At 58.0% G+C, this 55,110-nt stretch carries 62 protein-coding genes and 1 pseudogene (1 of these 63 cut by a window edge); 13 read left to right on the top strand and 50 right to left on the bottom strand.

The genetic code is table 11. From position 1 onward, the window contains the following. Together AB4N41_RS26175 and AB4N41_RS26180 are read right to left on the bottom strand one after the other, a co-directional pair. Positions 1–113, bottom strand: the beginning of a protein-coding gene (locus tag AB4N41_RS26175) for a sigma-70 family RNA polymerase sigma factor (RefSeq protein WP_065615952.1). 379 nt of this gene lie to the left of the window's left edge; only the first 113 of its 492 coding nucleotides appear in the window; the start codon lies at positions 111–113; its stop codon lies off the left edge, out of view. A gap of 250 nt (positions 114–363) precedes the next feature. Further along, positions 364–804 (bottom strand): carboxymuconolactone decarboxylase family protein, encoded by a 441-nt coding sequence (locus tag AB4N41_RS26180; RefSeq protein ID WP_016775423.1) that lies wholly within the window; start codon positions 802–804, stop codon positions 364–366. 189 nt (positions 805–993) lie between these two features. Here AB4N41_RS26180 and AB4N41_RS26185 point away from each other — a divergent pair, with 189 nt between their 5' ends. After that, complete coding sequence (locus AB4N41_RS26185) at positions 994–1,353, top strand: hypothetical protein (RefSeq protein WP_095182427.1); 360 nt, start codon at positions 994–996, stop codon at positions 1,351–1,353. Between the two features lie 159 nt (positions 1,354–1,512). On the opposite strand, the gene AB4N41_RS26190 is transcribed toward AB4N41_RS26185, so the two are convergent. From AB4N41_RS26190 to AB4N41_RS26200, 3 genes are all read right to left on the bottom strand, one after another. Next, positions 1,513–3,081, bottom strand: a complete 1,569-nt coding sequence (locus AB4N41_RS26190; protein ID WP_252876632.1) for a sensor domain-containing diguanylate cyclase — start codon at positions 3,079–3,081, stop codon at positions 1,513–1,515. Between the two features lie 174 nt (positions 3,082–3,255). Continuing rightward, positions 3,256–4,029, bottom strand: a complete 774-nt coding sequence (locus AB4N41_RS26195) for an aldolase (RefSeq protein WP_252876633.1) — start codon at positions 4,027–4,029, stop codon at positions 3,256–3,258. Between the two features lie 11 nt (positions 4,030–4,040). After that, a complete protein-coding gene (locus AB4N41_RS26200) occupies positions 4,041–4,748 on the bottom strand; it encodes a haloacid dehalogenase type II (RefSeq protein WP_252876634.1) in 708 nt (235 codons plus the stop codon). A 108-nt stretch (positions 4,749–4,856) separates the two neighbouring features. Between AB4N41_RS26200 and AB4N41_RS26205 the strand changes: the two genes are divergently transcribed. After that, complete coding sequence (locus tag AB4N41_RS26205; RefSeq protein WP_236169424.1) at positions 4,857–5,714, top strand: LysR family transcriptional regulator; 858 nt, start codon at positions 4,857–4,859, stop codon at positions 5,712–5,714. A 15-nt stretch (positions 5,715–5,729) separates the two neighbouring features. Here AB4N41_RS26205 and AB4N41_RS26210 read toward each other — a convergent pair whose 3' ends face one another. The 4 genes from AB4N41_RS26210 to AB4N41_RS26225 all read right to left on the bottom strand — a co-directional run bounded on the left by AB4N41_RS26210 (position 5,730) and on the right by AB4N41_RS26225 (position 8,280). Further along, a complete protein-coding gene (locus tag AB4N41_RS26210) occupies positions 5,730–6,248 on the bottom strand; it encodes a hypothetical protein (RefSeq protein WP_252876635.1) in 519 nt (172 codons plus the stop codon). Further along, positions 6,248–6,976, bottom strand: a complete 729-nt coding sequence (locus AB4N41_RS26215) for an alpha/beta fold hydrolase (RefSeq protein ID WP_252876636.1) — start codon at positions 6,974–6,976, stop codon at positions 6,248–6,250. Before AB4N41_RS26215 ends, AB4N41_RS26210 begins: the two co-directional genes overlap by 1 nt. A gap of 4 nt (positions 6,977–6,980) precedes the next feature. Continuing rightward, the gene (locus AB4N41_RS26220; RefSeq protein ID WP_252876637.1) at positions 6,981–7,478 is read right to left on the bottom strand and encodes a PAAR domain-containing protein; all 498 of its coding nucleotides are present in this window, start codon (positions 7,476–7,478) and stop codon (positions 6,981–6,983) included. Positions 7,479–7,611: 133 nt separating this feature from the next. Continuing rightward, complete coding sequence (locus AB4N41_RS26225) at positions 7,612–8,280, bottom strand: ribonuclease T2 (RefSeq protein WP_252876638.1); 669 nt, start codon at positions 8,278–8,280, stop codon at positions 7,612–7,614. 164 nt (positions 8,281–8,444) lie between these two features. Here AB4N41_RS26225 and AB4N41_RS26230 point away from each other — a divergent pair, with 164 nt between their 5' ends. The 8 genes from AB4N41_RS26230 (at position 8,445) to AB4N41_RS26265 (ending at position 14,755) form a co-directional block, all read left to right on the top strand. Then, the gene (locus AB4N41_RS26230; RefSeq protein WP_041477268.1) at positions 8,445–8,915 is read left to right on the top strand and encodes a hypothetical protein; all 471 of its coding nucleotides are present in this window, start codon (positions 8,445–8,447) and stop codon (positions 8,913–8,915) included. A gap of 102 nt (positions 8,916–9,017) precedes the next feature. Then, the gene (locus AB4N41_RS26235) at positions 9,018–10,715 is read left to right on the top strand and encodes a copper resistance system multicopper oxidase (protein ID WP_252876639.1); all 1,698 of its coding nucleotides are present in this window, start codon (positions 9,018–9,020) and stop codon (positions 10,713–10,715) included. 11 nt (positions 10,716–10,726) lie between these two features. After that, positions 10,727–11,596 carry a copper resistance protein B gene (locus AB4N41_RS26240; protein ID WP_252876640.1) on the top strand — a complete coding sequence of 290 codons (870 nt, stop codon included), beginning with the start codon at positions 10,727–10,729 and terminating at the stop codon, positions 11,594–11,596. Between the two features lie 32 nt (positions 11,597–11,628). After that, entirely contained in the window at positions 11,629–12,003 is a 375-nt protein-coding gene (copC, locus tag AB4N41_RS26245; protein WP_056791417.1) for a copper homeostasis periplasmic binding protein CopC, read from the top strand. A 3-nt stretch (positions 12,004–12,006) separates the two neighbouring features. Next, the gene (gene copD / locus AB4N41_RS26250) at positions 12,007–12,876 is read left to right on the top strand and encodes a copper homeostasis membrane protein CopD (protein ID WP_460138250.1); all 870 of its coding nucleotides are present in this window, start codon (positions 12,007–12,009) and stop codon (positions 12,874–12,876) included. 58 nt (positions 12,877–12,934) lie between these two features. Continuing rightward, complete coding sequence (locus AB4N41_RS26255) at positions 12,935–13,720, top strand: transporter substrate-binding domain-containing protein (protein WP_056791423.1); 786 nt, start codon at positions 12,935–12,937, stop codon at positions 13,718–13,720. 178 nt (positions 13,721–13,898) lie between these two features. Beyond that, positions 13,899–14,333, top strand: coding sequence for a YeeE/YedE family protein (locus AB4N41_RS26260; protein ID WP_056791428.1), 435 nt, complete (start codon positions 13,899–13,901; stop codon positions 14,331–14,333). 2 nt (positions 14,334–14,335) lie between these two features. Further along, the gene (locus AB4N41_RS26265; RefSeq protein WP_076563632.1) at positions 14,336–14,755 is read left to right on the top strand and encodes a DUF6691 family protein; all 420 of its coding nucleotides are present in this window, start codon (positions 14,336–14,338) and stop codon (positions 14,753–14,755) included. A 58-nt stretch (positions 14,756–14,813) separates the two neighbouring features. On the opposite strand, the gene rimA is transcribed toward AB4N41_RS26265, so the two are convergent. From rimA to lepB, 4 genes and pseudogenes are all read right to left on the bottom strand, one after another. Beyond that, on the bottom strand, positions 14,814–15,623 hold the full coding sequence (gene rimA, locus AB4N41_RS26270; protein ID WP_052392137.1) for a S6 modification regulatory phosphodiesterase RimA: 810 nt from the start codon (positions 15,621–15,623) through the stop codon (positions 14,814–14,816). A gap of 141 nt (positions 15,624–15,764) precedes the next feature. Then, on the bottom strand, positions 15,765–16,637 hold the full coding sequence (locus AB4N41_RS26275; protein WP_370695147.1) for a methyl-accepting chemotaxis protein: 873 nt from the start codon (positions 16,635–16,637) through the stop codon (positions 15,765–15,767). A 33-nt stretch (positions 16,638–16,670) separates the two neighbouring features. After that, positions 16,671–17,792: pseudogene (locus tag AB4N41_RS26280) on the bottom strand (methyl-accepting chemotaxis protein); the annotation flags it as partial. Between the two features lie 530 nt (positions 17,793–18,322). Further along, positions 18,323–19,120, bottom strand: a complete 798-nt coding sequence (gene lepB / locus AB4N41_RS26285; RefSeq protein ID WP_460138251.1) for a signal peptidase I — start codon at positions 19,118–19,120, stop codon at positions 18,323–18,325. A gap of 854 nt (positions 19,121–19,974) precedes the next feature. Between lepB and AB4N41_RS26290 the strand changes: the two genes are divergently transcribed. Then, positions 19,975–20,187 (top strand): hypothetical protein, encoded by a 213-nt coding sequence (locus AB4N41_RS26290; RefSeq protein WP_460138252.1) that lies wholly within the window; start codon positions 19,975–19,977, stop codon positions 20,185–20,187. 310 nt (positions 20,188–20,497) lie between these two features. Next, positions 20,498–21,184 (top strand): hypothetical protein, encoded by a 687-nt coding sequence (locus AB4N41_RS26295; protein WP_460138253.1) that lies wholly within the window; start codon positions 20,498–20,500, stop codon positions 21,182–21,184. A 448-nt stretch (positions 21,185–21,632) separates the two neighbouring features. On the opposite strand, the gene AB4N41_RS26300 is transcribed toward AB4N41_RS26295, so the two are convergent. From AB4N41_RS26300 to AB4N41_RS26480, 37 genes are all read right to left on the bottom strand, one after another. Then, on the bottom strand, positions 21,633–22,109 hold the full coding sequence (locus AB4N41_RS26300; RefSeq protein WP_460138254.1) for a hypothetical protein: 477 nt from the start codon (positions 22,107–22,109) through the stop codon (positions 21,633–21,635). Between the two features lie 170 nt (positions 22,110–22,279). After that, positions 22,280–22,498 (bottom strand): hypothetical protein, encoded by a 219-nt coding sequence (locus tag AB4N41_RS26305; protein ID WP_460138255.1) that lies wholly within the window; start codon positions 22,496–22,498, stop codon positions 22,280–22,282. Positions 22,499–22,715: 217 nt separating this feature from the next. After that, entirely contained in the window at positions 22,716–23,519 is an 804-nt protein-coding gene (locus AB4N41_RS26310) for a hypothetical protein (protein ID WP_460138256.1), read from the bottom strand. Between the two features lie 321 nt (positions 23,520–23,840). Next, positions 23,841–26,495, bottom strand: a complete 2,655-nt coding sequence (locus AB4N41_RS26315) for an HD domain-containing protein (protein WP_460138257.1) — start codon at positions 26,493–26,495, stop codon at positions 23,841–23,843. A gap of 460 nt (positions 26,496–26,955) precedes the next feature. Continuing rightward, positions 26,956–27,750 (bottom strand): DNA adenine methylase, encoded by a 795-nt coding sequence (locus AB4N41_RS26320; protein ID WP_460138258.1) that lies wholly within the window; start codon positions 27,748–27,750, stop codon positions 26,956–26,958. Positions 27,751–27,901: 151 nt separating this feature from the next. Then, on the bottom strand, positions 27,902–28,444 hold the full coding sequence (locus tag AB4N41_RS26325) for a lysis protein (RefSeq protein WP_460138259.1): 543 nt from the start codon (positions 28,442–28,444) through the stop codon (positions 27,902–27,904). Next, entirely contained in the window at positions 28,426–28,989 is a 564-nt protein-coding gene (locus AB4N41_RS26330) for a glycoside hydrolase family 19 protein (RefSeq protein ID WP_460138260.1), read from the bottom strand. Before AB4N41_RS26330 ends, AB4N41_RS26325 begins: the two co-directional genes overlap by 19 nt. Positions 28,990–29,038: 49 nt before the next feature. Further along, positions 29,039–30,088, bottom strand: coding sequence for a phage late control D family protein (locus AB4N41_RS26335; RefSeq protein WP_460138261.1), 1,050 nt, complete (start codon positions 30,086–30,088; stop codon positions 29,039–29,041). 99 nt (positions 30,089–30,187) lie between these two features. Beyond that, a complete protein-coding gene (locus tag AB4N41_RS26340; RefSeq protein ID WP_123377010.1) occupies positions 30,188–30,394 on the bottom strand; it encodes a tail protein X in 207 nt (68 codons plus the stop codon). After that, complete coding sequence (locus AB4N41_RS26345; protein ID WP_460138262.1) at positions 30,369–31,214, bottom strand: phage tail protein; 846 nt, start codon at positions 31,212–31,214, stop codon at positions 30,369–30,371. Before AB4N41_RS26345 ends, AB4N41_RS26340 begins: the two co-directional genes overlap by 26 nt. Positions 31,215–31,223: 9 nt before the next feature. Continuing rightward, positions 31,224–33,842 carry a phage tail tape measure protein gene (locus tag AB4N41_RS26350; RefSeq protein ID WP_460138263.1) on the bottom strand — a complete coding sequence of 873 codons (2,619 nt, stop codon included), beginning with the start codon at positions 33,840–33,842 and terminating at the stop codon, positions 31,224–31,226. Between the two features lie 150 nt (positions 33,843–33,992). Beyond that, a complete protein-coding gene (locus tag AB4N41_RS26355) occupies positions 33,993–34,592 on the bottom strand; it encodes a phage tail assembly protein (RefSeq protein ID WP_460138264.1) in 600 nt (199 codons plus the stop codon). Between the two features lie 13 nt (positions 34,593–34,605). Beyond that, the gene (locus AB4N41_RS26360; RefSeq protein WP_102902301.1) at positions 34,606–35,109 is read right to left on the bottom strand and encodes a phage major tail tube protein; all 504 of its coding nucleotides are present in this window, start codon (positions 35,107–35,109) and stop codon (positions 34,606–34,608) included. A 13-nt stretch (positions 35,110–35,122) separates the two neighbouring features. After that, entirely contained in the window at positions 35,123–36,289 is a 1,167-nt protein-coding gene (locus AB4N41_RS26365) for a phage tail sheath subtilisin-like domain-containing protein (protein WP_460138265.1), read from the bottom strand. Between the two features lie 104 nt (positions 36,290–36,393). After that, a complete protein-coding gene (locus tag AB4N41_RS26370; RefSeq protein ID WP_460138266.1) occupies positions 36,394–36,819 on the bottom strand; it encodes a phage tail protein in 426 nt (141 codons plus the stop codon). A gap of 9 nt (positions 36,820–36,828) precedes the next feature. Next, positions 36,829–38,349 carry a phage tail protein gene (locus AB4N41_RS26375; RefSeq protein ID WP_460138267.1) on the bottom strand — a complete coding sequence of 507 codons (1,521 nt, stop codon included), beginning with the start codon at positions 38,347–38,349 and terminating at the stop codon, positions 36,829–36,831. Further along, positions 38,342–38,950, bottom strand: coding sequence for a phage tail protein I (locus tag AB4N41_RS26380; RefSeq protein ID WP_460138268.1), 609 nt, complete (start codon positions 38,948–38,950; stop codon positions 38,342–38,344). The genes AB4N41_RS26375 and AB4N41_RS26380 overlap by 8 nt, the downstream gene beginning before the upstream one ends. A 1-nt stretch (position 38,951) precedes the next feature. Then, a complete protein-coding gene (locus tag AB4N41_RS26385) occupies positions 38,952–39,833 on the bottom strand; it encodes a baseplate assembly protein (RefSeq protein WP_460138269.1) in 882 nt (293 codons plus the stop codon). After that, complete coding sequence (locus tag AB4N41_RS26390) at positions 39,830–40,156, bottom strand: GPW/gp25 family protein (RefSeq protein WP_460138270.1); 327 nt, start codon at positions 40,154–40,156, stop codon at positions 39,830–39,832. Before AB4N41_RS26390 ends, AB4N41_RS26385 begins: the two co-directional genes overlap by 4 nt. A 5-nt stretch (positions 40,157–40,161) precedes the next feature. Continuing rightward, the gene (locus tag AB4N41_RS26395) at positions 40,162–40,410 is read right to left on the bottom strand and encodes a hypothetical protein (RefSeq protein WP_460138271.1); all 249 of its coding nucleotides are present in this window, start codon (positions 40,408–40,410) and stop codon (positions 40,162–40,164) included. Between the two features lie 52 nt (positions 40,411–40,462). Further along, on the bottom strand, positions 40,463–41,029 hold the full coding sequence (locus AB4N41_RS26400) for a phage baseplate assembly protein V (protein ID WP_186633567.1): 567 nt from the start codon (positions 41,027–41,029) through the stop codon (positions 40,463–40,465). Further along, complete coding sequence (locus AB4N41_RS26405) at positions 41,026–41,538, bottom strand: hypothetical protein (RefSeq protein WP_460138272.1); 513 nt, start codon at positions 41,536–41,538, stop codon at positions 41,026–41,028. Before AB4N41_RS26405 ends, AB4N41_RS26400 begins: the two co-directional genes overlap by 4 nt. Continuing rightward, positions 41,531–42,196 carry a hypothetical protein gene (locus AB4N41_RS26410; protein ID WP_460138273.1) on the bottom strand — a complete coding sequence of 222 codons (666 nt, stop codon included), beginning with the start codon at positions 42,194–42,196 and terminating at the stop codon, positions 41,531–41,533. The genes AB4N41_RS26405 and AB4N41_RS26410 overlap by 8 nt, the downstream gene beginning before the upstream one ends. After that, positions 42,193–42,513 (bottom strand): head-tail joining protein, encoded by a 321-nt coding sequence (locus tag AB4N41_RS26415; protein WP_034155914.1) that lies wholly within the window; start codon positions 42,511–42,513, stop codon positions 42,193–42,195. Before AB4N41_RS26415 ends, AB4N41_RS26410 begins: the two co-directional genes overlap by 4 nt. A gap of 2 nt (positions 42,514–42,515) precedes the next feature. After that, entirely contained in the window at positions 42,516–43,511 is a 996-nt protein-coding gene (locus tag AB4N41_RS26420; RefSeq protein ID WP_460138274.1) for a major capsid protein, read from the bottom strand. A gap of 62 nt (positions 43,512–43,573) precedes the next feature. Then, on the bottom strand, positions 43,574–43,918 hold the full coding sequence (locus tag AB4N41_RS26425; protein WP_460138275.1) for a head decoration protein: 345 nt from the start codon (positions 43,916–43,918) through the stop codon (positions 43,574–43,576). Beyond that, entirely contained in the window at positions 43,915–45,069 is a 1,155-nt protein-coding gene (locus AB4N41_RS26430; protein ID WP_460138276.1) for a head maturation protease, ClpP-related, read from the bottom strand. Before AB4N41_RS26430 ends, AB4N41_RS26425 begins: the two co-directional genes overlap by 4 nt. Further along, positions 45,066–46,547 (bottom strand): phage portal protein, encoded by a 1,482-nt coding sequence (locus AB4N41_RS26435; protein WP_460138277.1) that lies wholly within the window; start codon positions 46,545–46,547, stop codon positions 45,066–45,068. Before AB4N41_RS26435 ends, AB4N41_RS26430 begins: the two co-directional genes overlap by 4 nt. Continuing rightward, positions 46,547–46,753: a phage head-tail joining protein gene (locus AB4N41_RS26440; protein WP_460138278.1), complete on the bottom strand. Its 207-nt coding sequence runs from the start codon at positions 46,751–46,753 to the stop codon at positions 46,547–46,549. The genes AB4N41_RS26435 and AB4N41_RS26440 overlap by 1 nt, the downstream gene beginning before the upstream one ends. Position 46,754: 1 nt before the next feature. Further along, the gene (locus AB4N41_RS26445; RefSeq protein ID WP_460138279.1) at positions 46,755–48,779 is read right to left on the bottom strand and encodes a phage terminase large subunit family protein; all 2,025 of its coding nucleotides are present in this window, start codon (positions 48,777–48,779) and stop codon (positions 46,755–46,757) included. Positions 48,780–48,783: 4 nt separating this feature from the next. After that, on the bottom strand, positions 48,784–49,374 hold the full coding sequence (locus tag AB4N41_RS26450; protein WP_100847397.1) for a terminase small subunit: 591 nt from the start codon (positions 49,372–49,374) through the stop codon (positions 48,784–48,786). Positions 49,375–49,519: 145 nt separating this feature from the next. After that, on the bottom strand, positions 49,520–49,864 hold the full coding sequence (locus tag AB4N41_RS26455) for a phage holin family protein (protein WP_186633590.1): 345 nt from the start codon (positions 49,862–49,864) through the stop codon (positions 49,520–49,522). A gap of 526 nt (positions 49,865–50,390) precedes the next feature. Continuing rightward, entirely contained in the window at positions 50,391–50,750 is a 360-nt protein-coding gene (locus AB4N41_RS26460) for a PA0613 family protein (RefSeq protein ID WP_038362361.1), read from the bottom strand. Further along, a complete protein-coding gene (locus AB4N41_RS26465) occupies positions 50,743–52,962 on the bottom strand; it encodes a VapE domain-containing protein (RefSeq protein ID WP_460138280.1) in 2,220 nt (739 codons plus the stop codon). The genes AB4N41_RS26460 and AB4N41_RS26465 overlap by 8 nt, the downstream gene beginning before the upstream one ends. Continuing rightward, the gene (locus tag AB4N41_RS26470) at positions 52,952–53,182 is read right to left on the bottom strand and encodes a TraR/DksA family transcriptional regulator (RefSeq protein ID WP_460138281.1); all 231 of its coding nucleotides are present in this window, start codon (positions 53,180–53,182) and stop codon (positions 52,952–52,954) included. Before AB4N41_RS26470 ends, AB4N41_RS26465 begins: the two co-directional genes overlap by 11 nt. Then, complete coding sequence (locus tag AB4N41_RS26475; protein WP_038362352.1) at positions 53,175–53,693, bottom strand: phage regulatory CII family protein; 519 nt, start codon at positions 53,691–53,693, stop codon at positions 53,175–53,177. The genes AB4N41_RS26470 and AB4N41_RS26475 overlap by 8 nt, the downstream gene beginning before the upstream one ends. A 327-nt stretch (positions 53,694–54,020) precedes the next feature. Continuing rightward, positions 54,021–54,245 (bottom strand): helix-turn-helix transcriptional regulator, encoded by a 225-nt coding sequence (locus AB4N41_RS26480; RefSeq protein WP_080750752.1) that lies wholly within the window; start codon positions 54,243–54,245, stop codon positions 54,021–54,023. 100 nt (positions 54,246–54,345) lie between these two features. Between AB4N41_RS26480 and AB4N41_RS26485 the strand changes: the two genes are divergently transcribed. After that, the gene (locus tag AB4N41_RS26485) at positions 54,346–55,071 is read left to right on the top strand and encodes an XRE family transcriptional regulator (protein ID WP_460138282.1); all 726 of its coding nucleotides are present in this window, start codon (positions 54,346–54,348) and stop codon (positions 55,069–55,071) included. Positions 55,072–55,110 lie beyond the last annotated feature (39 nt).

A 55,110-nucleotide genomic window follows, 5' to 3' on the forward strand; every position in this document is an offset into this window, starting at 1 on the left:
ACAAAGGTGTCGTGCGCCAGATCCTCGGCCTGCGCGCGATTGCGCAGGCGCCGAGTCCAGGTGCCGATCAACTCTTCGTAATGCTCGAAAAAGCCGGATCTGCGGGAGCGCATGGGGGATGGGCGGCATGGTGAGAAAGGGGCGTGAATAGTAATGCTTCGTATTAATACAAAGCAATGCACGCTGTGATGGTGTTCTTGATGCGCAAGGTGCGCTCACACGAGGCCGAGTTCAGATGGACACGGAAGATCTCCCTGTGGGAGCGAGCCTGCTCGCGAATGCGGCATGTCAGCAACGATGATGGTGACTGACACGTCGCCTTCGCGAGCAGGCTCGCTCCCACAAGGTAAAAGCGTGAATGCCTCAGGCCTGCGGCAGTTTGCGGAAGCCCACTGCCAGGCGATTCCAGCCGTTGATGGTGTTGATCGCCACCGTCAGGTCAACCAGTTCCTTCGGCGAAAACTGCGCAGCGACGACTTCATAGTCTTCGTCCGGCGCGTGGGTCAGGCTCAGTTGTGTCAGCGACTCGGTCCACAGCAGTGCGGCACGTTCACGCTCGCTGAAGAACGGCGCTTCCCGCCATGCTGTCACGGCGAACAGACGACGCGGGGTTTCGCCGTCCTTGATCGCGTCGGCGGTGTGCATGTCGATGCAGAATGCGCAGCCGTTGATCTGTGAAGAGCGCAGCTTGACCAGTTCGAGCAGGCTCTTTTCCAGCGACAGTTTCGAGACGGCATTTTCCAGCGCCATCATCGCTTTCATGGCATCGGGGGAAGCGGTGTAGAAATCGGCACGAGGTTGCATGGTGGGCTCCGGGGTAGCGATTGAATGTGTGGCTACGTTAGTCCCCGGGGGTGGTTCGGCAAATAGCCAATATTGCAGAAGAACGGTAGGCCACTTGGCGCGGCGACTGACCGCTCGTCACTCGACGGGCACCAAGGTTTCAGTGCGCCTGACCAATATCAGGTAATCCCCTTTATCAGGAGACGTACCATGATGACGCGCAAATTCACTTCGTTATTGTTGGCCGGCCTGCTCGCCACGGCATCCGCCGCCAGCTTCGCTGCCAATGACAGCACCGATGCGACGGGCACCAAGTCCGGCGGCGCCAGCAGTTCGACCATGCCGCCAGACAGCACGCCGGGCTCGCCTTCCGTTGACAGCAATTCTGGTGGAACCAATAACGGAACTGGCACAGGAACCGGGACAGGGACAGGGACAGGAACTGGTTCGGGCATGGGCACTGGCACGGGCACCAATGGCGGCGCCAGTGGCTCGGGTTCCGGCGCGGGCGGTGGCACCGGTTCGGCCGGCGGCGGCACGGGTGGTGCGGGCGGTGGCACGGGCAGCTGAACGAACAAGAGCCATCCCAGATAGTCCTGCTTACATCAGGACCCAATGTGGGAGCGAGCCTGCTCGCGAAAGCGGTCTGTCAGCCAACCTTGATGCAAGCTGACACACCGATTCGCGAGCAGGCTCGCTCCCACTTCTGATGTCTGTTGATTGAAAAAATCAGCGATCCGAACGCATCAGCTCGGCAAAACCCTCTTCAGCTGTAAACACCGCCGCGCGATTGCGCCCGGCATTTTTCGCCTCATACAACGCCGCATCCGCGCGCTGGATAAACACTTGCGGGCTGTCGTTGCCGTTCGGAATAAATGAATAACAGCCCAGACTCACCGTGAGATAACCGGTCGGCGACCCACTGTGGATGATGTGCTTGTCGATCACGCTGCGGCGAATCTGCCCGGCTATCGCCAGCGCGCCGTTGATGTCCGTGTCCGGCAGCAGCACGGCAAATTCTTCGCCGCCGTAACGCACCGCCAGATCCGACTTGCGCTGGCAGCAGGCCTTCACCACTTGGGCCACCTGCGCCAGGCATTGATCGCCGGCGACATGTCCGTAAGCGTCGTTGTAGCGCTTGAAGAAATCGATATCGAGCATGATCAGGCTGACCGGACTGACCTGGCGCGCGCCCCGGGCAAATTCAATGTCCAGCGAGCTCTCGAACAAGCGTCGATTGGCCAACCCGGTCAGGCTGTCGTGGGTGGCGATCTGCTCCAGCGCCAGTTGCGCCTTGCGCAGGTTTTTCTCGATACGTTCGCCATCGCGCACTTGATGAATGAACACCCAGCCGAACAGGCCAACCCCGAGAATCACCAGCGCGACAATCACGCTGGACTGAAAGGCGCGGTCATACCAGCCCTGCAGAATCGTGTCTTGCGACGTCGCCGCAGAGACCACCAGCGGATACGAGGCGAGCTGTCGATAGCCATACAAGCGGGTCACGCCGTCGACCACGGAGTTGAGCATCGCGGTGCCAGCGTTAGCGTTCGGCAGCAGGGTTTGATAGATCTCGCCGTGTGCCACCGAGGTATTGATCAACGACTCATCAAAGGGCCGTCGCGCCAGCAAGGTGCCGTCGGTCAGCGCCAGAAACATGATGCCGCTGTCATCGAGGCTGAAGCTTTTGAAGAACTGATCGAAGTAGGACATGCGGATGCCGGCCATCAGCACGCCCTGAAAGTTGCCGAGCTGGTCGTTGACGCGTCTGGAAATCGGAATGATCCACTCGCCGTTTTCGCGGCTGCGAATCGCCGGGCCGATGTGCGCAACCGTCGAAGCATTCTGCTGATGGAACTTGAAATATTCGCGATCGGCCACGCCATTGCCACGAGGCAGATCGGCGAACGAAGTAATGACCCACTGCCCTTCGCGATCGAAGAGAAAGATGCCATGCAACTGATCCAGTTGCTGCGCGCGGCGGGCAAAGATCCGCTGCAACCGAGGGCGCTGCGCCGCCCCGTAACCATCGTCCTGAATCCAGTCGACCAGGCTGGTCATCACCAGATCCGCCGCCCGCACAGTGTCCTCGGCCTGCTGCGCCATGGCCCTGGTCAGGTTGCCCGAAGCCATTTTCGCCACCGCCAGATCCTGACGCCGCGACTGCTCCAGTTGCAGGTACAGCAGACCGCACAGGCACAGGCTCACCGCAACGATAAACAGCACCGCCGCTTTGCGAAGCGGCAACCGTTTGAGCGTGCCGGGGGCCTGATGCGGATCGTGATTGGGGATTGGCAAAAGCATGTCCTGGGCAGGTACGACAGGGGCGCGAGCCCGAAACCCTTGTATGTGTGAGCGTAGCCCACCGGGATGTACCGGGCAAACGCCCGCCTCCCGCCCAGTTATCGGCGCGTCGCGAGTTTGGATGATCGCTTTTCGTCGATTTATTTACGATTGCTTCTTTACGGTTAATCAGTTGTGCAGGGCCAGCCGCCGCATCGCGCTGGTCAGGTGCGCGCGGGCACTTTGCGCATCGCCTTCACGCATTTGTTCATAGGCGCGCTGCGCAATCGCATGAGGCACCGGTTTCAATTCACGTTGGGTTGCCATCGCCAGCAGTTGCACCTGCGCGGCGCGCTCCAGGTAATACAGATCGTCCCAGGCTTCGGCAATGCTCGGCGCAGCGACAATCACACCGTGGTTTTTCAGAAAGAGAATGTCGGCATCGCCCATAACGCTGGCGATGCGGTCGCCTTCAGATGCGTCCAGCGCGAGGCCGGTGTAATCCTCGTCCACCGCTGTGCGCCCGTAAAACTTCAGCGCAGTCTGCCCCAGCCACAGCAGCGGCGGGCCTTGCAATAGGCACAACGCGGTGGCGTGCGGCATGTGCGTGTGGAACGCGACTTTTACTCGTGGCAGTTGTTTATGCAGGCGCGCGTGGATGTAGAACGCCGTCGCCTCGGGCTCGCCTTCGCCATCGACCACGTTGCCAGCGAAGTCGCAGACCAGCAGATTCTGCGCGGTCACTTCCGAAAAAGCGTAGCCGTATGGATTGACCAGAAACAGATCATCATGCCCCGGCAGCATCGCCGAAAAGTGATTGCAGATGCCCTCCTCCAGACCATGCAATGCGGCCAGTTGAAAGCACGCAGCGAGTTCGTTGCGGGCGGTGATGATCGCCTCGGTGTCCAGGTTCAACGTTGCGCTTGGTCTGGCTTTGCCAGTGCCGCTCAAGATATGAGCCATGGCAATTCTCCTTAGGTCCAGCCGAGGGATTTGAACAGCGGCAGCACTTGATCGAGGCTGGAGAGGATCGCGTCGGGGCGATAGTCCGGCAACAACTGACGACCCGTGCCGCGATCGATCCACACGCAACGAAAACCCATGTCCCGCGCCGCCGTGTGATCGAGCATGGGGCTGGCGCAGATGTGCACCACTTCATCCCGGGTCACGCCCAATTGCTCATGAGCGTAGTCGAACAGGCGCGGCGCCGGTTTGTAGGCACCGGCCTGTTGCGCGGTGATCACCCGGTCGATATGGCCGCCGAGTTGCGCGACGTTACCGGCGATGATGTCGTCGTCGGTGTTGGAGACGATGCACAGCTTGAAGCCCAAGGCTTTGAGCTGCGCGAGGGTGTCGACCACTTCGGCAAATGGCGGCATGTTCGGGATGGCCGCCGCCAGACGCTGACTGTCCTCGGACTGGCTCGGCAAGCCCAGTTCTGCCAGCGCCAGTTGCAGGCCGAGTGTGCTGAGTTCGCGAAAGGAACGGTGCGGCGGCGTTTGTTCAAGACGGTGCTCGTGACGGTCGTAGACTTCGATCAACTTAGTGGCGTCGACGGCGTGCTCGCCCTTGTCGCTGAGCATTTTTTCGACCACGGCTTTCAGGCCTTCATCCCACTGAATCAGCGTGCCGTAGCAATCGAAGGTCAGCCAGTGCGGGCGTGGCGTGTTGTTCAAGGTCATCGGTCAATCCTCCAGAGTGAGGACTTCAGCTTATGAGCGCGCAGTGATAGTGTGAAATTAAATAAACACGCCATCGTCATTCGCAAATCCACTATCAGGAACGCCGTCATGCTGGATCTGGAATTGCTGAAAACCTTTGTCTGCGTGGTCGACGAAGGCAGCTTCACCCGTGCTGCCGAACGTGTGCACCGCACGCAATCGACGGTCAGCCAGCAGGTGCGCAAACTCGAAGATCTGGTCGGCCACCCGCTACTCCTGCGCGACCGCACCGGAGTGAACGTCGCTCTCACTGAGCACGGCGAACTGCTGATCCACTATGCGCGCCGGTTGCTGGCGCTGTCCGCCGAAGCCACGCAAGCGCTGGCCAGTGACGTCGACCTGGAAGTGCTGCGCATCGGCATGCCGGAAGACTTCGACGCCCGGCGCATGGCCCTGATCCTCGCCGGCTTCACCCGCAACCATCCGCAGGCGCGCCTGGAAACCATCAGTGGCATGAGCCTCGACCTGCGCCAACGCCTCGACGCCGGCGACATCGACATTGCCCTGATCAAACGCGAACCCGACAGCGGCCCGGCATGGGCTACCTGGCCGGAACGACTGGTATGGGTCAAAGGCACCGAATTCGACACCTCCAGCGGTGTGCTACCGCTGGCACTGTTTCCGCAGGGCTGCCTGTATCGACAACGGGCGATTCGCCTGCTCGATGTGGCGCAGCGACCATGGCGAGTGGCGTTCGGCAGCCACAGCCTGACCGGAATTCAAGCCGCAGTGGCGTCTGGGTTAGGGGTTTCGGTGTTGCCGGTTTCGGCGGTATTGCCAGAGCACGAGGTGTGTAGGGATCTGCCGGAGTTGGCGCCGACGGAACTGGCGCTGGTCAGCCGCGAGGGAGTGTTGAGCGGGTTGCAGCGGGGGCTGGTGGAGTTTTTGCGTGGGGAATTGGGGGTGGATGCGGGGGGATTTGCCTGAATCCCCCGGGGATCCTTATTCGGGTTTGTTGATTTCGCGGAGCAGGTCGGCGGTGGGGATGTTCATGGTGTTTGAGTAGTAGGTTTTGTAGCCAAAGGCAGTGACAAATAGTTTGCAGGGAATTTGGCTTTTGTTGGAAAGAAGGTCGTTTAGCTCCAATCTAGACAGGTAACGCTGCGAACTACGGTTGCTGGAAGTTTCAACGAGAAACGCACTGGTGAGATAAGAAAATTTCTCTCCGGGTCGCGGCTCGCCGTCAGACTCAATCAAACCTACCGCGGAAAACTGCATCGCTTTCTCAATCGAAAAATCATGATCGTCCCCCAACGCACACGTCAGAAAACCTGCGATCATCCCTTTCCTCTGTCCTTGGTCGAACAGGTCCAGGACATCCACATCCGTTTGGTATCGGATGTCATAAAGCGTTCTCTCTCGCTTAACAGACACGAAACTCAAGTTTGCAGCAGGCTTTGAATGGTCTTTTGCACATCCGGAGCAAACAATGAGCAATACGCAGATGATCAATCTGGACATCAAGAAAACTCCTTCATGATCGCGGCCATCAACAAATCGCTCGCCGAATTGCCACCGGAAATAGGCGCAACAAACAGCTCTAGCGCGTTTGCATGACTGGTATCGACGTTTACGTTCAAAGAAGGCCCACAAGAAACAATCCACTTCTCACCAAAGTCAGCTACGCCATCTGATGAATTTCTATTGGTAGGTGTCGCTTTGATGTTGATCCATTCGACAGCGACTGGGTCAGGTCGCTGGCGATATATGTCTGAGCCGATCCAGACAAGAGCACCTTCGCCAACCGGATCCAAAGTAATCAGCATCTGCATTCTGTATCCCCAATCCGACATGAGTTTCGTCAGATGCGCACCGTTCCATCCACCGAGGCTATGTCCGACGATGTATATAGGGCAACTCTTGTACGGAATCAGGCTAAGAACATATCGCTGGATGTCTTGCTTCCCTCTGACTTCGTTATAACCCAGCCACTCTGAGCGATATCTACCTTCGGCGCTCAGCGACTCATTGCGTTTATCAAATGCAGCCCGGGCGGCCAAAATGTTTCCATAAGGCCCAGAAAAGTAATAACTCTCCTTATCCCCAGCCCCTCCAATAAAAAGCACGATCGCCTTGGTACTTTCCACCGGCACAGGCTTGGCGCTGACATCCTTCTTGTCGGTCAGCGTATGCTCCTTGTGCAGCTTGTAAGCGTTGCCCTTCGCGCACGTTACCGTCTCCGCAGCCATTGCCTCACTCCTCCAGAAACAGCTTGATGGTTTCAGGCAGGTGCGAACTGACTTCATGGGTAAATCCGGCGGCATCAGACACGCCATGTTCCATGCGTCCGTCGGCGCGCTGGATCATGTAGGGATGGTTAGGCATCGGTTCGCCGGTCACATCGTTGACCAGCTTCAGCTTGTCGGTGAAGTGCACCGGCATCGGCAGCAGACCACTGAAAGGCGCCGCGACTACGGTGTCGCCAATGATCACCGTGCCTGAACCGCCGATGACGACATTGCCGTGGCCACCGGTGCTGTCCAGCGTCGCCGCGTTCAAGCCATTGATGAACACGGTGCCAGATACAGCGCCGCTGATCGCACTGCCGCAAGCGGACTTGTCGGTCATGCGCGCAGCCGCCAGTCCATCAAAATTGACATTCGGCGAGCCGCTGACGATCGGATTGGTGCCGTGTCCCGGCAACGGGCAGGCGGTGGGGTCGGTGACGCGGGCAGCGGGTTTTCCGCTCATGAACAGCTCCTTGCAATGTGTCGTGCAGATCCTTTGAGGCGCGCAGCATGCGCGAATTTGCCAAGCGCTACAAATCGTCAGGCAAAAAAAGGCGCTCATGCGAGCGCCTCTTTTCATAGGCTTTTACTGATGCTCACCGTACCGGCGGCACCCGAATATCTCCCGCCCGACACTGCGTCTTCACCCCTTTGCCACACGCGCCGAATTGCAGATCCTTGTCCATGCACACCCGCACTTCCGACAGCTGCGGGCCGCTGCAAATCACCGCAATTCCATCCTCGGAAATACCCGGATTGGCCTTGCGAAACAGATCGACAATTTCCTGCGCTTCGAAGTAGTACGACGTCGAGCCGAACGGCTGTAACGCCTGCGGAATCTTCACCGCGCCGAGGGCCTGATCGGACTTGTCCAGATAGCCCACCGCGCCAAGACCGCTGCAGGTACCGTGCTTGGACCATTCGTGATCGAGGAGTTTTTTCGTCGGGTACATCGTCAGGCCCTTGCTGGTTTCTGCCGCCGATAGCCTGGTCAGCGGTGGGCAGGATTCTGGCCAGCCGCCCTTGGCGTATTGCGGCCACAAACCGTGCAGGACAAAACCATAACCCTTGCCGGTGCACTGCGCGTCGTCCTTGTGCGTCAGACAAAAAGTCGGCGACCAGGACAGCGCCAGCAGGTAGTAGTCGAACACCCCCGCCACCGATTCCGCCTGCGCTTTCATCGATGCCGGCTGACGCGCCGAACTCGTGCCGATGCTACCGGCCGTCAGCGCGATCAGCGCCAGAATTGTAAACAGCTTTTTCATTAACCCGTTCCTTGGGACGCCTGCGTCCGTGGTTTTCGTTGTTGGCCAGACCTGGCCAGTGCTGATTTCGACACGCTTGTATTGCAAGCGCATGACGCAAGGCAAGGCCCTGCGCCGTGCAAAGGTCTACGCTGAACAGGCAGACATCCAACAAGGGAACCGACATGAGTAAAGCAGACGAACTCGCCGCCAGACTCAAGCAGACACGGCATACCCAGGCTGATGCGGCGCTGGAAATCGATTGCTGGCCTGCTCAGGTGTACGACTTGTACCACCGCATCGAGGGCTGGCTGCAGCCAGTCACCGAAGTAGGACTGAAGATTCGGCGAAATCCTACGCACGTTTGCGAAAGTTCGCCGGACGGCGAAAGCCACGACTACGCGATCGACCAGTTGGTGATCGAAGCCAACCATCACAGTTTGATGTTCGATCCGATTGCGCGGTTTACCGAGGACGGTTGCGGACGTGTCGAGATCAAGGTACCGGGGCGCGATCAGTCGTTGCTGCGCACGGTCGACGAGCATGGCGAGAGTCACTGGTGGTTGCAGACTATCGAGACCGGCCAGGAGCTGGATGCGATCGCGCTGACGGAAAACAATCTGCTGCAAGTGGTGCAGCAAGGGCTGGGGCTTTAAGCCGCCCGGGTTAACTGACAAAACTGTAATGTTTGCCTCAGCCAACTGAAAGCCGGGGCTGGCTAGTCTCTCTGTCATGAGCCAGACGGGGATTTCCAGCGCATGCCTTCCATTCTCACAAGACGCACTTTTGTCAAAGGCCTGGCCGCCGGTAGCTTGCTCGGTGGCCTCGGGCTCTGGCGGACACCGGTCTGGGCGCTGAACGGCGCCGCGCCCGTCAACGAACTGAGCGGCAACGAATTCGAGTTGTTCATCGGCGAAACTCCGGTCAATTTCACGGGTTCGGCACGCACAGCGATGACCATCAATGGCAGCCTGCCCGGCCCGCTGTTGCGCTGGCGCGAAGGCGATACCGTAACGCTGCGCGTGCGTAACCGGCTCGCGGCGGACACCTCGATTCACTGGCATGGCATTCTGCTGCCGGCGAACATGGACGGCGTGCCGGGCCTGAGTTTCCATGGCATCGAACCGGGGGGCGTGTACGTTTACCAGTTCAAGGTTCGGCAACACGGCACCTACTGGTATCACAGCCATTCCGGCTTGCAGGAGCAGGCCGGCGTCTATGGGCCGCTGGTCATTGAGGCCAAAGAGCCGGAACCGTTCCAGTACGATCGCGACTACGTGGTGATGCTCAGCGACTGGACCGACGAAGACCCGGCCAGCCTGATGAAGACCCTGAAAAAACAGTCCGACTACTACAACTTCCACAAACGCACTGTTGGCGACTTTATCAACGATGTCGGTGAGAAAGGCTGGGGCGCCACGGTTGCCGATCGCACGATGTGGGCGCAAATGAACATGAACCCCACCGACATCGCCGACGTCAGTGGCGCCACGTATACCTTTTTGATCAACGGCCAGGCCCCCGATGACAACTTCACCTGGCTGTTCCGTCCCGGCGAAAAACTGCGCCTGCGCCTGATCAACGGCTCGGCCATGACCTATTTCGATGTGCGCATTCCGGGATTGAAAATGACAGTGGTGGCTGCCGATGGCCTGCACGTCAAACCGGTCAGCGTCGATGAACTGCGCATTGCCGTGGCCGAGACCTATGACGTGATCGTCGAACCTGACGCCGAGGCCTATACCCTTTTCGCCCAGGCAATGGATCGCACAGGCTACGCCCGTGGCACTCTTGCCACACGCGCCGGCATGTCGGCAGCAGTGCCGGCGCTGGATCCGCGTCCATTGGTGAGCATGGACGACATGGGCATGGGCGGTATGGATCACGGCAGCATGGACATGAGCGCCATGGATCACTCCACCATGGGCCCGATGCAAGCCCATCCCGACAGTGAAAACAACAATCCGCTGGTGGACATGCAGGCCATGATCACCGCGCCAAAGCTCGACGACCCAGGCCTCGGCCTGCGCAACAACGGCCGCCGAGTGCTGACCTACGCCGACCTGCGCAGCACCTTCGAAGACCCGGACGGCCGCGATCCGAGCCGCACGATAGAGCTGCACCTGACCGGCCACATGGAGAAATTCGCCTGGTCGTTCAACGGCATCAAATTCTCCGATGCCGAGCCTTTACGGCTGAAATACGGCGAGCGCATCCGCCTCGTGCTGGTCAACGACACCATGATGACCCACCCGATTCACCTTCACGGGATGTGGAGCGATCTGGAAGACGAAAACGGCAACTTTCAGGTGCGCAAACATACCATCGACATGCCGCCCGGCAGCCGCCGCAGCTATCGCGTCACCGCCGACGCCCTCGGCCGCTGGGCCTATCACTGTCATCTGCTTTATCACATGGAAACGGGCATGTTCCGCGAAGTGCGGGTGGAAGAATGAAGAGGCCGATCATGACTCGACTCAGCGTGTTTTCGCTGCTGCTCGCCGGCACCTCTGCCATGGCCGCCGACGATATGCAGGGCATGGACCACAGCCAGATGCCCGGGATGGATCATTCGGCGATGCAGAGCATGGACGACGGCATGATGCAGCCCGCCGCGCCGAGCGAAAGCCGCACGCCGATTCCGCCCGTGACCGACGCCGACCGCGCTGCGGTGTTCACCAGCCCCGGCGGTCATCAGGTGCATGACAGCGTAATAAACAGCTACTTTCTTGCCGACAAACTCGAATGGCAGAACGCCGATGACGGCAGCGCTTTGGCCTGGGACCTGTCCGGCTGGATCGGCGGGGATACCGATCGGCTGTGGCTGCGCTCTGAAGGCGAGCGCAACAACGGCAAGACCGAAGACGCGGAAATTCAAGCTCGGTGGGGCCATGCCATTTCGCCATGGTGGGACGTGGTCAGCGGCGTGCGTCAGGACTTCAAACCCGGCGCACCGCAAACCTGGGCCGCGTTCGGCGTGCAGGGCATGGCGCTCTACAACTTCGAGGCCGAAGCCACGGCTTTCCTTGGCGAGGGCGGCCAGAGTGCGGTACGGCTGGAGGGCGACTACGACATCCTGCTGACCAATCGCCTGATCCTGCAGCCGACCGCAGAACTGAATATCTATGGCAAAAACGATCCGCAGCGGGGCATCGGCTCAGGGTTGTCCAATACCGAGGCGGGCCTGCGGTTGCGCTATGAAATCCGCCGCGAATTCGCGCCTTATATCGGCGTGACGTGGAATCGCACTTACGGCAACACCGCCGACTACGCCCGCGAAGAAGACGAGGATCGCAGTGAGGCGCGCCTGGTCCTCGGGGTCAGGCTGTGGTTCTGAATTCTTCTAAAAAAACAAATCGGAGACCTTGCATGCGCACATTAACCCTGCCCCTGATATTCGCCAGCGGATTGCTCCTGAGCACCCTCGCCCAGGCCCACCCGAAACTGCTTTCGTCAACGCCAGCCGAAGGCGCGGAAGGCGCCGCGCCGGGCAGGATCGAGCTGCACTTTTCCGAGAACCTGGTCACGCAATTTTCCGGGGCCAAACTGGTAATGACCGAAATGGGTGGCATGGCTCACTCGCCGATGCCGATGAAAGCCAAAGTCAGCGCCAGCAGCGATCCGAAAACCATGCTGATCACCCCGCTCGCCCCGCTGCCTGCCGGCACCTATCAGGTGCAGTGGCGCGCGGTGTCCGCCGACACGCACCCGATCACCGGTAACGTCACGTTCAAAGTGAAGTGAACAATGGCGGACCTGCTCAACATCATCCTGCGGTTCGCCTTGTATATCGATTTGCTGCTGGTGTTCGGGCTGGCGTTATTTGGCTTGTACAGCTTCAACACGTTGCTACGGTCCCGTCCGTTGTTGCGGGGCATGGCAGTGACAGGGGCATTGCTGTCAGTGGCCGGGCTGGTGCTGATGACCCGCGCCATGAGTGGCGAAACACAGCTCGCGGCGTTGTGGCCGCACCTGCAGATGATGGTGTTGGAAACGGACGTCGGCCTGGCGTGGGCACTGCGGATGACAGCACTGGCAATCGTGGTGATCCGACCGGGTCTGTGGCCAGCGTCGTTGGCAGGCGCCATTGCCCTCGCTTCGCTGGCATGGAGCGGGCATGGCGCAATGGACGAAGGATGGCTGCGGTTCTGGCACTTTCTCAGCGACATCTTGCACCTGCTTGCGGCGGGAGCGTGGTTGGGTGCCTTGCTGGCGCTGGTGTTGATGGTGAGCGGGCGGATCGGTGACACACGCCTTCGCTTGATAGCCGATGCAGTGAAACGCTTCGAATGGGTGGGCGCGCTGATCGTGCTGACGGTGTCGGTCACCGGCGTGATGAATTATCTTTTCATCGTCGGCCCAAGGTTCGACGGAGTGCTGTTCGGCACTTACGGGCTGCTGCTGGCGATCGAGGTGCTGGCGTTCGCCGTGATGCTGGTGCTGGCTGCGTTGAACCGCTTTCATCTTGGACCGTCACTGCAACGATCGCTGCGCGACGGCCAGCACCTCATCGCCGCGAAAGCGCTGCGGCGCAGTGTCGTAATGGAGTTGGCCCTTGCCCTGTTGATCGTGGCGCTGGTGGCGTGGCTCGGCACATTGAGTCCGGACCCGGGATGACACCCGTGGAAGGCTTTCACTACACTGGGCCACCTTCCCTTTCAGAAGCCCGATCTCAATGACAACACTAAAAAGCACGATGATCCTCGGCGGCCTGCTGACCCTGGCGACTGGCGCTCACGCCGACCCGGCCTCGTCCCACCTCGACAGCATTCAGCAACAAGGCCAGTTGCGCGTCTGCACCACCGGCGACTACAAGCCCTACACCTTCAAGCGCAGCGACGGCGACTTCGAAGGCATTGACATCAGCATGGCCCGCTCCCTGGCCGACAGTCTCGGCGTCAAGGTGCAATGGGTGCAGACCACCTGGAAAAACCTGATGCCCGACATGCAGGCCGGCAAATGCGACATTGGCATGGGGGGCATCTCGGTCACATTGGAACGGCAGAAAAAAGCCTACTTCAGCAACACCCTCGATACCGACGGCAAAATCCCGCTGGTGCGCTGCGCCGACCAGTCCAAATACCAGACCATCGACCAGATCAACCAGCCCAACGTGCGCTTGGTGGAACCTGCCGGCGGCACCAACGAAGCCTTCGTCCACGCCTTCCTGCCCAAGGCGCAACTGGCCCTGCACGACAACGTGACGATCTTCCAGCAACTTCTCGACAACAAGGCCGACGTGATGATCACCGACGCCTCGGAAGCGCTGTATCAGCAGAAACTCAAACCCGGTTTGTGCGCGGTGAATCCGCATCAATACATGCAATACGGCGAGAAGGCTTATCTGCTGCCGCGCGATGACATCAGTTGGAAACTGTATGTCGATCAGTGGCTGCATTTGAGCAAGGTCACTGGCAAGTATCAGCAGACGTTGAGTGAGTGGATTGCGGTGCCGCAGTAAGCCACGGAACCCGGCCGACGCGCGCATTGAGGGAACGGTTCGCTCAATGCACGCGTTGGAAAAAAATGGCAGCCGTTATTCAAACAGCACACGGTTGCTACACTGAAATCACAGCGACACGTTCGCTTCCGCCGCGATGCATACCGCACATCCACCGCTACTGCGCTTGAGGCGTCCCATGAATGTCGACTGGCTCAATTTCACGCCTTGGTCTTCCCTTGCCGGCGGCGCGCTGATCGGCCTGGCCGCGAGTCTGTTCGTGGTCGGCAATGGGCGTATTGCCGGCATCAGCGGCCTGATCGGCAGCCTGCTGCAACGCAACCGTGAAGGCGCCAGCGAGAAAGCCCTGTTCATCCTTGGCCTGCTGGTCGCGCCACTGCTGTGGGGATTGTTCAAGGCGTTACCGCCGATCGAGTTCCAGAGCGACTGGTCAGGGCTGATTCTCGCAGGGTTATTCGTAGGGCTTGGCACACGCTACGGCTCAGGTTGCACCAGCGGCCATGGCGTTTGCGGCATATCGCGCCTTTCGCCACGTTCGATGCTCGCCACTGCCTGCTTTATGCTCAGCGGGTTCTTCACCGTATTTGTCCTGCGCCATCTGACGGGAGTTTGAACGTGCTCAAACTCAATGCATTCCTGGCCGGCCTGCTGTTCGGCGTCGGATTACTTCTGGCGGGCATGGCCAATCCGACGAAAGTCCTGGCGTTCCTCGACGTGGCCGGGGCCTGGGATCCCTCGCTGGCATTGGTCATGGTGGGCGCCATTGCCATCGCTATCGGCCCGCTGACCTGGGCACGCCGGCAACGCAAATCGGTACTGGGCAACCCCATGCAACTACCCGCCCGAAAAGAGCTGGACCGACGTCTGGTTGGTGGCAGCCTGCTGTTCGGGGTCGGTTGGGGGATAGCCGGCATCTGCCCTGGCCCGGCAGTGACCATCCTGTTGACGGGCCACTGGCAAGCAATCGTTTTCGTATTGGCGATGCTCGCAGGCATGGGGCTATTTACGCTGCTGGAAACCCGACGCAACCCGTGACCGCAGAACAACCGACATTAAGGCGCAGGGCACCCACGGCAGCCAGTGTTGGTGGTGATCAATGTTTTGCACAAGATCGCGGATTGGATGATCTCCCCTGCCACGCACTCGTCGAGATCTGCGCCAATGATTTAAAGGCCGGCCTGGCGAACCAGTAGCCCTGCATCAGGTAAATGCCGCAATCGGCGAGAAAGTCTCTTTCCTCGGCATCTTCTATGCCCTCGGCGATCACTTCCACGCCCAACTCTCTACACATGTTCACCACGTTGCGCACGATGGTCTGGCGTACGCGGTCACGGTGAATATTGCGGATCAGCGCCATATCCAGCTTGATCAGGTCTGGCTGAAAATCCGCCAACAAGTTAAGGCCGGAATAGCCTGCGCCAAAGTCGTCGATCGCCGTCTTGAAACCAAACTCACGATACTCACGCAAGATATTCATCAAGTGTTTGTTGCTTTCGACGTGCTCGCCTTCCACAGCCTCGAAGATCAGCCGCTCCAGCGGAAAGCCGTATGTGCGCGCCGCTTCCAGCGTGCTGCGAATACACATCTCCGGCCGGTAAACGGCATTCGGCAGAAAGTTGATCGACAGGTACTGCGTCATGCCCAAGTCAGCCGCCGTGGAAATCGCCCGCACTCGACACAGTTGATCGAATCGATAACGGTTCTGATCGTCCACCTGCTCGAGGACAGACAAGGCGCCTTCACCGTTTACGCCGCGAACCAACGCTTCATGGGCAAACGTCGTTTGATCGCGCAGATCCACAATGGGCTGGAAAGCGAAGGCGAAATCCATCTCTGGCACACCTTTGTTTCTACAGCCCTGGCAGCCACCGGGAGACGCGAATGATTTTGGAAAGTCGGTCATGAACCACCTGATGACGGCGTGCAACCTTCCATGGCGATAAATAAAACAGCTGCTGGCCTTAGTTATCTGCAAACAAGGCAATAACTGTAGCCCTGCGGCGCCTGAATAGTTGAAGGCACCGCGTGCGCCAAGTTGAAAAGATCAGGTGCGGAAATGCGCGGTCATTCGCTGCAGGTCCTGCCCCAGTGATGCCAATTCGATCGTCGCCGCCGCGCTTTCTTCGCTGGCGACAGCCGACTGGTCAGCCACATCACGCACACTGACAATGCTGCGGTTGATTTCGTCGGCCACGGCACTTTGCTGCTCGGCGGCGGCCGAGATCTGCAGACTCATCTCCTGGATCGTACCGATGGACTGATTGATCTCGGTAATCGCCAATTCGGCCTTCTGCGCCAGTACCACCGTATCGAGGGTGCGCTCGCGGCTTGAGGTCATCAGCGTCGCGGCCGCTTGCGTGCCTTGTTGCAGGGTGACGATCAACGCTTCGATTTCCTTGGTCGAGTCCTGCGTGCGCTGTGCCAGCGAGCGCACTTCGTCTGCCACCACAGCAAAACCACGACCCTGCTCACCCGCCCGCGCGGCTTCGATAGCGGCGTTCAACGCGAGCAGATTGGTCTGCTCGGCGACGGCTTTGATCACATCGATGACTTTGCCGATCTGCTCGCTGTCCTGAGTCAGCACATTCATCGCACCGCCCAACTCTTCAATGGCCATGGCAAGTTCGCTGATCTGCACCGTCGCCTGCTTGACCACCGTGCTGCCGTGGCGCGCCTGCTGATCGGCGAGGGTCGCGGCAGCGGAGGCATCGGTGGTGTTACGCGCAACTTCCTGCACCGTCGAAGCCATTTCGTGCATCGCCGTGGCAACTTGATCCACTTCACTTTTTTGCTGACGTACACCTGCGCTGGTCTGCTCGCTCATGGCCGAGAGCTTTTCCGCAGAGGTGGAAATCTGCGTGACGCCATTGCCGATACCTTGCACCAGCGTGTTCAGGTTCTGCGCCATCTCCTGCATCGCATTTTGCAGATCGCCCAACTCATCTTTGCGCGCAGACCTGGCCTGGACCGTCAGGTCGCCTTTGGCAATCCGTCGTGCCAGATCAACCGTCAGCGCTAGCGGCGCAGTGATCTGGCGCGAGATAACCACCGAAGCCAACAGCCCGATCACCAGCGCCAACGCAGTCAATACCGCCATCTGAATAAAAGCCGAATGCTGATCCTCATGCGCAAGGCGCTGCTGGGTGTCCATCAGGCCACTCATGATCTTGTCCATCGCCTTGCTTTCCTGGTCGACCTGCTCGCGCATGTTCTGCTTCTGCTCAAACAGCCCGGCCACTTCCACCAATACTTCGCGATAACGCCGCATGCCGGAGTGGGCTTCTTCCAGTTGGCTCGACAGCGCCGTCGGCAGGCTGGTGCGCGCCTTGCTGATATCACTCAAGAAGCTATCGATGGTTTCCATCAGCAGTTTTTTGTTCACGTCGTTGGGCACCGCGATGTAACGACGCAACATCAGGCGAAACGTGGTCATGCCATTGCGCAAATCGGCCACCGTGCGCAGCTCCCGAACGCGTTCACCATCGGCAGACGCCAAGGCACTGGTCGTGGCGCCTTCAAGCATGCCGGCAAAAGTTTGCGCGTACTTGTCCGACAGCGCCGTCAGCGGTTTCAGCGCATCGGTGGTCGATTGATCGGCAGCGATCAGCCGTTTGACCTTCTGGTCGTAGGCAACAATCGTGGTTTGCAAAGCCTTCAAGGCTTGCTGGTTTTCAGCGCGAGTCAAGGTGTCCAGCGCCTTGCTCACAAGGCCCTGCAAGACATTCAACTGCGCGTTATAGGACTCGGCGAACGCTGCGTCAGCGGCGGCTTCGTACTGTTTCTCGGACAGACGCATATTTTGCGTAGCGTCATTCAACGTGCCGATCAGACGCGTCGTACTCAAGCGATCAACCAGCACGCTGTTGCTGTTATAGCCAATGAAGGCAACCGCCAAAACGGCCAGCAGAAGAATGCCGAAGCCGGTTCCCAGCTTGCGGGAAACTTTGATGTCACCGAGGAAATTCGATGCTACTGCCATATTCAGCCTCAAACGTCCTGACGCGAAACGCCAGGCACAAAAAATTGATCTCCGGTAACCACAGTCACCGTCCAGACATTCGGGGGTCGTCATCCAGGGCGTAATACGGGACGCTCCAGCTGCCCCGGAAATGCAAATGCCGATGCTGTTGAAGCGTCGAAAAGAGACCCGACGCGAGCACCGGCAGACAAACCCGTCACATCGCAAACAGAGCTTCTGCACGCTGGATTTATCGTTTCAGCAAAGGTGTCTGAAGGGATGCTATTAATTTTGCGAAAACTTGTACAACTTTATATTTTTGTATAAACGTTGAACTTTTTGAGTGGCGTGATGACGCATTGCCATCATGACCTATGGCACATCGCTACTGGCGTGAAAGGGGATTGAAAATGCGGATTCAAATGCCTGGCCACGCAATCACTGCCTCGACGCGTCCGGTGTGTGGTATGTCGCGTGTGGTGGGCATGGGTGCACGCAGATTGCCTTGAGGGCCATGCAGTGATGGTTTGGATTGCTTACCAGCGGACCCGGTTGAGGAAGCCGAAATCTGCGGTTGAGTCGGCGAGTCAGTTTGGCTAGATCTGCAAGCGTAAGCCGTCACCTTAAGGTGACGGCTTTTGTGTTCATTGAAAGGCTGTGCCAATCCTCGATCGATCGGATGAATACCAGATACCGGTGACTTTACCGGTAATGTCCTGGACTGCGACCTGACCCATAAAGCGGCTGTCGTTACTGCTGTCGCGGTTATCGCCGAGCAGATAAACATGATCTTTATCGACCACCGTCTGCGGCGTTTGCAGATAACGAGGATCCTTCACGCGCTCTGGCGGCGCAAAGAACAGCCCCATGTTTTCGCCGTTGCGAATGACCTTACCGTCAACAATCGACAAGGTATCGCCACCCACTGCCGCCACACGTTTGACCGCCTCCGTGCCGTTGTAGCGATACACCACAATGTCGCCCACCTGCGGCTCGTCGATGCGCATATTGGTGACGATATAGTCACCGATGGAAAGGGTCGGAATCATCGAGCCGGAGGGGATCAAGTAAGTCTTGAACCCTAGCGTCGGGCCTCGCAATGGACCGAAAAGAACCAGCGTAAAGATGACCAGCGCCACCACGTAAAGCACATGGAAACGGGTGCTGGGGCTGTTCACCGGACGGTCGTTTCTACGCACCGATATCGCAGCCGCCGTGGCCGAGCCGAGTTTCACCAGGACGATAAACGTAGCGAAGACATACAGGCCCAATGGCGTGGCAGGCACCCCGCAGACACCGAGTAAAATCACACCCAGATAAAGCATAGCGGCAACACGCACCGCCCAATTCACCTGACCGGCATACACCAGACCCCAGCCGGCCACTAGGCACGACATCACAAATGCTTGCAGCGGCAACTTCGGCTTATCAGGAGTAGACATAAATTCTCTTCACGTAAATAGCTAACAATCAAGCTCCCGGCCTATTCAGCCAATAGGGCGCTACGGGCAATGCAGTGGGGGTTATTTAGCGGAAAAATAACCGGTCGTGCGCAATTGCAGGCTGTACAACTCCTGACGGATGAACAAAAAGGAGCCATCACTCTCGCTACCAAACGAAGGGTGGAGGCCATACGCAGGTTGGTAGACCGGTCGTCGGGAACCCCGGCGCATCCGAAGATGCCCCGCGCATGACCACCATAAAACAAAGACGAGAAACGTCGTCGCAAGACGGTAGTCTTGTGCTTTTGACGGAACGCGCTACCAAACCCGATCACTGTTTTCAGTGACCCGGAGACGATAAAACCCGCAGGCTAAACGCACAAGCCGGCGGATTCTGTCTTAGGTGTAGGGGAGGCGCAAGACAAGGTAGGCTTCGGATGACTTTCACCAGTCAGATTTAAACAAGCGCCTGCGTAATCGTTTAAACGGATACTGAAGGACAGAAAACAGGCAGAAATACACCTCCTCCCATCAGGCCGAGCGCGTCGGAGCCCAGTTCAAACCACAAACAGCGGCTCGCAAGCCTTTGCCTGTTCGCAGACCTGATAAACTCTTGCGCCTTCGCCTTCTTGATCCAGATTCCTCACATGTCCCTACAACCCGTCACACTCTCCCGCCGCTTCTCTGTCGCCCCGATGATGGATTGGATGTAGTCCCTCGTCTGGCCCCCGGCCAGCCTGGTTAATCTCACGAAAACAAACTGCTTTGTAGCAATTTCTAAGCAAGCAGCAATTACTGCCCACCAAGGGCACTACCGGTACTATGCTGTTTCTTTTTCGAAAGGAGTCGATGCCATGACAAACGAATATTCGTTAGTGGATGTGCTGGAGAGGATGTACCAGAATCAGCTCGGCCTAGAAGCAGCCTTGATGGAGCTTACGCTTCATGCTGAACAGCAAGGCTTGGCCGAAGTCGGCGACAACGTCCGGGGTGCCTTGTGGGTGATTGGAGAGAATGCCGGACATATTAAGCAGGGCTTGGCAAGGCTCAGAAGCAAACGTCTGTGAACGGCTACACTCCGATTGTGTTGGAATATTTCGCCCGGAAAGCTTCAAACCCACGCCTTCTCTGAGGTTCAGCTCATATCACCATTCATGTGCAACACATATTTGGCATTGAATGGCGTGGATTGACACACGGTTTGCTGCATTTTTGCCCCACTCTCGCGCTCATGGTCATGCCCGTAATCCTAACGATGGGCGAACCACTCCCTCTGACAGGCAACATTCGACAAAAGCGAACCTGTACTTACCCATGGCTAAGGCACCATCTATTAGCGATAAAATACGTTATCACCTTTAATTCCGAGGACTCGTGATGGGTACGACCGAACCGTTTCAGATCCGCGATAGCTATATACGTGTCGATACAATGGCCGACTCTTACGCAGAAATTGCTGAGGAGGCCTTTGGTCAGTTCTTAACTGAAATGGCCAATCCTGTTGCTCGTCCAGAATCGCTATACGACTATGCAGCCTACGATGAGCACGAAAAAATAAAGAGTGTGGCGGGGATAAAAACCATCGTTTTCTCCGCGATGGCCCTCGAAGCCGCTGTATTTGACTTAGCGGCCATCCAGCTAAGCGATAAAGTGGCCACCGATTACCTGGACAAGATGGATTTGCTAGGTAAGTGGATGATTGTCCCTCGACTCATTTGCGGCCGATCCCTCACGGAGGATGGCCCTGCAATCAACGGCCTAAAAGGTCTGGTTAAAGCGCGGAATGCGTTGGTACACCATAAATCTAAGGAATGGGATAAAGCAGGTAAGGCTGAACGAGCCATGAATGATAGGTGGGCTAGCTTTGAAAAAGATCAAGTACCCAACGCCTTCAAGACACTGGTCCTGCTTTCGCTCGAGCTGGATGCCGTGCTGGAAAACTTCCTAGGCGGTCTTCCCTTCTACGGGAAAGAGATCTACACCGACTCACCGCGTCATCCTCACGTAGAAGAAGTCGTGCAACGCTGCCGTAATATTCACCAGAAAAACTGGAAGAAAACTTGATCCCGGCCTCGTTATTCAAATTGAACACCGACTAACCGCGGCAGAACTCCAACAACTGGCCAAAGTACTGGTAGCCATCGACTACTTTTACAATTTCCACATTAGGACCGATGGCTTGGGGTCGAATACGGTCATGGTAAGCCAATTACAGGATAGGGATTCGAACCCGTGCATTAGTTCGCGCAGACCGCTTCAGGCCACAGAATCAGGCGCGGCACGCGTTAGCAGATGGCTTGTCGCGGCCTGCTCCGGTCCCGCCTTTGCCCTAAATATGCCCTATGGTAATACGCACCTACTGTTAATCGCCCACCGCGCGCAGCTCGACCACACATATTCGTAAATGCCTTGGCCTATAACGCGGCTTGCTCCAGCCTTCGCTGGGTGGGGGCAGTGTCGATGACGCCGTAAAGGCCTTCCATACTCGCCGCATTCAACGCCCTGACCGTCTTCAGCCCCACAGCAAAGCGGGCGGCGCGGTCACTGGCGCCCCACAGCTCGTCGGCGCTGGACGCCTGGCTGATGCGGGTCGGGCCAAGAGTTCGAGTGTCTCTACCTGTACGACGTGCGGCAGGTATAGGGCCGCTAATCCATCGTCCATGCTCACTCCCACTTCAGCCGTTGAGGTCGCTGGCGGTTCGAACGGCAGTTCGGCCTGCTCGACATCGATCAGCAGCCAGCTGCCGGCCGGCTCGTTACTGCCATCGACGATCGGTCCTTGCAGCAACAGCCCGCCGGTCAACATCACCTGTACGGCACTCGCCTCCTTGGGGTCTTGCAGATAGCGGTCAAATTCAACGCGAAAGCGCCCCGAACCGACATTGAGAAGCCGGATGTTCAGTTCCAGCGTGGTCAGCGTATTCGGCGGTTGCTCCTGGTACAGGGCCGGCACACCGACGGTCGCCAATTCCTCATAGGCGTAAGACATGGACAGCGTTCCAGTTCACGTGAGGTCAGTCTGAGCATCTCCCAGACCATTGGAACACGGTAGACCACCCTGGCGATCGTGGTTTCCGTGTCGCCACAAAAAGGCCCACACACCGGGCAAGGTGTGGGGGCCTGTTGCACATAAAAGGCGCTATGTCTATCGGTAGGTCACTACGAAATTCTGAGTCGCATGATCGCGTTGGTGAGCGCTTGTGCATTTCTGTCCAATTTTCCAAGGGCCGCGACGGCGTTATCGGCAACATCGTCTGCGCCAGTCCCTGAGATCCAATGGGTGATCTCTTCGATTGCCTTACCGAGGGCATGCTGGTTGAGCAGTAACAATGTCAGAGCATCGCCCATGTGAATGTTGCAGTCTGGGTTATTCGGCATGGCTGTCATCATTGAAAGATATTCTTAGTTCATCCGACGCCAAAGTTGGAGTGTTCACTTCAAGTGGGACCTTGAAGCGAACGCAAAGGCGTCACTACTTATTGGAAGCGTCGTTAGGATAGCTAGAAAAAAACAAGATTTATCCGCCCCCCACAATCTCCGCTGAAAAAAGAGCAGGCACGCCTTTCGCCAATAGCGAGCCGGACAAATCACACAATTACTTGGCCAACCAGAAAAAATAATATCCGGTAGAAATTGCAATCAAAAACGCAATCAAACCTCCCCAGAAAAAATTTTTCGCAGTTGATCTTCGATTAGCAATCACACTAACCTGCTTCCCAAATAAAAATACATTTCCCGGATAAAGATAATTGAAAACCTTCTTAAAAGGCACTACGGTCAAGACAATTATCATCACAGGAAACATCATCATTACATAGAAGAAACTTGGTATCTTGATCTTGACCTCCCTCGACTTGATAAGATAGTCAAGTTTTTCATTTGCACTTGTACTAGCAAGTATGGAATTTAATATCTCTGTATCCGTCAGCTGTGGCGCCATATTCATCATAGAATATATAAAGAAAGCTAGCATAAACGATGTAAAAATTAACAGGAATGATTTTTGATTGGAAAAATTGAGACTCAGAATATTGCAAACTTCTTTCTGTATATACTCTTTAAGCTCAGAGGCTAGCAAATACACATCATCTCTCACTTCGCCAGCAACTGTAAATTCAACGCCTTGTTCTGAGTCAAAATATATTTCGAGCAGCAGACTGGGATCTGCATATTCAATTTTGATGTTTTTAATTTTCCGCGTTGAGTCGTTATCCTCAGTTAATATACGATCTACTTCAGACGTTCTGTATACCAAAGAATCTTCTCGAAAAATTTCAAAAATTATGTCTTTGTGATTCTCATCTGGAACCCTCTTCTTGATATCAGAATAAATTCTTCGTAGAGTCTCTTCATTTAACTCAAATCGTTTTGGGAATTTCTTGATAATTTTTGCTGACATATTCCGCTCATTCCATGCAGTGTTTATTTTATTAATTTAACTTTAATTTATAATAGCACTTACCGAATCCATGCAACGCCCCCCCCTCACCGACCTTGCAATAAAACCGATAAAGCAGCAGTGATTAAATCGAAAGAACCTTATCTCATATAGTCAGCTCACTTGTCTTCTCGCCCCTTTCAGCGCTCTCGGTTTACATACAATCAACGGATTATGGATCGCCCTTGATGTCATTGCTACAAATGCTTGCAACTAAAATTAGCTAGGCTCGTTCGGATCGCTACAATAAAAGCTTCACCGAACGAACTCAGTTAGTGTTTTCTAAAGCAAGCCTGTTAACGCTTCTGGTATGTGTCCAGCCTCGTCTTCTTGAAGAAGCTTAATGATATTAGCTATAGCTGATATCCTTGCATCTTCAGCGAGAGCTTTAATATGAGCCTGAAGTTTAGTATCGGGTTTAACTAGAACACGATGCCGACCAAGAAATAAATAGGGCTTATTGTCTTCCGTTTCAAACTTTCGCCAATAAATAGTGCCCGCCCATACCCCTCCTATATTGGGAATTATATCAACAGCCATCTCCGCATAGTTAACTCTTTCCAAGTTGACAGCGAGAAAACAAAGCTCATATGGCAAAGAGGTGACATGCGTGAATGAGGCGTTGTCATTGTCAAATAAAAGTGAGAAATTTCGGTCTGCTTGCGTGATGTATACTGGTATATTTGCTAATAAATTTTGTTGCTGCTTTTGCACCCAGGCATAGGCAACTTGAAGTGCTTCTGGAGCTTCAACAGGAAAGTGCTGAGCCCCCCTGGAGCTGAACTGTCCACGCTGTGCTTGCAAACACCAAACAATGCCGTTCATTTTAGACAATTGGTCTAGGTTTACATATTTTGTATTAGCTTTTGCTTGATTAAAGCCCTGCCCCTGTGTAACAGGAGTTAGTCCCATGCAAATCAGATCTGGATAGCTAGATTTGGCCGAAGCTAGTTCCATTTCAGTAAATTGATCGTATACGCCCCCACCCCCGGATGCAGCTTCTCTCTGCAAGCGGTTAATCACTTCTGGATAGTAGGAATTTGTTTTTTTGAGAAAGTCCCGATAGCCATCATGAATAATATTTCTAGCGCGTTCAATAAAATTCGTCACCGCTTCATTTTTGTTCAGTTGACTTCGATCTATAGAGAACTCAAAGCCTCGAGGTGTAGTGGTATTTATCTTGTAGGTGCCGATTCTTTCAAGATCTATGCATAACGGTGTAATTCGCACTGGCACCGAGAACCCACACACTGCAGACTGACTCGAATGAAAGTTCTCAATCACACTAAACATTGGATTGCCAGGCCCCGCCATTAACGTTGTAGATCCGCCTTCTTCTCGGTATGCAAAACCATAGGAAACAGATACATCGGCTGACTTTGCGCAATAATCAAAAATCCTTATTCCAAGCTCCTTTGCCTTTAGACGCCTCACACCAAAGAGCGCAACCTCGTCAATGCGAGGTACATTACTATCAATTTTTTCTTCTTTCTCATCTAGAACTATAGTCAAAGGGACCATTGAGCAAAGAAGTAATTTCTTTAGATCAGTAAACACTTCATCAATGACTACGTGAGGTTTTAGATCTAATTTTATGGTTGTTCCGCAGGCTCTTTCAGTTGGTGAGAAAACCGTGAAATCCTTCAGTTCCGCTAGCTGAACGTCAAACTCAAAGCCTTGAGCGCTCGCAGCCTGACTTGGTCTGCCCCTATAATTTTCAAATGCAGTTGTGGTTACCTTAGCCACGTCAGCAATAGTAAAGACCGACCAAAAACCAATGCCAAAGCGAGCAATCGGTGCATAGTCACTTTCTGTATACGCCGGCTCGCGAGACCTACTGCTCCCAACAGTCAGCAAGTTATTAAGAACAGTTCGCTCAGACATACCACATCCATTATCGCTAACTGTTGCAGTATGCTGCTCCCTATCGAAAACTATGTAAACTTCCGGTTGATATTTATCTGCAGGCGCAGAGTGATGATCTCTATAGCGACATGCCTCAACTGCATTTTGCACTAACTCGCGCAACGCGATACCTTGTTGAGCCCGCCAAACTGCATTGGAAGCGATCAAGTCGATCACACTACGCTTATTGAGTCTTACTCCCAAACGCTGGAAATTTCCCCTATTAAACGATAGGTCGCGCTGGAAAGGTTCTCCCCTTACCTTCAGCTTTCTATGCCTGCAACGGCGATCTATGTCGCTGTATCCCTGAATCCACTCCTCCATCTGATCAAAGGTGCGATGTGCGAGGGCGAGAATATTGGCATCCTGAAATGCGCCGCTGACAATAATTCGGCCGTCATCGGTTACAGCTAGACTGTCGCCAGTGCAAACATGCTTCATGTTTTCTGCATAAGAAATCCGTGCGGCATAGGTTTTATCCATTCCAATTTTATCGAATACACCATCTAGCACTCGCGTATCACTGAATTCTATAGCATCCGCAACACAAACAATTACAGCCAACTGAGCTAGATCGCTTTCTTTTTGACCAGTCGCGAACGGGCGCTGCAACTCTCTTTCAAGTTGAGTTATAGAATAGTTATGAGCTTTCATAAGCAGGTCTAATGCTGCAACTAAATTGCGGGGCACACCAAATTGTTCAGCGTTTTTTTCGACGTATTCCCCTCCCCTGCTGGAATGATTTTTCCTAAGATAACTTTGAAGTTTATCGTTTGTTTTCCAAGCTGGTGTGTCGCACAGGCTAAATTTTCTTTTTAGAAGTTGCTCTTCACCCGGAAATACAGCCATGCCTAGGTCGTGTGCATATGCTGCGGCAATTAATAAAAAAACTTCCTGTGCAGTCAACGATTCCGGTTTTGAAAGATCGAAACACGAAGGCAATAAGCATTGCGCCATTCTTTCAACTACTTGATAGCCGTGGTGTGCATCATGGCGCGTATAGTATGGGAAGTAATTTTCAATCGTTGCCATTAAAGGTGCAACTTCGCGAACAAATTTCGAAATTCTCTCTGAGTATTCTTGATCAAGCGATGCTAGATATCGGTACAGTACTGTTTCATGTAATTCTATTAGTGGATCTCTAATCTGCATAGCTTTTCGCTTCCATGAGTATTTTCATCTGTCGGTCCTATGAACCGCCTGGGCAAACGTACCAGCTTAGCCAAGGATTATTTTCCGAGCTGGGGAGCGTTCAACGTAAATCACCCACAGCCCAACGGCTAGATAATGGCAGGATGATATCTCGCCTGATCAATTTTGATACGGTATATGCGGGAAAATTGTGCCCGCGACACTGCAGAGGGTGGCCGGTATCGAAGCGTAAGGGAGGGGGCTACTCATTGTGCGTGCGTGCCGGTCTTAGGCCAAAAGCCTTATTGAGTCGAAGGTCCGCTATAGGCCGAAAGCATCCAATCCCAATATGAGAACTCTGCTAAAACAGACCTCCCAACTCTGTCGGTTCCCAATTCATTATCACCAATTCGCCACTGACTTCGGCCTTCCCCAGCCTCTGGTTGGTCGTGGTATAGCGAATGTCGAGTACCTCAAAATGAAAGCCACGGAAAACCCGACGTATGTCCGGGTGGTCGTTGATACTGACCATCACCTTACCTTTGCAACGCCGCATGAAGTCGGCCATCCGTTCATAGTTCTCGAACGGAAAGTCCACGCCATAACCCGCGGTCTGCCAGTAAGGCGGATCCATGTAATGAAAGGTATGGGCGCGGTCGTAACGTTCAGCGCATTCAAGCCAAGGGAGGTTTTCGACGTAGGTGCCGGACAGGCGCTGCCACGCGGCCGAGAGGTTTTCCTCGATACGCAGTAGGTTGATGGCCGGGGCAGTCGTAGCCGTCCCGAAAGTCTGACCCGAGACCTTGCCAGCGAAAGCATGGTGCTGCAGGTAAAAGAACCGGGCGGCGCGCTGAATGTCGGTGAGGGTTTCGGGGCGGGTCATTTTCTGCCATTCGAACACCTGCCGCGAGCTGAGCGCCCATTTGAATTGGCGCACAAATTCTTCGAGGTGGTTCTGCACGACGCGGTAAAGCGTGACCAGGTCGCCGTTGATGTCGTTGAGGACTTCGACGGGCGATGGCTGGGGCTTCATGAAGTAGAGCGCGGCACCGCCGGCAAAGACTTCGACGTAGCATTCGTGTGGCGGAAAAAGCGGTATGAGGCGGTCGGCCAGGCGGCGTTTGCCGCCCATCCAGGGAATGATGGGTGTAGACATAAAAAGCAAGACCTTTACTGTATGGATAAACAGGTGCTAGGCTCGCCGCGCTTTGTGCACGGAGCAAGAGCCTTGGCTGGACTTGCAGGGACCATCTGCAGGGACGGCGGTCGATCCGGATGTTGACGCATCCGGATCGACCGCTCTTTTTTCACTTCGGTGTTGAGACTTCTTTGGCGTATGCCTGACAGGCCGCTAGGGCAATCAAGCCCCGGTCGCCGTCATGGGTGACGCCGATAATTCGTTGAGCATGCGCCGGGTCAAGTTCGGCTCTTGTGGGGCCATGAACCACGCCGCCGGTGGCGGTGGCGGCTGACACCAATCCGTTGCCGGCGCCGGTGGTGGCATCGAGTAGGACTGACAGGCGCAGATCAGCAGTGGCAAGGCGGTCGCGCAGGCGACCTTGATCACGTTGGGCATCGCTCAAGGCTCGGTAATGGATTTGTTCGCTAGTGGCCAGGCGCTGCTCGAGCGCGAGGCGTTTGTCCTGTTCGGCACGCTGCTGCGCAACCGTGGCCAGGGCCAACTGGTTAAAGGTTTCGGTGTGGAGTCGGGCCTGCTCGGCGAGTTGTTTGCCGTAGCGCCAATCCTGTAATTGCCAGGCAATGGCGGCGGAAGCACCGACCAACACGACCAGCAGCACACCTTGTGCCAGCAGCCGATACGGCGCCGGTATCAGTTCGCCGAGACGCATAGCACCGCCCTCGCCCGCCCCCACAATTCCAGCCGATCCTGCAGGCCATTGAGGCCGCCGTTGATCCTGCGGGTGATCGTGTTGAATTCGTTTTGATCGGCCAGCGCGTTCAGCCCATTCACGAACCAGAACCATGCGGCCGACTCGGCGGCCCACTGCGGCAGCTCCAGCAGTTCAGGCGTGCGCAGCAATCGCTCGTCACCGAACAGCGCCAAGCTGCAGCGCAGGTAGTTGTCGTGGCCAGTGACCTGGATCAGGCCGCGACCGCGATAGCGCTGGCCATCACCATCTGCTGCCGGCGTGTTGCCCAGTTTTGCAGCCAGGTTGCCGGTGTCGTATTTGCTCAGGTACTGATCGCCGCCCAGTTCCCGGACGTACTGCAGCTGACCCGACTCGTGACCGACTTGCGCCAGAAACGCGGCTTGGCGTTTCGGCGTGTTGATCTGCCGGCGGGCCATGGCTGCGTTGAGGGCGGATACAAAAACGCCCGCTTGGCGGCGGGCGTTGGGCATGATGCTTTGCAGCTGTTGTTCAGTGATGGACATACAAACTCCAGACGTAAAAAAACCGCACTCAGGCGGCGATGGGATGCGACTACTGCTTCTCGACGTTCACCACCTTGAGTGGTGGTTTCGGTCCTTTCTTTTTCTTGCCCTTGGATTTACCGGCTTTGCCGGCATTGCATTCGACCGTGGTCGACCAGCCGGACTGGGTAAACACCTGCTCGACCGAATCCGCCAGGTATTCGCCATCAAGCCCGACCTTGAAACCCTGAGCGATGATGGGACGCTCGGCAAAGATGTCCGTCCGGCCAGGCATTTCAAGCCGCACATCGGCGGTCGAGCGATTGAACGCCGACAGACGTGCCTTGGCCGCCGCTTCAGCAGCGCCTTTGTCCGGGTAGATATGGCGGTCGGTATGCACTGCCGGCAGGCCGTCCGGAGCGTCATCGTTGTCGATGGTAACCACCGCGAGCTTGCCGTTCTTTTTGTCCTGATGCTTAGTGGCCACCGCCTTGTGCGAATTGCGATCGCCGAGACTGAATTGCCAGCGGCTGAGGTCGCGTCGGGTCAGGGTAATGGCGCCGAACGTCTTCCCGCTGGCTGTCTGGCCGCCTTGGCGCGGCATCACCAACAGCTTGCCGTCGGCGACCTTGGCCGTGCAGTCGTATTGCTTGGCCAGCCGGGTAATGAAATTAAAGTCGGACTCGTTGAGCTGGTCGACCCGGGCGACCTTGGTCGACACCGGACACACAGGCGTCCAGCCATTGCGCGCGGCGACGTCAGCGACGATCTTCGACAGTGGTACGTCTTCCCAGCTTCCGCTACGAATGGTCTTGCCGCTGCCACGCATGTCGCTGGCCTTACCCTTGATCACGATGGTATCCGGCGGGCCTGACACCTCGACCGTGTCCACGGTGTAACTGCCCATTCGCGCCAAGGACGTTTCGGCGTACCCCAGGTAGATCTCGATTGAGCTGCCACGCCGTGGCAATTGCACTTGCCCATCACGGTCGTCGATACGCAGCTCAAACTCGTCGGACTCCATGCCCGGCTTGTCAGAGGTGCCCAGCAACAACAGCCGATCATTGATCTTGGCCGTGACATCGGCGCCATCGGCGACAATGCGAAACATCGGAGTCATTGATTTTTTTCCAATAAAAAACCCGCACAAGGCGGGTCAGAAAAACAAGGTGCCGTTACGCGTAACGCGACGCGGCGCCGGCGAAGGCATCACTCCGGGTCAATCCCACAAGCTGACGCCTTCATTGGTCGGGCTGGGCAGATCCGGCAGGACGATGATCACGCCCGACCGGAACGGCTGAGGCTCATCGGCCAACCCCTGATTGGCATCGAGCACGGCCTCGACGCTGCCATTCAGATGGCCGTAAACGTTGTTGCAAATGACATCGAGCATGTCGCCGTCAGACGTCCTGCATGTCGTCGCCATAACGCTCAAACTCCAAAGTGAACCCCTGTTTGCGAGCAATCCCGCCGTGCAGCAGTGCGGACTGTTCCTCGTTGATGTTTTTCAGGCACCAGGTCCCGATCACCTCGCCATAACCCGTGGTCAGGGTCAGCGGTTGCAGCCTGGCACCAATGGAACGCAGGGTGTCGAGCTGCTTTAGCCCGCCCTTGAAGCCCGGGTAGATCGTGCCCTTGAGCGTCAACTTTTCATCGCCCATACCGATGGCCTGCTTCGCCGGCCGGCGCGTCAACCGCTCCTGAGAAGCCCAGCGGAATTCGGTCGAACGGCTCAGCTCATCAAACGCCGCCGTGTCCAGGTTGAAGTAGTACGGCTCAATCTTCGGATCGCGCGGTTGAATGATCATCAGATGCGGGAACGGCTTCACCGCCTCCGGCGCCGGCGTGGCCTCCACGGCAAAGGAACTGGTGGGCACGATGTTGGCCAGCGACGGACTGACCTTGCCGGCAACGTTGTTGATCGCCGTGGCCGCCTTGCCCGCCTGCTCCTTCAACGTGCCCAGCCGCTCCTGCACTTCGGCCGCCGCCCGGGTGGCGCGGCCGTACACCGCCGCCACCTGACCGACCTTGGCCTGAGCCGCGTCGACGCCGCGCATCACCCGCTGAAGCTTGGCGCCGATGGCCGGCCCGACGAACGGGATGTTTTCCAGCTCGGACGCGGCGCCGGTCAGTTCGCGGATCGCGCCATTGACCGGGGACAGCATGCCATCCGCGCTACGCCGCCCCGTTTCCCCTGCATCCACCAGATACTTCAGACTTGATTGCATCTGCTCCATGTAAGCCATGAAACCTCCTTATACATGGGGTTCGTCGTACAGCTTGGCGGCGTTACTCCTCGCCGCGTCCGCCATCATTCGTTGCATGTGCGGCATCAGATCCTGCGCCAAGGTTTGCGGGTCTTTGACATCGCCCTGCACGGTCACCGGCATGCTCAGTGAATACTGAAACTGCTGATCCACCTTGGCCGGCTCCGGCTTCGCCGGCTCCTTGGGCTGGATAGCCAGCGCCGCCGACTTGAGCGGCGCCGTCACCGCCATCGAGCGCGCAACATCCCCCAACACCGGGCCTTGCTGCGCCGCTGACGCCATCATGAGCGGCGTGGATGGCACCGGCGCCTTTGCCGTTTGTTCGGGCTTTTCATCCTCGCCGCCGAACAGCGACTTACCCAACGACCCGCCCAGCGCCGCACCGCCCTGACTGCCCAGGTAAGCACCGATCATGCCGCCGATAGCGGTGCCGATGATCGGCACAACCGAACCAATGGCGGCGCCTGCTGCTGCACCGGCCATGGTGCCGGCTAGGTTGCCGGCAGCTGAACCGTAACCTTCGGCTTTTTCGTCCTTGGTCTTGGCGTTTTGAAAGGTTTCAAGCGCCATCGCGCCGGACTCCAGCAGCGTGCCGCCAGGAATAACCTTGGCCGCCTTACCGACCTTACCGACGGTTTCGGCGACGGCGCCGAGCTTGGACAATGCCCCACTTGGAACGGAGGGGACTGATGGCGATGGGAGCGAAACAGGTGGACGAGGCACAGACGGACGAGGACCTCTCGAACTCGGCAACGACCGGCGCCGAGCGCTGCGCCTTGACCCACGTCCACGTCGGCGCGATTCGCCCGACGCATCCACACCGCCACCTATAGCGCCGGCATTGACGACGAAAACCTTCTTGACGCCGTCGTTACCTGCACCACTTTCAGTACCAAGGCCACCGCCTGTTGCCGCGTCCTTCACTCGCGAAACAACATCCAGGCCAGTCGCTACCAGATCAAGTTCTCCGGGGCTTTTATTTAGGGCTTCGCTCCCATTCCTGCCACCGCGCGACCCACGCGCAAGGTTTAGCAGCCCCTTACTGATCTTGATCGTGCTGAAGATGCCTTTTAAGGCGATCAGCCCCGCTCCGACCGTGGCGATACCGGCAACCACCCCGGGCGCGCTATCCGTCAGCGACGTAATGCCTTTAGTAACCTTGGTCAACGACTCGGCCACGGTGTCCGTCACCGGGCGCAAGGCATCGCCGATGCTGCGCATGGCGTCGTCCATCGACTGGGCCATTTCCGCCCATTTCTGCGATGACGACTCGCGCCGCTCGGCGAGGTTCTTGTCGAGGATCCCAGTGGCGTCACGCGAATCGTTTTTGAGCTGGCTGTACAGCGCCTTGTTCTGCATGTAGGCCGACAGTGCGGCCTTGACCTGCATGTCGGCGAACAGGTCGCCGGTGCGCAGGGATTCTTCCAGCGAGGCCATCATGGCCTTGGCCTTTTCTGGATCGGCCTGCTCGCTGATCTTCGCCGTGGCCTCGGCCATTTTCGCCGCACGCGCCGGATCGGTCGCCTGAATGTACTTCTGAGCCAGCGCCATGCTGGTCTCAAGCGTCGACATACCGTTTTGCAAACCGGTCTGCATCGACCCCTGGTAGTCAATGCCGGCTTTCTCGTAGGCCTTGACCGTATCGGTCGAGCCGATTTTGCCCATCCAGTTTTTCAGGTTGTTGGCCGCTTCGTCCGAACTACCGGCCTGCTTCATCTGCACCTGCAACATGGCGCCCAATTGCGTCACCGCATCCAAACCGGTGATGCCGTTGCTGGCCATGTTCGCCAGTAACTCCGGGAACCACTTAGCCATGTCGGCCGCTTCAAAGCTGCCCGCCTGACCTTGATAGGCGATCACTTCCAGCGCCTGCTGCATCTGCTTGGGATCGGTGATCTTGGCGTTCTGCCCCAGGGCGTTGATCATCTTCGCCGTGTCGACGCCACTGGAACCCTGCCCCACGACAAACTTGGCTGCGACAGGCGCGTACTCCAGGGCCTTGCTCAGGTCCATACCGGCACCGACCAACTGATTGACCACGTCGGCCACATCGTTGCGCGCCATGCCGGTATCGCGTGAAGTGTCGATGATCTTGCGCGACATCTCCTGTTCTTGCGGCTTGTTGGCAATGCCGGCCTTGATCGCGATGTCACGCACAATCGCGCCAAAATCAGCGCTAACCTTGGTCGGCACCGCCATGGCACCGACACCGACCACCGCTGCACCGACAGCGCCCTTCATGCCCTTTACGCCAGAATCAATCTGCTGATGTCCCTTGGCTTTCAGCTCGGCTTTGTTGGCCGTCTGCCCCATCGAGCGATAGGCTTTTTCCAGCCGGCCGACCTCGACCCCCTGCTTTTTCAGGCTGTCGAGGTTTGAGTTCAAACGGTTGAGTAATTTGGACGCACCGGCAGCGCCGGTGTCGTGAGCCTTTTTCCATTCTTCGCGCAGGCGGATGGTGTCGCCAATTGTGCGCTGCAGCACGCGCGCCTTGTTGCCTTCTGCCTCGAGGCGCTTGATGCGCCCGGTCACGTCCTTGAACGCGGCGCCGACCGTGGAACTGACGGCACCGCCGATCACCAGCCCGAGGGCGAGTTTGTTTGCCATGTCATGGCCCTCATGTGCCCAGCACTACCGGTGGCGACTCAATCCGTGAGCCACCACACCATGTCCGCGAACGGCATCGACTGGATCTCAGCGGCGGAAAATCCGGTTTCCGCCGCCAGACGTTTCGCCGCCGACTTGATCACGCTGGGGTTAAAGCCCGTCGTCGTCGTCCATGCGAAAATAGCCGGCCTGCAAGCGGTTAAAATCCACCAGCTTCAGCCCCTCCAGATCCGCGACAGGCGCACCGGACAACGCAGCAAACAACACCAGTTCGCGCTGCTCATCATCACCACCCACTTCACGGTTGGCCGCCCGCACGTCGCCCACGGTCGGTGAACGCAAGGCCAGCTTGTCGACGGTCACGCCGTTGATTTCGCTCGGGCACGACAGCGTTACCAGCACCTGATCGGTGGTCAGCGACAGCCATGCCGGCATCGAGTCCGAATAATCGGTTTTCGGTACCAGGTACGAATACGCCGTTTGCACGCGGCGATAATCCGTCAGCTTGAGGCCTTCCAGATCCTTCAGTCCGACTTCGGCCAGACCGGCGAACAGCATCAGCTCGCGCTGCTCATCATCGCCATTGGCTGCACGATCAGCCGCGCGCACTTCGCGCACCGTCGGGTTACGCAGGTTCAACGTCTCGACGTCGATGCTATTGGCTTGGCTTGGGCGGGTCAGCGTTACGACGGCACCGACTGCACTGAGCGAAAGCCAGGCAGGCAGGGTTTTAGCGATTACTTGAGTCATCTGGATCTATTCCTTACATGCCGAGTGCTTGGCGCACTTCGAGCAGTTGGTCTTTGCCGTCGATCACCTGAATGCCGGCGACCATGTCGATCTCGTACATCAGGCGCCCGTCGATTTCGAGCTTGTAGTACGTGACCGAAACGGCGTGTTTGATCTCGGCCGCATCACCGGCTTTCCAGTCGCCGAGATCGACCTCTTTGAGGCGACCGCGCAGGGTGGCAACGACTGCTGTCACAGCGCCCTTTTGGCCCTTGAAGGCACCTCGGAACGTGGCGTTGAACGCCGTGCCGTCGGCCAGGCCGAAGTACTTCAGCGACTCGCGGCGCACGCCCTTGGTGACAAACGAGGCTTCCATTTTTTCAAGCCCCTGATCCATATCGATTGGGCCAGCCATGCCGCCGCCACGATATTCGTCGGTCTTGGTGGTCAGCTTGGGCAGCGTCAGGCTCGGCACGTCGCCGGAGAAGTTCACGCCGTCGACGAACAGGTTGGTGTTGTACAAAGTCTGAGGAATCATTTGCTACGCCCCCTTAGGCTGCTTCAAGCACTTCGGTCATCCACTGATCGGTGACTTCGAAAAGGAAATTCGGGTTCTCTGCCGGCGGCACGTCGGTGAAACGGATGCGCCAATACACCTTGCCCTGGGCGATCTGGCTGGCCGTGTTCAGTTCGGTGTCGGGGAACACTTCAAAGTTGATGATTGCGCCCTGGGCTTTCAGGTCGCGCATGAATGCATCCAGACCGTTGGTGACATCGGTCACGTAGGTCTTGGTGATCGAGCGGTCAACCGCCCACTTGTGCCCGGCCTGCACCGCGTCCATGAGGATGAACAGCGTGCGAACGCGGGTAACGAACGCCCACTTCGGATCGCTCGACAGCGTGCGGTTACCCCACAGGCGATAACCGTCGTCGCGAATGATCGTGGTGATATTGGCGTTGTTGAGCAGGTTGGCCCGGCAGGTCTCGTCGCCGTCCAGGTACTCGACCGCGCGACCGGTACCGGTGATGCCGGTCAACTCCTTGTTCGATGGCGAAGCCCAGAAACCGTACTCAGCATCTGTCCAGGCAAACAGGCCCGCCGCCCAAGCCGAACCCGGTGCGTCGACGGTCTTGCTGGTGATGGTGTCCCAATACTTGACGCCCGGATCGACCATGAACAGGTTGCGACTGCCGAAGTTATCGGCGTAGGCCATAGCGGCCTCGTCGGTCGTGCCCGGGCCATCGATGATGCCAATGGCGCGCAGCTTCTGCGCCAAGCTATCGAGCGTCGTGGCCACCGCCTGAGTCGCCGTATGACCCGGGGCGATCAGCAATCGCGGCTGGGCGTTGAACAAGCTTTTGCCGTCGAGCAGCGCCTGTAGGCCAGTACGCTGCCCCGACTCCAGCACGCCGCCGATGATCGCCGAGGTTTGCAGCGCAGGGTCTTCCAGCTTGGCTACACCGATGGCGACGATCACCGCCTTGGCTTTGACGTAGATGGCCTGACAGGCCTTGGTGATCGCCGAGTCGGGACCGAAAGCGGCGATGGCTTCACGCTCGGTGGTGATCAACTTCAGCTCGCCCGCCTTGGCCGTACCACCGCCGAGGACACCCGGGGTGAACGTGTCGCACAGACCAATAATCGACGACGACGGCAGCGAGATAGTGCGCGCGCCAGTGTCGACCGACGTGGTCGTGACGCCGTGGAAAAAACTCATAAGGGTCAGTCTCCAGAAACGAAAAAGCCCCGCATAAGCGAGGCTGTGTGGGGTGTTGGAGTTACGCGTAACGGAATGAAAAACGCCCCGTCAGTGCGTGGCGTTTATTGGATCTGCTCGATCAGCCAAGGCGGCGCAATCGGGCGATGGTCGACTAGCGGGAACTCCCCCGCCTCCGGCCAATTGCGCAGGGCGCGGCGGTACACCTGAAGTTCGGTGTATTGATCAGGGGATAAAGTCGTCTCGACGCTCGCCTCCAGCTCGTCCCGATGCCGAGCAACAACGCCGTCAGTAGCGGCCAGTTGCACGTCGCGCCATGACCGTTCAACTTCCGCGAAATACTCAGAAGATGGAACGGGCGGATCGATGAGCAAAGGATAGCCATCGTCACCCCAGCCGATGACTTTTCCCTGACCCTGCCCGGCCATAAGCGCGGCATGCGCTTCGGCGGTGATTTCCACCACATCCCCGGGCATTGATACGTGAATAGCTGAGTCGTAAAACCCGCCTGTAGATTTCGAAGCAAACATAAGGCCTCCCTAGTAGCCGACGGCGATCCAAGTAAATTGATCAGGGTACGTTGCCGCGGCGTTTCGATACTTGAACCCGGTTGCCGTCAGATAGTTGTTATGGAAGCTGACACTTCCCTCATTCTGCCCAAAGACCAGCGACATCGGCCCAACCGGGAAGGCGATCGGAAAGGTGACCAAGTAATCAGCCGCCGCTGCCATCGCGGAACCCCATTGAATAATCAGACCGCCCGGCAGCTTCTGATAGCCGTTAGCCGCAAGGGCTGACAGGCCTGTGCCACCGACTGCGATCCAACCTGTTCCCGAAGAAACGAACTCTGACGCAACACCCTCGCTAAGCACGAGAGTGGAAAAACCAGCCGGGGCGCCATTAGGCCCGGAAAAGTTGCCGTTGACGGACGCCACCGTAATCTTCCAGCTGCCCGCTGATGCCTGAATATAAAACTTTGTCCCAGCAGGCAGTAACGTCAGATCGGGCAGCGTAAGGGTAATGTTCACCCCGTTTGCATAGATGTACTTACCCGCATCCGCAGCCGTCAAAATCGTGCTTGCCGAGTAAGCGACGTATCCGGCCAGACTGCCCGACGCCCGACGCACAAACTCGGTCGTAGCGAGCTTCAGGGAGCTATCAAACTGAGCCGGCGTATTCGCCGTAGGATTGATCAGCGCCGGCGAATTGATGGGCGCAAAGCCTTGTGTCACGTTCTGGAAAGTTAGCGCCGTGGTGCCCAGGACAATCGCGCCGTCGGTGATCAACTGCCAGCGGGTATCGGCCAACGTGATGCCCTGCTCGACCGACACCAGCAACGCCGAGGTCACCTCGGCATTCGAGTCAGCATCTGCCGCACGCGACCAGCCTCCCGCTGCCGCAACCCAGATGCCATTGTCCTTGGCGGCGTTCTGGTTTTTCACCAGCACTCGGTCACCGACAGCCAGTGCCACGCCATCAATGGACTGAAGCCCGGTCAGCGCAATGTTGGCCGTGGTCGCGACCCGCACCGACTGTTTGTTGTCGAGTTTGTACAGCTCTTCCAGAATCTTTGCGTCGACGTACTCACGTGTCGCCAGCACCACTGACGGGTCAATCTTGAGCTGAATGTTGCCGGTGCTGGTGACGATGAAGTTCATCCGCACGATTTGCGTGCGACCCGAGCCTTGCGACAGCAGCGGCTTGAAGCTTGGCGCACAGTTGGCCACCGCCACCAGATCGCCGTCCGCATCATAGAGGCCGATTTCGCGGATCCACTTACCGCCCTCATCGGCGGGGATGATCTGCTCGGCGATGATTACCGCAGGGTTGACCGGATCGATCTTCAGCTGGTTGAGCGGCTTGCGGCGCCACTCGTTGAGCAGCTTGGTTTGACTGGCCGACGGCACCGCATTGGGCGGATCCGCTAGCCCGTTCGGGTTGGCGTCCCCCAAGCCCATTTGCGTGATCAGCCAGGGAATGCCGAGCGCGTCGGCGTTCGCTTGCTTGGCCATCCCCACGTTCGTGAGGATCGCGAAAAACTGTGAATTCGCATCAATCATGATAAACGTCCAGGGTGTCTATGGTGTGTTCGCGGCCGACCACGCCAAAGCTGCCAGTGACTTCAATGTCACGCATGACGGGCGGGTAAACGTCGATTTCGTCGCCTTCGTAGACGGACACGGCGATATTCAAATTGCCTTGAGTTTCCAGGCTGATCGCCAGCCCAGTCAGTTGTCGGGTGACGGGTTTAGCGTCGTCAATCAGGCGCTCAAGCTCCTGATACATTTCCTCGGTGATTCCGGTATCGAGCACGCCGACCTTCAAGGCAAAGGTGCCCGGCACACCCTCGGGCACTGTCTGGAACCACTCGACAATCTCGATCAGATAGCCCAGCGGCTCGACCACGCGACGCAGCGCGCCGATCGTGCCCTTGTGCTTGTGGATGTAGAAAGACGCCTTGATTGCTGCGCGCTTGGTCGCCTCGGACCATCGGTAGTCCCAACGATCGACCGACCACGCCCATGCCAAGTGCGGCAGCAGATGCACCGGACAGGTATCAGCGTTGTAGAGGTCACGCAGTGGGACAATCGTCTTTTCGAAGAACGCGGCCTCCATGGCCCGTTCCAGTTGCGTGCTGTTGAGCGGCAAAAGACTTTTCATATCAGCTCGCCAGCCTCACGTTGAACCGCGTACAGAACGCCGCTTGCGCCTTGGTCGGTGCCAGATCCTGCCATCCGACCAACTCAACCCGGGCAACGCCTGCAACGTGCAACTGGGCGTCAACAGCGGAGCGGGCGACCTCGACGCCCAGCCGCTTGCGTGGATTGATCCAGGCTGCCAAGCGGCTTTTGGCCTCGGCCAGACTGGCATCCGCTTCCGGGCCGGCGCTGGCCATGTGCAAAATGGCATCAATCTCGTAACGGATCACCTGCGCGCTCTGCACAGTCACCCGATCACCAACCGGGCGCACGTCGTCGTCATTCAGAGCAGCGGCTACAGTGGCCAGCAGCTCCGGCGGCGCTTCGCCTTCTCCGTCCAACCCCAGCACCGTGACCGTGACGTAACAGGGCGCCGGGCTTTCGGCCGTGGCATCTGCCACCAGCCCAGAGGCATTACGCGCATGCAGGATGTAGCTGTTACGCGGGCCGGCCGTGGTCAAGCCCTCATAGGCCAGCTGGATACGCTCGCGAAACGGGTCGTCGTCTTCCATGACCTTGGGCACCGGCGGCACCGTCAGCAGATCCTCGGCCTGAATGACCAGGCGCTGCAGATTGACGTTGGCACCCAAGTGATCAAGGTCGCCGCGAATGGCATGCGCCAGCAATAGCGCCTTGCCGGCGTCATTGACCCGGGCTCGGTTGCCGACCTTGTTGTAGGCCCCGACCTCAAGCACTTTGACCACTGGATCGCTTTCCAGCGCGGCCGTCCAGTTACCGCCCATGTACCCGCGAAACACGCTCAGCCCGTCCTGATAAACCTCTTCAAAGTCCAGAGGCTCCAGCACGGTCGGCGCCGGTAGCGAGGACAGATCTACGGTACTCATGCGGCCACCTCCAACGTGACGCTGTCGCCCAGGTACTTCCCGACGATTTGCAAATTGATTTGCCCGCCAATGACGGAAATGACCCGCACCTGATCCAACTTCAAACGCGGCTCCCAGCGCCCGAGAGCGCGTGCGACCTCAGCCTGTACGGCGCTTTTCCAGCCTTCGTTGATGGGCAAATCGATAAACCGCCGTAGCTTGCTGCCGTATTCCATGCGGTGCCGGCGACTGCCCAGCGGCGTGCTCAAGATGTCGGCAATGGATTGGCGAAGGTGCTTGATGCCGGATATGGGTAGGCCGGTCTGGCGATCCATTCCGATCATCGATGTCACTCCTTGAACGGCTCGTATTCGTCGCTGGCTTTCAGGAACTTGACCGCTTCGATGTCGGAGGCCGGTACCACGACCGCCGCCTTCTCGACCGGATAGGAACGGTCAGTACCGGGCACGAACAACAGTCGCGACGTGTAGAGCTTGTCGCGGAATTTCAAAGACTCGGGCGATGAGAACGGTGAGGATGCAATTGCCGGTTCCAATGACGCTTGCACCTCGGTGACGATCGTATCGATCTTGGCCATGTATTTCTCCAGGCAAGAAAAAGCCCGCACTGGGCGGGCTGTGGTGAATGAATTAATGCGTGTGGTGATTACTGTTTCCTGTGGCATCAATGATTGCGCCGGCGCTGGTGATGCCCTTGGTGACGTGTAAAGCGCCGTCGATCATCACCGCCGCTTTCAAATTGATGTTGCCGGTGGTCACGCTCACGGCGGCGTCGGTTACAACCGCTTCCGTGCTCGCCACTTTGATAGTGACCGTACCACTTGGCAGGGTGATGGTGTAGCTCTTGGCTTGCCAGTCGTAGATCAGCGAGCCGCCATCATCAAAACGCCAGACCTCGACATGGTCGCGGTTGTCTGGCGGCGGTCCGGCATTGCCATACAGGCCCGGGACAAACGTGCCTTGCGACACGTCACCGCTGGGACTGATCAAACTGCCCTGCTCCCCCAAAGATGGTGCCCGCCAATGCCTGGCCTTGCCCGCTGCGATGCTGTGCCACCGCACCCAAGCGCTGACCCATTCACTGCCATCCGACACGCGACATACCGGCGGCGAAGCGGAAAGATCCACCGCGACCACGTAGCAAGCCTTTACCGCCCCCGCGATCATGCGGTCATGCTGGGCGCTCGCGTAGCTCATGGCAGATCCTCGGGCTGGAATGGACCATTACCTGGATTAACGTCCAACACCAACGACCCCGGCGGTTCGTCCGGCCATGGCCATTCCTCAAGACCGAGATATACCTGCTGAGTCCACTCCACCAGCCACACGGTGTATCCATCCAGGTGCGGCTGGGTCCAGTCCTGCAGCGATTGCACAAACTCGGCAGGTTCAACTGCCAACCCCCACGTCTGCGCGCGAAGCAGCACCGCCAACTGCGTCGCCAATTGCACGGCCTGCTGATGATGGTGCGGCTTGATCGGGTCAACGATGATCCGAGCCTCGAACTTGCAGACCAGCGAGGTTTCGCCGGTGCCGATATCGGTACCCGGCTCGATCTCGGCCACTTCCAGAAACACCGCGGGCAGCAACACGCGATCCTTAATGTCTGGCCAGGCTGTAACGGCCTGCACGCCAGGTAAGTGGGCACGCAGATGCTGTTCTACCGCTCGATAAAGCTGATCCAGGCTGAACGGTTCCTCAGACATTGCCGATCCTCTTGAAGTATTTCTGCAGCTCAAAGTTGAGTTCCTGTTTGAGGATCTCTAGCAAGCGCTCATCCGCCTTTTTGACCCAGCTGTCGAAGTGCGGCCGGGCTCGCTCCAGCGATACCTTGGCTTTGGCCAGCGGGAAACGACTGCCGTTTTCGGCGACCCAACCCGAACTCGGCCCGCGACCGGGGGACACCGTGCTGTCCGGGTAGTCGTCTCCGTTGAAATGCTTGCTGGCTGTGCGGATCCAGATGTCGGGTTTGTTGCCGTAGACCTTCTTGAGAAAGGCACCTTCATAACGCCGCCCCGCCACCGACACACCGCTCCCGGTCTGCCGCGCCCGGCCGATCCGGCTGGACTCGATAGAGTTCAAGCCGAACCACAGTTTGCCGCTCGCAGCCCCGCCGGAAACCGGATAGCTGCGCAACCGCTGACGCACCGCTGCAACAGCAATGCGCTCTGACCGGCTGACGGCTCGGGCAATGTGCGTGCGCAACCAGCCCAACGTCTTGTTGATTGCGCGTCGATGCGCCGCAGCGGCCGCTTTCGGCACCACCTTGGCAAAGTCCTGGAACGCCTGAAAATCTGCGGCCGAGGACTGGATAGAGATCATCCCGCCCCCGGCCGAGGGTTTGAAATAGCTGCCGACGCTCATGGCCGCAACCTCAGAATCAGGGCGACCAGTCCGTCGCCGCTCGGTTCGAGCTGTATCAGGTCGTAGTCACCGCCGCCATCCAGGGCAGGCAGGTCAACGCTGACCAGCATGCCCTGTTCCAGACCTTGCGAATCGCTGACGCGGATCTCGAAGCGAGGCTCGCGCAACCCGGTGTTGAGCTTGCCGAACTTGGGTTGCAGCCAGGGCGCGGCAAACATGCCGAGCACTGGCTCTTCGCGACCCTCGATCCGTGCGGTGTCGCCCAGCGTCTCGAACACCACCGCGTCGACTTCGGCGATCAGATCGCGAAAGCCCATGGTCAGAGTTCCAGCAGGATCTGGGCGCGCGGTCGAGTGCACAAGTGCAGCGGGTTGGACTGTGCTTCACCGGCCATACCTTTGTTGAAGGGCAGCGGCTCGATCATGCTGTAGTACGGGATGCCCTGGGTGTTGACCGTTTCCATGTAGTCGGCCGGTGCAAACACCGAGATGTACAGATCGGGCACGCCTTCCGGAACCAGCAGCGCCTTGTCGTCATGGACAAAAGACACGCCGGCGACCTTGCCACGGTAACGCTCCCAGATGATGCCGCCGAACTCGAAACTTTCCCGGGCGTCACCACGCAGCGCTGCCGCTTGCTGACTGTTGAGATAGGTCTCTTTGACCGACTTGTGAACAATCAGCTTGTTCCAGAAGTTCTTGCCGCAGAAAGCGCGCGAACCGGTACTGGTCACGCTGCCCAGCGCATCCTCCTGCATGTCCAGCGCCTCACCGCACATGACCCGCAGCTCGGTATCGGCCTTAGTCAGCGCCATGGACATCTTCTGACGCTGCACGCCGAAGCGCTCATACAGGTCCAGCAGCACCGTCGAACCATCAGCGTCGAGGATCTGGCCGTTGAGTGCGCCCATGCGCTGGAACTCATGGGTTGCATCCAACTGTCGACGCGCCTTAGCCAGACGCGCATTGACCACGTCCTGCACCGCCTGCAGCTCAGTGCGAGTGCCGAAGGCGCGGATGCCTTGGATCTCATCCGCCTTGATAGTGAAACGCTCCGGCAGGTGCACGGTGTTGAACGGGATCAGGTTGCGCTTGCTCGCAGCAACCACCAGGCCAGAACCACCGCGCTCACCGGCCGGCACCAGTGCCAGGGTGTCACCGTCCTTTTCAATCTGTACGGTCAGGGTGGTAATGCCTTCCTCGCGGAACAGGCCCAGGGCGCTGATGCGGCCCGGCAGGTAGGGTTGATCATTGAGTGCAGCGGTCAGCGAGGTAACGGTAAACGCTTCGTCTTCAAAAATGGCGATATCGGCCATGGGTACTCTCCAGAAACGAAAAATCCCGCACGCGGCGGGATGCATACAAAAAAAGGATCGACTTAGCGGACGATCACGAAATGCGCGGCGAGTGCTTTCTCGGCGGCCAGATCGAGGCCGGTCAAATGCGCTTCACTGACCTCGGCCAACCGCACCACGGCGCGACCGCGACGCACCACATCGGATTCACCGAGCGGGCCGTACAGAATGGCGACGGCGTTTTCGGTGCCGTCCTCAGCCGTTGGGTTGTACGGTGCGAATTCGCTGGAGGCGGTCACCAGCCCGAGGACTTGTCCCGGCCACAACTCTGAACCGGCCGCGACGTTGATCGCTTCACGCGAAATGGTGCCGGCGCCTTCGGACAGCAGGAATTCACCTGCGTGCATCGGTTCCTGTTTGATGTTCATGCTCGTGCTCCTTTCGCGCCGCGCGCGGTTCCAGTTTGAGCCGCTTGGCGAGCAGCCCAAATCGAGTTGGGGTCAGGTTGTTTGGCCAGCACCTTGGGGGCCGGGTCGTCCGCCAGCGGCAGACTGTTGTCGATTTCAAAGCCCTTACCGCTGGTGACAATCTTGTCGAACAGACGCGCCCGCACCGCCGGCGCATCCAGACCTGCCGCGACATACTCGGCGCTGAATTCAGGCAGTCGCGCGGCCACGCAGAGGTCGTTAATCGCCTTGGCGCGTGCCAGACCCACCAAAACGACCTCTTCACTTTCAAGCTGGGTGGACTTGAGCAGCGGCTCGATCAGGTTGCTGATGCCCGCCGCCGTGCAGCGCTGAGTGACCAGCAATGCCAACTTGGTCGAGTCGACTACAGGCGGCACCAGCGGCGGATCGACAGGATCAAGATCCGGATCCGGTTCGGGCGCCTCGTCGAGCTGGGCCAGCAAATCAGCCGGTGCGTTCTGGAATCGTTGCAGCACCGCGCCTTGACCGAGACAGGCTTTGACCTTGACGCCGTCGCCCACTTCATCGGCCAGCCCCAACGCCACCGCTTCGTTGGCGGTCAGCCAAGTTTCAGCATCAACCATTCGCCGCAGTTCGGCGTCATCAATGTCGGGCGCCTTGGCCTTATAGGCCGCGATGATCGCCTCCAAGGTCTGATCCAATACATCAGCAACCCGGCGGAAGTCCTCAGCGCTACCGCCTGTATAGGTGTATGGGTTGTGAATCATCAACATGGCGTTGGCCGCGATTACTACGCGGTGTGCGCCGCACACGGCCACACTGGCCGCACTCGCGGCCAGTGCATCGATCCGGCCGGTGCAGCGCTCGCCCAGCCGCGACAGCGCGTTGTGCATGGCCATACCGTCGAACAGGTCACCGCCGATACTGTTGAACGCGGCGACCACCGGCGACACACCATCATCCATGGCGCGCAGATCCTGCACGAATTGATTGGCAGTGATACCCCAAGCACCGATCTCGCCATAGACGAAGACTTCGATCACTCGCTCGGTGGCCTCGCCGCTGGCATGAACGGCGTACCAGGTCTTGTCCTTGACCTCGACGCGTTTGCCGGCGCGGTTGTAAATACGCGGTTTCGCGCTCTTGCTCATGGTTGCTCCTTGTCGTCGGTGTCTTCGACGGCATCAAGGGTGTTGTAGTTGAGGCCCAATAAGGTGGCGCGCGCCAAATCGGCGGCGTTTTCCAGATCAACCGTTTCGGCGTCGTAGCCGGTACGCAGGACCATCTCGCTGCGCGACGAAAAACCGGCTCTCACCTCCATCGCTCGTGCTTGCACGTCCTGAACCGGCTGGATATAGGCCCAGCCTTGCGGTACCCAGCGAGTGCGAAGGTACTGGCGGCGCTTCTGTGCGTAATCGTCCAGCACCAGAACACCCGACAGCACCGCCATGTCCATCCACGCAGCCCGTACAGGACGGCAAAGTTGGTGCACGTATACGCTGAATTGCAGTTGCTCCAGACGGCGCCGAAATTCGTTGAGCACCACGCGAAGCGCCCGGTCGTTGATACCGCGCATGTCTCCGGTGAGGATCTCGTAGGGCGTGCCCGACCCCGCTGCAGCAGCCATCAGTTGTTGCCGCATGAAGTCCGGGTAGTTGTTGCCAGCGTCTGGCGGTTTGGAGAACTCCACCTCCTCACCCGCGCCCAGTTCCTGCATGGTCCCCGGTTCGAGCGCGACCATCGGGGTGAAGCCATCGCGATCCAGATCGAGCGGCTGACCGGTCACCGGATCTCTGGGAAGAGGCGCCGAGTCCGGCGCTGGACGCTTGATGAAACCGGCAAAGAGGTTGGCCACTTCCTGACGGAACAGCACCGCGTCGTCGTAGTTGTCCAGACTGCGCAGGCGTTTGAGCACCGGCGACAATCGCGGCACACCGCGCAACTGGCCAGGCTCCACCGGTTCGAAGATGTGCAGCACCTGAGTAGCCGGCACGCGGACCAGTTGGTTGTAGCCTGCGTTCAGCGAGGCTGCATCGCGCGGATGCGACAGATACATCCAGTACGCTACCCGCTTGCCGCCGGGAGTGAACTCGATGCCAGCGCGGATGACGTTGCCGTTTTTGGTGGTCTCGAATTTGTCGTGCGGCACAAATTCCGGTGCGAGGATCTGCAGCTGCAGCGGAACGGCCAAGCCTTCGTCCCGACTGCGTGGACGCAACCGAACGAAGCATTCGCCCGAGGTTTCCACCGTGCGCGCCACCAACGCCTGCTGGCCGTAGAAGTCGGTGCGATCATCCGCGTCCGACTCATCAACCCAATCCCCCCACAGCTCCTGCAGAAGCTTGCGCAAAGCATCATCGCCGGTTGTGGGTCGAGGGGTGATACCCGTGCCGATCAGGTTGCTGACGCGCTTGTCGATGACGTTGAAGGCATACGGGTCATTGCGAACCGCCGCCCGCGAGCGCGAGCGCAGATTGCGCAGGGCGGGAGTGTTGATGCTGTTGATCCCGTTGTCGGGAGCGTCCCAGCCAGTGGAGCGTCGCCCTTCTCCAGCGCCTTCGTAACTGGCCTTGATGTTGGACGGCAGGACAAATCCGTTACGGGTCAGCGTTGGGAAGTGTCGGGCCATCAGACCCCCTTCCCTGCGTGGTATAGCCGGACCACACCTGAGCGTCGCCCGGCGGCGCTGGCAAGTGACGAGCGTATTTCTTCACGCGCCTTGAGCAGTTCATCGACCGTGCGGTATTCCACGGTGCGGTCGGTGTAGCGCACAGTTTTCTCACCACGAGCAATGGCCGCCTCAACCGCGTCGAGGTGCTTCTTTGTAAAGGACATATCAGCGTCTCTTCAGATAGCCGCTGGCAGAGCTGCGGCGTTGAGGGGGGGCTGCCGGTCGTGATTGTGTAACCGGTGCAGCGGGTGGGGGTGCGGGTTGGGCTTGGCGTACAGCAGCGGGCGCCGGTGTTTGCTCAGCATCAAGTCGCTCGCCCTGAACAGGCTTGATGCTCAAGGCATCATCGAACAATCCGGACTGGGCCAGGGCTTGTCGCACCCTGTCCCAATCGTGTTCCTGATAGCGGTTGATGCCGAGGTAATGCGCCATCGCAAGGCAGTACACCATCAGGTCGAGCGCTTCGTTACGCTCAGCCTTGCCTTTCACCCATTCGATGCGCTTGTGTCCGCGCACGTAGCGGACGACTTTGCGCTCGGCGACGCATTGGGCGAAAAACTCGTCCGGCAGGTCGTTGGCAAAGTGCAGCGAACCTGGGCCATCCGGGAATGGATAGCGGTTGTAGATCCAGTCTTTGGCGGTATCGGTACCGACGAACCACAACTCGGCACCGTTGCGTTCGGTCTGGCCCTTCCAGGTCACGTCGACCATGGACGGGCGCTGTGCAATCACCGGCCTACCAGGCTTGCTTGCGCCCTTGATGGCGAAGATGTTGCGCCAACGGCGAACGCGGCAGAACTGGTAGACCTCATCGGTGTGATGACCACCGGAGTCGACACCCGCGGCGAGAATCGCCAGACCCACACCACAAGGATGCCGGTAACGAGCTTTGAGTTTCTCGTCCAGCACCGCCCAGGTGCGATCGTCTGCCGGATCGCCCCAGATGATCTGGTGATCGACCACCCAGCGCTCCATTCCGACACCAAAGCCCATCACCATCATTTCCAGGCGGTTGGCCTGGACGTCGACAGAGCCGGTCAGCATCAGCACACCGGCCGGCATCGTACCGAGGGTGTAACTCTCCAGCCGCGCCCGAGCGATCAGCACTTCCGCCTTGGTCTGTTCGAGCGCGCTGTCCCAGACCTTGGCCAGACGGGTGTTGTAGAACACCTGCATAAGGCTTGTGTCGCCTTGGGACTGGGCTTTTTTGGCATCTTCGAACTCGACGGCGAGCGAGGCCCAATCCATCCAGCCGGTCGGCGAATACAGGGCGCTGAGATGAAACCCCACGGTCTTGCCATCGCCACCAGCATGAGCGCGCCACTCACCTCGGGCGAGCATATCGCTTTTGTGGTGCTCCTCGATCAGCACGTCGCATTCAGGAGCAGCGCACTCGTAATGCACGGTGGCGAAGTCCGCGCTGTAGTGCAGCCGCTCCCACTCCAACACCTGCATATGGCTGCAGGTGGGACACGGCACATAATAGTGACGCTGGTCGCTGGACTCGAACAGATCGGCGATCCGCGAGGCACCCTTGATCGTCGGCGAGCTGGAAAAATAGATCTTGGCGTTGCGCCCGAAGTTGGTCGCCCGCGTTTCGGCCAGCCTGATGGGATCCCCCTCCTGACCGACATCGTTTTCCCAGCGGTCGACTTCGTCGCCATAGATGTAACGTGCCGACAGCTCCGAAAGGTTGGCCGCAGAGCCGGCGGTGGTCACGTACAGCGAACCACCTTCAAATTCCTTGGTGTCCATCGTATTGCGGGCATCCCGTGAGCGGCTGGTGGCCACGCGCTCACGCAGCACCGGGGTGGCCTTGATGGTTTTGCTGATCCGCCCCGAGACCCGCTTGGACAATCCAAGGCTGGGCAGCAAGGCTAGGATGTTTGACGGCGCCATGTGGATCAGGCCCCCCATCCAGTTGAGGGCGATCTGGGTTTTCATCAACTGCGAGGCCACCATGGTGACCACGCGCCTGCAAGGGTGAGCCGGCGACAGGCAACGCATCGGTTCGCGAGCATAAGGTGTCCGCGAGGTGCGGTACTGGCCTGGCTCTGGGGCGCCGGTGTCTCGCGGGATTCGCATGTACTCGTCGGCCCATTCATCGATCCAGAGATCGGGATCAGGACGCAGTCCACGGAAGTAGTTCTCACGGTACACCTTTGCACCGTCAGAAAATTCCGTGTGCATGGGTTTAATCCGCTATCAGGGCGTGTTCAAGATCCGCTGAAGAGAGGCGCTCAGCTTCTTCCAGCGTCCGACGAATTGTTGCCGTCAGGTGTTTTTCGATTTGCCAGGGATCCGTCATCGCCGCCAAGTCATAGGACAGTTGCGGCAGCGGTCCAAACAGTTGGTCGCGCAATAAACGACCCGCGTCATAGGCCCCGGTCTCTACTGCCTCTCGGGACACCAATGAGCCTTGCGCTTTGCCCAGTTCGATCTCGGCCAGCTTGGCCATGTTGTGTTCGCGCAGCGCGCGGGACTTCTGGTAGTCGGGGTGTTTGCCATCGACAGGTATTAGTTGCGGCGGCGCAGCCGTGGAAGTCGGTTCAGTCAGTGGGGACAGTTGACTGTAAACGTCACGCTGAATCCGCTCTTGCTGGTGACGTTCGGCGACTGCGGCCTTGCTCGGGTCGCTAGTCTTATCGAGCAGCGCCTCAGTAGCCTCAAGATCAATCTTGCCGTTTTCGGTAAGCACCAGACGATCCTGGCTGGCCAATTTGGAAACATAGGATTTGGCCCACCCGCGCCGGGCCGCAAACTCCGTTTTGCTGATGATTGTCATGGTTAATTTCTCCAGTTCACCCCGCGAGTTCACCTGTTCACCCCCAGTTCACCTAAGTTCACTAAGCTGGTGAACCGCCCGCTAACACGATCCCGCGGGTTTCCGACCCCGTACCCTCCGAATAACCCCAGGGTCCCCGGCGGTTTCAGGCTGGCCCGCCCCCATTCGGCGGAACTTCGCACACGCCCAATCGCTTGGCGGCCCATCGTTCGTACAACCCAATGGCTACGTCCGCGCCGGCCATCGCCGTCAGGCAACCCAAGGCGCCCGCCGTCCAGATTGTCATGCCGGCGGCGATCATCAGCATCATCGCTGACACCCCGCAGACAATGCAGGCACCAGACCGAAGTGCCAGCCTGCGCAACAATGCCCAACCTCGCGCCCCGTCCTTATCGGCCCGCCACATCTCTCCCGATACGCCACCGACCAGAGCCAGGACGATCACTAACCAGATCGGCATTTCTGCCAGTGCTTGCTGCTCGCTTGTCATCGCCAACCCCTAAACGCAAAAACCCGGCGCAATGGCCGGGTTTGGTGGTTGGTACGTGCCGCTCTCTGCGGTCGCACCTATCGAAGATGACTACTTTTTACAGGGCGATTCCGGTGGCAGCAACCCCGGTTTAATGCCACCCGGTGAATAAGTGGTCAATGTGGGGTGAACGTCTAGCGAATGTAAGCGAATAACTCACCACGGCATTCTGTTGTTTCGGCGGCGTCCCATCTGTCCCACCTTTTAGAATTGAGGTGGGACGCCTGAGAGCGCCTAGATTCGGGGCTTAGTCCCACCGTCCTACTTATTTATCTATTTTCTCGTGTAAAGAGAGAAATTTATAAACACGCTGGCGCGTGAAGCGCGCGCGCATTGTGTCTGCTACGCATATGCGGGCGGGTGACGTTGCAAGGTGGGACGGTGGGACAGCCCAGCAAAGACAAGGCCCGCACCTGTCCCACTACGTCTAAACATAGTGGGACAAGGCGGGCCGGTGGGACAGCAACAGCCGGACGAAAGCCTGGGGTCACGCAGCCATCCCCATCATCACGCCGAAGATCTGCAGGTGTGCCTCATGCAGGCGCTGGTAGTACGTGTCACGGCCACAACCGCAGTGCGCGTACCGCAAGCGCATATCAACATCGAGCGTGCAGTAATGCTCCCGCACAACCGTCACCAGCTCAGGCGGAAGATGCTTGTTAACGATCAGCTCGATGTCGAGAGAACTCTCCAGCGGCGCACGAAAGGCCCGCCGTCCACGAATCAGTTGCCCATTGCTCTCCATCATCATGGCAACCATGTTCCCCCCAGCAAGCCCCCCTTTCGAATGTTCGGAATGCAGCTCCTGCGCCCACAACCGAAGCAGCGAATCGATCTCTTTAATCACCGAAACAAGGCTCCTCTGAAGCTTCTAATTCCAAGGCAGGCGCCTTCCCCCAGTCCGCTGGTTTTTTGTAGCCCCACAACCGCTGCCGACTCTTGGTCATTGCACCGAGCCGGAAACGTCTCCAGCCCAACCGATGCAGGATTGCACCGACACGCATTTGCTCCGGCTTACCCCAATGTCCCGGGTCGAGCTTGAGTGCCTGAGTCAGGACCTCGCTGCCGGTCGTGGTCTCACCAATCTGCGACTCTTCTAACCAGGTCAAGATCGGTGTTTCCCATTCGTCCACTACGAAGCGCTCGTCCTGCTCCTCCGCGAACAATGCCGCCTCATCCAGCGTTACCCACCAGAGGTCGCCCGCGTCGTAGCAGAATACCGCCTCGGCCCAAAGCTGGTCGCGGATCGAGCGCAACAACTCCAGATCCACCTTGGTACATGCCACCGGCCAATAACGGCGGTTACCGGTCGCGTCCTTGAGGTATTCGTCCTGGTTCGTCGTACCCACGAACACGCACTGACGCGGCACGTCCATGGTGCGACGGCCGTAGCTCTCGCGATAAGTGTCCGTGGACGCCGAGAAAAACTGCTTGGCCTTGGTACTCTCGGCCTTGTTGAAGCTGTCCAGCTCGCCCAGCTCGACAATCCACTTGCCCCTGATCGCCTGAAAGCCGTCCTTGTCGCCCAGCGCGAACGGCGTATCCATGAACCACTCGCCGCCGAGAATGCTCATCGCCGTCGACTTACCGGCGCCCTGCGCACCCTCAAGGATCATCACCGAGTCAGCCTTGCAGCCAGGCTTCATCACTCGCGCCACGGCCGACAACATCCAGCGCTTGCCAACCTTGGACGAGTAGTCGGTGGCCTTCACACCCATGACATCGGTGAGCCAGCTTTCCAGACGAGGCACGCGATCCCATTCGAGCTTGCGCAGGTACTGCCGCACCGGATGAAACGCATGATCATGTGCGACCACACTGACCGCCTCGATCACATGGGACGCCTTGACCCGAAGGTTGTATTGCTGCGCGAGCCACTTCATCACCCGCACGTCATCGATGTCCGCCCAGTCTCCCGTGCCGCCGCCATAAGGCGCCGCACGTAGCTTGACGAGCTTCGAACTGAAGGCGCTGTAGCTGATGACCCCAGCCCAACGTGGATCATTGGCCAGTATCAATTCAACGTTCTGCATGTGTGCGATCAGAGCGCCGCTATCGCTGCGAGCTAGAAGATCTTTCCAACCACCTGCAGCCGGAGGCTTGACCACAGCCAATACCTGACGGCGCACCGCCTCCAAACCCTCGGCGACATGCAGATCGTTGAAGTCGGTCCACTTCACTTCCCGCTCACTGGAGAAGATCGGCGCAACCACTTGGCCACCGACGATCAGTGCCGCGTTATTGGCCTTCTCTTCACCTGGGTTCCAGGCGTCGCCGTTTGGCTTCGTGGTCTTCCAGTCATCGTCCCTGCAAATGATCAGAGGGCAACCGGCAAACCGCTCGCGCATGGCCTTACACACGGCCAGCAGGTTACCCGCGTCGAATGCCACCGCCACGGTCAGCGAAGTCGCCATGTGCAGGCTGGCGCCGGTGGCGTAGCCCTCACATACCAGCACTGGATCACCTGGCTCAGCATCCGGCCCGATAAGGTGGAAAGCACCCTCTTTCGACATCCCGTAGGGCCAGTAAGACTTGTCCCGACCGGTGTCTTCCTGTTTGCTCGGGTAAATCACCTGAAGCCCGACGATTTCGTCCCGCGCATTGCTCATGGGAACCAAGACTGCACCTGAGCGCGGCGCGTAGCGAACTCTGAAACCGACAATCTGCTTGCGGTCCAGATACTCGCTGCGACCCTTCTCCGGCATGCGCTGGAATAAGCCGTCCGCACGCTTCGCCGCACGGCGCGCCGCATTGGCTGCCACCTCAGCAGCACGACGTTTGCCCTCCTCCTGACGGGCGCGCATAACCTCGCGTTCTTCGGGAGACATCCGACCGGCCTTAACCTTGATCTTCTGCGTTTCGCCCGAACGCCAATCGCCGAATGAGCCGAAAATAAGCGTCTCGCCTTTCTCGGTGCGATGTTCATGGGCGACATACCAGCCGTTTTTCTCGGTGCCCTTATCCTGCGCTGTCTTGCACCGAGTGAGCTTACCGAACACCAGCGGCTGCGCTGGTAAAAGGCCGTAGTCCGCGAACTGCGCCAATACTTCATCGAGCATGACGAGCTCCCTTCAATTCCGCGAGGGAAAGACAATCCACACAATGCGTGCAGCCAGGCTGCGCCACACGGCGCGCTTCCGGAATAGGCTCATCGCACTCTTCGCAGAACAGAAACGAGTGCTCCGCCAAGGCAGGTTTGGCGGCGATTCGACGTGCTGCGAGCGCTTGGTCGACACGCTCTAGAACCAGATCATTAGCGAAGTCTGCGATGTCAGCCATGGTCAGCACCTCGCGTCGTCTGATTGACGTAGGTGGCGCGGTTGAACAATCCGAGCAGACCCTGAATCCCACGGAATACCTGCAGACGAATAGCCGCCAGTTCTTGGTCGGTGACGACGCCGTCACCGATGCTCTTGGCCCAGGTCTCGGCCAGATCCGCCACTTGCCGGAAATACTCCGCGATCCCGGTCGTCAATGTCTCGGGCATGTCGTTGGTGTAGGCCTCAGCCAGTTCCTGCCAAGTCGTGTCGCCGACCAGCGCATGCACCGCATCCAGAATGCGGCGATCCTTAGTCAGTTCCAGGATCTCGCCAAACTCTTGGATGTTCACGGTGTGGCTTGGATGGGTTGGGGAAAGCTTGTGCTGCAACGTCGTGGCGTTGCGGCCAGTGGTTGCTGCGATAGCAGCGGCTCCGCCTGGGTAGTCGCGTGCAGCGTGATAAAGCGCAAGATCGAGCGGCAGGACTTCCCGCTGGGCTCGATCTACAGAACTCAGAGCGATTCGGCTCATGGCATTAATCCTTGAATGTTGCCAGTGCCGCACGACAGGCAGTAGTGATACATTTGTCGTGTGGCTTGATAGGCCCAAACGCCGGCGAGGTCCCTATGACCAACACCGGCACCGTGCCGGGGCGAACAATCCGTTGTTCCCCCCTGGCGCAAACGCTGCCAGCTCTGTGGTGGAAAAGGCAGCAACACCAAAGCTTCCGAGCTCTGGAAAACGCGAGAGGAATGGGCGGTTTTGCATTTGGTTTGCCCGCCAATCCCAATCGCGGCCCGACAGCGCTGTGGTGGTGCGTGTCGGGAGGAACTGGGCGACCCTTGGGTCGCCTTTTTTCTAAGCTACTTTTTTGAAATCTATCTCTGGCGGAAAGACATCATCAAGCGAGCATTTGACTCCGAGCTGATTCAACGCAGCCGTAATTGCACGAGATTCTGCAAGTCCAGCTATACGCCGTCCGGACTCATAATTACTAAGCCGTGTCTGCGTCCATCCAAGAGTCGAAACCAAATCCCGCTGCTTTATACCCGCCCTTTCTCGATGGTCAGCGATCCTGTTCATAACGACCTCCTATAACTGAAGCGCAGAATAAACACGATTCGTGATTTTTACAACACGCAAAGTGCGATAAATTTATTTCAATGCGTGGTAAAAAATGCAAATGAACACACTCGGCTCACGCATCAAATCACTTAGAAAAGCCAAGGGTATGAGCCAGAAAGATCTGGCCCTTGCCTGTGGCTGGGAATCACAATCTCGCATAGGTAACTATGAGAAGGACCAACGCCAGCCCAACCTTCAGGATCTAGGGAAAATTGCTGCTGCCCTAAAAACGTCGCTCACACAGTTGGTCAAAGATGTCGAGGGGCCGTTACCTCACCTATCTGGTGATGCGCACGGCAACATTTACGACATCAGATATCCTCCTCGACTCAACAGCAGCCAGAGCGAAGGATTGACGTCGGCAGGACAAGCGAAAACAGGGAGTGTTCCGGTGGTTGGAACCGCACAGCTGGGCAATGAAGGATATTTTGAAGCGCTTGATTTTCCTCCAGGCCACGGCGATGGTTACCTAAGTATCCACAGCGATGACCCAGATGCCTACGGGTTGAAGGTTACCGGCGACAGCATGCTTCCCAGGATCAAAAATGGTGAGTACGTGCTAATCGAACCCAACAAGAACTACTTCAGCGGCGATGAGGTCGTGGTAAGAACCACAGAAGGCCGAACGATGATCAAGGAGTTCATTTACCTGAGAGATGGGATGTACCGCTTGGATAGCGTAAACGCCGAACACCCACCAATTCATATCGCCGCGGCCGACGTAATTGAGATCCACCTAGTCGGCGGCATCCTAAAGTCATCTCGTTTTTTGCACGCGCCGTGAAAAATAATCACATATCGTGTTGACTTAAAAAACACACTG

The sequence above is a fragment of the Pseudomonas sp. S2_A10 genome (assembly GCF_054668465.1).

Bases quoted from the DNA above. Each gene is read 5' to 3' on its own strand.
- AB4N41_RS26180 (WP_016775423.1), bottom strand. From the start codon at position 804: ATGCAACCTCGTGCCGATTTCTACACCGCTTCCCCCGATGCCATGAAA.
- AB4N41_RS26185 (WP_095182427.1), top strand. From the start codon at position 994: ATGATGACGCGCAAATTCACTTCGTTATTGTTGGCCGGCCTGCTCGCC.
- AB4N41_RS26195 (WP_252876633.1), bottom strand. From the start codon at position 4,029: ATGGCTCATATCTTGAGCGGCACTGGCAAAGCCAGACCAAGCGCAACG.
- AB4N41_RS26200 (WP_252876634.1), bottom strand. From the start codon at position 4,748: ATGACCTTGAACAACACGCCACGCCCGCACTGGCTGACCTTCGATTGC.
- AB4N41_RS26205 (WP_236169424.1), top strand. From the start codon at position 4,857: ATGCTGGATCTGGAATTGCTGAAAACCTTTGTCTGCGTGGTCGACGAA.
- AB4N41_RS26210 (WP_252876635.1), bottom strand. From the start codon at position 6,248: ATGTCCAGATTGATCATCTGCGTATTGCTCATTGTTTGCTCCGGATGT.
- AB4N41_RS26215 (WP_252876636.1), bottom strand. From the start codon at position 6,976: ATGGCTGCGGAGACGGTAACGTGCGCGAAGGGCAACGCTTACAAGCTG.
- AB4N41_RS26220 (WP_252876637.1), bottom strand. From the start codon at position 7,478: ATGAGCGGAAAACCCGCTGCCCGCGTCACCGACCCCACCGCCTGCCCG.
- AB4N41_RS26225 (WP_252876638.1), bottom strand. From the start codon at position 8,280: ATGAAAAAGCTGTTTACAATTCTGGCGCTGATCGCGCTGACGGCCGGT.
- AB4N41_RS26230 (WP_041477268.1), top strand. From the start codon at position 8,445: ATGAGTAAAGCAGACGAACTCGCCGCCAGACTCAAGCAGACACGGCAT.
- AB4N41_RS26235 (WP_252876639.1), top strand. From the start codon at position 9,018: ATGCCTTCCATTCTCACAAGACGCACTTTTGTCAAAGGCCTGGCCGCC.
- AB4N41_RS26240 (WP_252876640.1), top strand. From the start codon at position 10,727: ATGACTCGACTCAGCGTGTTTTCGCTGCTGCTCGCCGGCACCTCTGCC.
- copC (WP_056791417.1), top strand. From the start codon at position 11,629: ATGCGCACATTAACCCTGCCCCTGATATTCGCCAGCGGATTGCTCCTG.
- copD (WP_460138250.1), top strand. From the start codon at position 12,007: ATGGCGGACCTGCTCAACATCATCCTGCGGTTCGCCTTGTATATCGAT.
- AB4N41_RS26255 (WP_056791423.1), top strand. From the start codon at position 12,935: ATGACAACACTAAAAAGCACGATGATCCTCGGCGGCCTGCTGACCCTG.
- AB4N41_RS26260 (WP_056791428.1), top strand. From the start codon at position 13,899: ATGAATGTCGACTGGCTCAATTTCACGCCTTGGTCTTCCCTTGCCGGC.
- rimA (WP_052392137.1), bottom strand. From the start codon at position 15,623: ATGACCGACTTTCCAAAATCATTCGCGTCTCCCGGTGGCTGCCAGGGC.
- AB4N41_RS26275 (WP_370695147.1), bottom strand. From the start codon at position 16,637: ATGCAGGAGATGGCGCAGAACCTGAACACGCTGGTGCAAGGTATCGGC.
- lepB (WP_460138251.1), bottom strand. From the start codon at position 19,120: ATGTCTACTCCTGATAAGCCGAAGTTGCCGCTGCAAGCATTTGTGATG.
- AB4N41_RS26290 (WP_460138252.1), top strand. From the start codon at position 19,975: ATGACAAACGAATATTCGTTAGTGGATGTGCTGGAGAGGATGTACCAG.
- AB4N41_RS26295 (WP_460138253.1), top strand. From the start codon at position 20,498: ATGGGTACGACCGAACCGTTTCAGATCCGCGATAGCTATATACGTGTC.
- AB4N41_RS26300 (WP_460138254.1), bottom strand. From the start codon at position 22,109: ATGTCTTACGCCTATGAGGAATTGGCGACCGTCGGTGTGCCGGCCCTG.
- AB4N41_RS26305 (WP_460138255.1), bottom strand. From the start codon at position 22,498: ATGCCGAATAACCCAGACTGCAACATTCACATGGGCGATGCTCTGACA.
- AB4N41_RS26310 (WP_460138256.1), bottom strand. From the start codon at position 23,519: ATGTCAGCAAAAATTATCAAGAAATTCCCAAAACGATTTGAGTTAAAT.
- AB4N41_RS26315 (WP_460138257.1), bottom strand. From the start codon at position 26,495: ATGGCAACGATTGAAAATTACTTCCCATACTATACGCGCCATGATGCA.
- AB4N41_RS26320 (WP_460138258.1), bottom strand. From the start codon at position 27,750: ATGTCTACACCCATCATTCCCTGGATGGGCGGCAAACGCCGCCTGGCC.
- AB4N41_RS26325 (WP_460138259.1), bottom strand. From the start codon at position 28,444: ATGCGTCTCGGCGAACTGATACCGGCGCCGTATCGGCTGCTGGCACAA.
- AB4N41_RS26330 (WP_460138260.1), bottom strand. From the start codon at position 28,989: ATGTCCATCACTGAACAACAGCTGCAAAGCATCATGCCCAACGCCCGC.
- AB4N41_RS26335 (WP_460138261.1), bottom strand. From the start codon at position 30,088: ATGACTCCGATGTTTCGCATTGTCGCCGATGGCGCCGATGTCACGGCC.
- AB4N41_RS26340 (WP_123377010.1), bottom strand. From the start codon at position 30,394: ATGGCGACGACATGCAGGACGTCTGACGGCGACATGCTCGATGTCATT.
- AB4N41_RS26345 (WP_460138262.1), bottom strand. From the start codon at position 31,214: ATGGCTTACATGGAGCAGATGCAATCAAGTCTGAAGTATCTGGTGGAT.
- AB4N41_RS26350 (WP_460138263.1), bottom strand. From the start codon at position 33,842: ATGGCAAACAAACTCGCCCTCGGGCTGGTGATCGGCGGTGCCGTCAGT.
- AB4N41_RS26355 (WP_460138264.1), bottom strand. From the start codon at position 34,592: ATGACTCAAGTAATCGCTAAAACCCTGCCTGCCTGGCTTTCGCTCAGT.
- AB4N41_RS26360 (WP_102902301.1), bottom strand. From the start codon at position 35,109: ATGATTCCTCAGACTTTGTACAACACCAACCTGTTCGTCGACGGCGTG.
- AB4N41_RS26365 (WP_460138265.1), bottom strand. From the start codon at position 36,289: ATGAGTTTTTTCCACGGCGTCACGACCACGTCGGTCGACACTGGCGCG.
- AB4N41_RS26370 (WP_460138266.1), bottom strand. From the start codon at position 36,819: ATGTTTGCTTCGAAATCTACAGGCGGGTTTTACGACTCAGCTATTCAC.
- AB4N41_RS26375 (WP_460138267.1), bottom strand. From the start codon at position 38,349: ATGATTGATGCGAATTCACAGTTTTTCGCGATCCTCACGAACGTGGGG.
- AB4N41_RS26380 (WP_460138268.1), bottom strand. From the start codon at position 38,950: ATGAAAAGTCTTTTGCCGCTCAACAGCACGCAACTGGAACGGGCCATG.
- AB4N41_RS26385 (WP_460138269.1), bottom strand. From the start codon at position 39,833: ATGAGTACCGTAGATCTGTCCTCGCTACCGGCGCCGACCGTGCTGGAG.
- AB4N41_RS26390 (WP_460138270.1), bottom strand. From the start codon at position 40,156: ATGATCGGAATGGATCGCCAGACCGGCCTACCCATATCCGGCATCAAG.
- AB4N41_RS26395 (WP_460138271.1), bottom strand. From the start codon at position 40,410: ATGGCCAAGATCGATACGATCGTCACCGAGGTGCAAGCGTCATTGGAA.
- AB4N41_RS26400 (WP_186633567.1), bottom strand. From the start codon at position 41,029: ATGAGCTACGCGAGCGCCCAGCATGACCGCATGATCGCGGGGGCGGTA.
- AB4N41_RS26405 (WP_460138272.1), bottom strand. From the start codon at position 41,538: ATGTCTGAGGAACCGTTCAGCCTGGATCAGCTTTATCGAGCGGTAGAA.
- AB4N41_RS26410 (WP_460138273.1), bottom strand. From the start codon at position 42,196: ATGAGCGTCGGCAGCTATTTCAAACCCTCGGCCGGGGGCGGGATGATC.
- AB4N41_RS26415 (WP_034155914.1), bottom strand. From the start codon at position 42,513: ATGGGCTTTCGCGATCTGATCGCCGAAGTCGACGCGGTGGTGTTCGAG.
- AB4N41_RS26420 (WP_460138274.1), bottom strand. From the start codon at position 43,511: ATGGCCGATATCGCCATTTTTGAAGACGAAGCGTTTACCGTTACCTCG.
- AB4N41_RS26425 (WP_460138275.1), bottom strand. From the start codon at position 43,918: ATGAACATCAAACAGGAACCGATGCACGCAGGTGAATTCCTGCTGTCC.
- AB4N41_RS26430 (WP_460138276.1), bottom strand. From the start codon at position 45,069: ATGAGCAAGAGCGCGAAACCGCGTATTTACAACCGCGCCGGCAAACGC.
- AB4N41_RS26435 (WP_460138277.1), bottom strand. From the start codon at position 46,547: ATGGCCCGACACTTCCCAACGCTGACCCGTAACGGATTTGTCCTGCCG.
- AB4N41_RS26440 (WP_460138278.1), bottom strand. From the start codon at position 46,753: ATGTCCTTTACAAAGAAGCACCTCGACGCGGTTGAGGCGGCCATTGCT.
- AB4N41_RS26445 (WP_460138279.1), bottom strand. From the start codon at position 48,779: ATGCACACGGAATTTTCTGACGGTGCAAAGGTGTACCGTGAGAACTAC.
- AB4N41_RS26450 (WP_100847397.1), bottom strand. From the start codon at position 49,374: ATGACAATCATCAGCAAAACGGAGTTTGCGGCCCGGCGCGGGTGGGCC.
- AB4N41_RS26455 (WP_186633590.1), bottom strand. From the start codon at position 49,864: ATGACAAGCGAGCAGCAAGCACTGGCAGAAATGCCGATCTGGTTAGTG.
- AB4N41_RS26465 (WP_460138280.1), bottom strand. From the start codon at position 52,962: ATGCTCGATGAAGTATTGGCGCAGTTCGCGGACTACGGCCTTTTACCA.
- AB4N41_RS26470 (WP_460138281.1), bottom strand. From the start codon at position 53,182: ATGGCTGACATCGCAGACTTCGCTAATGATCTGGTTCTAGAGCGTGTC.
- AB4N41_RS26475 (WP_038362352.1), bottom strand. From the start codon at position 53,693: ATGAGCCGAATCGCTCTGAGTTCTGTAGATCGAGCCCAGCGGGAAGTC.
- AB4N41_RS26480 (WP_080750752.1), bottom strand. From the start codon at position 54,245: ATGAACAGGATCGCTGACCATCGAGAAAGGGCGGGTATAAAGCAGCGG.
- AB4N41_RS26485 (WP_460138282.1), top strand. From the start codon at position 54,346: ATGAACACACTCGGCTCACGCATCAAATCACTTAGAAAAGCCAAGGGT.